General features: G+C 36.6%; 46 protein-coding genes (2 of these 46 only partly in view). 37 read left to right on the top strand and 9 right to left on the bottom strand.

The annotated features are described in order from the left end of the window. The 10 genes from VHP32_09660 to VHP32_09615 all read left to right on the top strand — a co-directional run. Positions 1 to 1904: the 3' portion of a glycosyltransferase gene (locus VHP32_09660; GenBank protein ID HEX2788160.1), read on the top strand. The gene continues 430 nt to the left of window position 1, outside the view; the window shows 1904 of its 2334 coding nt (coding positions 431-2334); the start codon falls outside the window, past its left edge; it ends in the stop codon at positions 1902 to 1904. Positions 1905 to 1913: 9 nt separating this feature from the next. Next, a complete protein-coding gene (locus VHP32_09655) occupies positions 1914 to 3269 on the top strand; it encodes a flippase (protein HEX2788159.1) in 1356 nt (451 codons plus the stop codon). 1 nt (position 3270) lies between these two features. Next, positions 3271 to 4488: a glycosyltransferase gene (locus VHP32_09650; protein HEX2788158.1), complete on the top strand. Its 1218-nt coding sequence runs from the start codon at positions 3271 to 3273 to the stop codon at positions 4486 to 4488. A 37-nt stretch (positions 4489 to 4525) separates the two neighbouring features. Further along, positions 4526 to 5113: an acyltransferase gene (locus tag VHP32_09645; protein HEX2788157.1), complete on the top strand. Its 588-nt coding sequence runs from the start codon at positions 4526 to 4528 to the stop codon at positions 5111 to 5113. A gap of 142 nt (positions 5114 to 5255) precedes the next feature. Next, a complete protein-coding gene (locus tag VHP32_09640) occupies positions 5256 to 6230 on the top strand; it encodes a glycosyltransferase family 2 protein (protein ID HEX2788156.1) in 975 nt (324 codons plus the stop codon). Positions 6231 to 6235: 5 nt separating this feature from the next. Beyond that, on the top strand, positions 6236 to 7738 hold the full coding sequence (locus VHP32_09635; protein ID HEX2788155.1) for an O-antigen ligase family protein: 1503 nt from the start codon (positions 6236 to 6238) through the stop codon (positions 7736 to 7738). Between the two features lie 10 nt (positions 7739 to 7748). Continuing rightward, a complete protein-coding gene (locus VHP32_09630) occupies positions 7749 to 8588 on the top strand; it encodes a glycosyltransferase family A protein (protein ID HEX2788154.1) in 840 nt (279 codons plus the stop codon). Between the two features lie 20 nt (positions 8589 to 8608). Continuing rightward, positions 8609 to 9478 (top strand): glycosyltransferase family 2 protein, encoded by an 870-nt coding sequence (locus tag VHP32_09625; protein HEX2788153.1) that lies wholly within the window; start codon positions 8609 to 8611, stop codon positions 9476 to 9478. Positions 9479 to 9725: 247 nt separating this feature from the next. After that, positions 9726 to 13961, top strand: a complete 4236-nt coding sequence (locus VHP32_09620; GenBank protein HEX2788152.1) for an LruC domain-containing protein — start codon at positions 9726 to 9728, stop codon at positions 13959 to 13961. Beyond that, entirely contained in the window at positions 13958 to 14860 is a 903-nt protein-coding gene (locus VHP32_09615) for a PorV/PorQ family protein (protein HEX2788151.1), read from the top strand. The genes VHP32_09620 and VHP32_09615 overlap by 4 nt, the downstream gene beginning before the upstream one ends. Here the strand turns inward: VHP32_09615 and VHP32_09610 are convergent. Both VHP32_09610 and VHP32_09605 read right to left on the bottom strand, forming a co-directional pair. Continuing rightward, the gene (locus VHP32_09610) at positions 14857 to 15423 is read right to left on the bottom strand and encodes a hypothetical protein (protein HEX2788150.1); all 567 of its coding nucleotides are present in this window, start codon (positions 15421 to 15423) and stop codon (positions 14857 to 14859) included. The genes VHP32_09615 and VHP32_09610 overlap by 4 nt on opposite strands. Before the next feature lie 3 nt (positions 15424 to 15426). Next, positions 15427 to 16380 (bottom strand): UDP-glucuronic acid decarboxylase family protein, encoded by a 954-nt coding sequence (locus VHP32_09605; GenBank protein ID HEX2788149.1) that lies wholly within the window; start codon positions 16378 to 16380, stop codon positions 15427 to 15429. Positions 16381 to 16565: 185 nt separating this feature from the next. On the opposite strand from VHP32_09605, the gene VHP32_09600 reads away from it, so the two are divergent. The 7 genes from VHP32_09600 to ligD (VHP32_09570) all read left to right on the top strand — a co-directional run bounded on the left by VHP32_09600 (position 16566) and on the right by ligD (VHP32_09570) (position 24020). Further along, complete coding sequence (locus VHP32_09600; protein HEX2788148.1) at positions 16566 to 17426, top strand: mechanosensitive ion channel family protein; 861 nt, start codon at positions 16566 to 16568, stop codon at positions 17424 to 17426. A 57-nt stretch (positions 17427 to 17483) separates the two neighbouring features. Beyond that, on the top strand, positions 17484 to 19589 hold the full coding sequence (gene fusA, locus VHP32_09595) for an elongation factor G (protein HEX2788147.1): 2106 nt from the start codon (positions 17484 to 17486) through the stop codon (positions 19587 to 19589). Positions 19590 to 19686: 97 nt separating this feature from the next. Beyond that, positions 19687 to 20430 (top strand): TerC family protein, encoded by a 744-nt coding sequence (locus tag VHP32_09590; protein HEX2788146.1) that lies wholly within the window; start codon positions 19687 to 19689, stop codon positions 20428 to 20430. 150 nt (positions 20431 to 20580) lie between these two features. Further along, complete coding sequence (locus tag VHP32_09585) at positions 20581 to 21351, top strand: Ku protein (GenBank protein ID HEX2788145.1); 771 nt, start codon at positions 20581 to 20583, stop codon at positions 21349 to 21351. Positions 21352 to 21364: 13 nt separating this feature from the next. Continuing rightward, the gene (locus VHP32_09580) at positions 21365 to 21988 is read left to right on the top strand and encodes a DNA polymerase ligase N-terminal domain-containing protein (GenBank protein ID HEX2788144.1); all 624 of its coding nucleotides are present in this window, start codon (positions 21365 to 21367) and stop codon (positions 21986 to 21988) included. Further along, positions 21942 to 22925: a non-homologous end-joining DNA ligase gene (gene ligD / locus VHP32_09575; GenBank protein HEX2788143.1), complete on the top strand. Its 984-nt coding sequence runs from the start codon at positions 21942 to 21944 to the stop codon at positions 22923 to 22925. Before VHP32_09580 ends, ligD (VHP32_09575) begins: the two co-directional genes overlap by 47 nt. A 192-nt stretch (positions 22926 to 23117) precedes the next feature. Then, positions 23118 to 24020: a non-homologous end-joining DNA ligase gene (gene ligD, locus VHP32_09570; GenBank protein HEX2788142.1), complete on the top strand. Its 903-nt coding sequence runs from the start codon at positions 23118 to 23120 to the stop codon at positions 24018 to 24020. A gap of 146 nt (positions 24021 to 24166) precedes the next feature. Here the strand turns inward: ligD (VHP32_09570) and VHP32_09565 are convergent, their stop codons facing one another. The 3 genes from VHP32_09565 to VHP32_09555 form a co-directional block, all read right to left on the bottom strand. Continuing rightward, positions 24167 to 26566, bottom strand: coding sequence for a DPP IV N-terminal domain-containing protein (locus VHP32_09565; protein ID HEX2788141.1), 2400 nt, complete (start codon positions 26564 to 26566; stop codon positions 24167 to 24169). Positions 26567 to 26683: 117 nt separating this feature from the next. Further along, complete coding sequence (locus VHP32_09560) at positions 26684 to 26920, bottom strand: hypothetical protein (GenBank protein HEX2788140.1); 237 nt, start codon at positions 26918 to 26920, stop codon at positions 26684 to 26686. A 116-nt stretch (positions 26921 to 27036) separates the two neighbouring features. Further along, a complete protein-coding gene (locus tag VHP32_09555) occupies positions 27037 to 27702 on the bottom strand; it encodes a response regulator transcription factor (GenBank protein HEX2788139.1) in 666 nt (221 codons plus the stop codon). Positions 27703 to 28398: 696 nt separating this feature from the next. On the opposite strand from VHP32_09555, the gene VHP32_09550 reads away from it, so the two are divergent. From VHP32_09550 to VHP32_09525, 6 genes are all read left to right on the top strand, one after another. After that, a complete protein-coding gene (locus VHP32_09550) occupies positions 28399 to 30105 on the top strand; it encodes a DUF262 domain-containing HNH endonuclease family protein (GenBank protein ID HEX2788138.1) in 1707 nt (568 codons plus the stop codon). A 183-nt stretch (positions 30106 to 30288) separates the two neighbouring features. Continuing rightward, positions 30289 to 31317, top strand: coding sequence for a 1,2-phenylacetyl-CoA epoxidase subunit PaaA (paaA, locus tag VHP32_09545; protein ID HEX2788137.1), 1029 nt, complete (start codon positions 30289 to 30291; stop codon positions 31315 to 31317). Between the two features lie 315 nt (positions 31318 to 31632). After that, positions 31633 to 32007, top strand: coding sequence for a 1,2-phenylacetyl-CoA epoxidase subunit PaaB (gene paaB / locus VHP32_09540; protein HEX2788136.1), 375 nt, complete (start codon positions 31633 to 31635; stop codon positions 32005 to 32007). A 165-nt stretch (positions 32008 to 32172) separates the two neighbouring features. Then, the gene (paaC, locus tag VHP32_09535; GenBank protein ID HEX2788135.1) at positions 32173 to 32937 is read left to right on the top strand and encodes a 1,2-phenylacetyl-CoA epoxidase subunit PaaC; all 765 of its coding nucleotides are present in this window, start codon (positions 32173 to 32175) and stop codon (positions 32935 to 32937) included. Between the two features lie 56 nt (positions 32938 to 32993). Further along, positions 32994 to 33473 carry a 1,2-phenylacetyl-CoA epoxidase subunit PaaD gene (paaD, locus tag VHP32_09530; protein HEX2788134.1) on the top strand — a complete coding sequence of 160 codons (480 nt, stop codon included), beginning with the start codon at positions 32994 to 32996 and terminating at the stop codon, positions 33471 to 33473. 164 nt (positions 33474 to 33637) lie between these two features. Next, positions 33638 to 37360, top strand: a complete 3723-nt coding sequence (locus tag VHP32_09525; GenBank protein HEX2788133.1) for a multifunctional oxoglutarate decarboxylase/oxoglutarate dehydrogenase thiamine pyrophosphate-binding subunit/dihydrolipoyllysine-residue succinyltransferase subunit — start codon at positions 33638 to 33640, stop codon at positions 37358 to 37360. Between the two features lie 137 nt (positions 37361 to 37497). On the opposite strand, the gene mnmH is transcribed toward VHP32_09525, so the two are convergent. Together mnmH and selD are read right to left on the bottom strand one after the other, a co-directional pair. After that, on the bottom strand, positions 37498 to 38685 hold the full coding sequence (mnmH, locus tag VHP32_09520; GenBank protein ID HEX2788132.1) for a tRNA 2-selenouridine(34) synthase MnmH: 1188 nt from the start codon (positions 38683 to 38685) through the stop codon (positions 37498 to 37500). Between the two features lie 5 nt (positions 38686 to 38690). Beyond that, entirely contained in the window at positions 38691 to 39773 is a 1083-nt protein-coding gene (gene selD, locus VHP32_09515; protein ID HEX2788131.1) for a selenide, water dikinase SelD, read from the bottom strand. Positions 39774 to 39977: 204 nt separating this feature from the next. Between selD and VHP32_09510 the strand changes: the two genes are divergently transcribed. The 13 genes from VHP32_09510 (at position 39978) to VHP32_09450 (ending at position 55162) form a co-directional block, all read left to right on the top strand. Further along, positions 39978 to 42149, top strand: a complete 2172-nt coding sequence (locus VHP32_09510) for a YCF48-related protein (protein ID HEX2788130.1) — start codon at positions 39978 to 39980, stop codon at positions 42147 to 42149. A 380-nt stretch (positions 42150 to 42529) separates the two neighbouring features. Then, on the top strand, positions 42530 to 43483 hold the full coding sequence (locus VHP32_09505) for a transketolase C-terminal domain-containing protein (protein ID HEX2788129.1): 954 nt from the start codon (positions 42530 to 42532) through the stop codon (positions 43481 to 43483). 311 nt (positions 43484 to 43794) lie between these two features. After that, positions 43795 to 44964 carry a trypsin-like peptidase domain-containing protein gene (locus VHP32_09500; GenBank protein HEX2788128.1) on the top strand — a complete coding sequence of 390 codons (1170 nt, stop codon included), beginning with the start codon at positions 43795 to 43797 and terminating at the stop codon, positions 44962 to 44964. Positions 44965 to 44976: 12 nt separating this feature from the next. After that, positions 44977 to 46374 (top strand): FAD-linked oxidase C-terminal domain-containing protein, encoded by a 1398-nt coding sequence (locus VHP32_09495; GenBank protein ID HEX2788127.1) that lies wholly within the window; start codon positions 44977 to 44979, stop codon positions 46372 to 46374. A gap of 291 nt (positions 46375 to 46665) precedes the next feature. Beyond that, a complete protein-coding gene (locus VHP32_09490; protein HEX2788126.1) occupies positions 46666 to 47067 on the top strand; it encodes a thioesterase family protein in 402 nt (133 codons plus the stop codon). A gap of 125 nt (positions 47068 to 47192) precedes the next feature. After that, complete coding sequence (gene nadC / locus VHP32_09485; protein ID HEX2788125.1) at positions 47193 to 48065, top strand: carboxylating nicotinate-nucleotide diphosphorylase; 873 nt, start codon at positions 47193 to 47195, stop codon at positions 48063 to 48065. Positions 48066 to 48119: 54 nt separating this feature from the next. Then, positions 48120 to 48698, top strand: a complete 579-nt coding sequence (locus VHP32_09480; protein ID HEX2788124.1) for a hypothetical protein — start codon at positions 48120 to 48122, stop codon at positions 48696 to 48698. Positions 48699 to 48809: 111 nt separating this feature from the next. Continuing rightward, positions 48810 to 49235: a hypothetical protein gene (locus VHP32_09475; protein ID HEX2788123.1), complete on the top strand. Its 426-nt coding sequence runs from the start codon at positions 48810 to 48812 to the stop codon at positions 49233 to 49235. Between the two features lie 70 nt (positions 49236 to 49305). After that, positions 49306 to 49722 (top strand): hypothetical protein, encoded by a 417-nt coding sequence (locus VHP32_09470; protein HEX2788122.1) that lies wholly within the window; start codon positions 49306 to 49308, stop codon positions 49720 to 49722. Positions 49723 to 49804: 82 nt separating this feature from the next. Next, positions 49805 to 51229 carry an oligosaccharide flippase family protein gene (locus VHP32_09465; GenBank protein ID HEX2788121.1) on the top strand — a complete coding sequence of 475 codons (1425 nt, stop codon included), beginning with the start codon at positions 49805 to 49807 and terminating at the stop codon, positions 51227 to 51229. Next, complete coding sequence (miaA, locus tag VHP32_09460; protein HEX2788120.1) at positions 51226 to 52164, top strand: tRNA (adenosine(37)-N6)-dimethylallyltransferase MiaA; 939 nt, start codon at positions 51226 to 51228, stop codon at positions 52162 to 52164. The genes VHP32_09465 and miaA overlap by 4 nt, the downstream gene beginning before the upstream one ends. A 24-nt stretch (positions 52165 to 52188) precedes the next feature. Then, positions 52189 to 53751, top strand: coding sequence for a hypothetical protein (locus tag VHP32_09455; GenBank protein ID HEX2788119.1), 1563 nt, complete (start codon positions 52189 to 52191; stop codon positions 53749 to 53751). A 22-nt stretch (positions 53752 to 53773) separates the two neighbouring features. Beyond that, the gene (locus VHP32_09450; GenBank protein ID HEX2788118.1) at positions 53774 to 55162 is read left to right on the top strand and encodes a DUF5723 family protein; all 1389 of its coding nucleotides are present in this window, start codon (positions 53774 to 53776) and stop codon (positions 55160 to 55162) included. Between the two features lie 84 nt (positions 55163 to 55246). On the opposite strand, the gene VHP32_09445 is transcribed toward VHP32_09450, so the two are convergent. Further along, positions 55247 to 55912: a 3-hydroxyacyl-CoA dehydrogenase family protein gene (locus tag VHP32_09445; protein ID HEX2788117.1), complete on the bottom strand. Its 666-nt coding sequence runs from the start codon at positions 55910 to 55912 to the stop codon at positions 55247 to 55249. A gap of 248 nt (positions 55913 to 56160) precedes the next feature. Between VHP32_09445 and VHP32_09440 the strand changes: the two genes are divergently transcribed. Next, positions 56161 to 56952, top strand: a complete 792-nt coding sequence (locus VHP32_09440; GenBank protein HEX2788116.1) for a TIGR02757 family protein — start codon at positions 56161 to 56163, stop codon at positions 56950 to 56952. A 120-nt stretch (positions 56953 to 57072) separates the two neighbouring features. On the opposite strand, the gene VHP32_09435 is transcribed toward VHP32_09440, so the two are convergent. Then, positions 57073 to 57671 carry the 3' portion of a hypothetical protein gene (locus VHP32_09435; protein ID HEX2788115.1) on the bottom strand. It continues 352 nt past the right edge of the window, so only the last 599 of its 951 coding nucleotides appear in the window; its start codon lies beyond the right edge, outside the window — the gene reads right to left on this strand; the stop codon is at positions 57073 to 57075.

Raw genomic sequence — 57671 nt, 5'->3', positions numbered from 1 at the left:
ACAAATTTCTGAACAACGGATATAAAGCAGTGCAGGGACGAAGAGCTCCAAAAAATTTAGATTCGATTTATGCATGTCTCGATGCAATGAGTGAATATTACTATAATTATCTTGTGAAATATTTGCCATATAAAATTCGCTCGTCAGCTACGATTGCAGGCTCGGGAATGACAATTGAAACGGAACTCTATCTCAATAATCTGAGAAAGCTTGAAGAAGAAAACGCCAAGGGCGGAGTAATAGTTGCGGAGGATAAAATTCTTCAGGCGGATTTGGTTGAAGACGGAAACATTATTGCGTTTGCGCGTGATGCAATTGTTTATGATGAAAAAGTTTCAACGGCGTCACAGGTGGAAAGACAAAGAACACGATGGATTAATTCTTATTTTCTTTATGCAAAAACTGCCGCAAGCATAATGCTGAAAGGTCTGTTCAGCCTTAACTGGAACAAGATGTATTTTGGTTTAAGCACCCTCATACCGCCATTATTCATTTTGATATTGATGACATTTTTTTTCACGGCACTAAATTTCTTTTTAAATTTTGATTTCTTTTTAATTTTTGCGGGAGCATTTACAGTATTCGTGTTGAATATTTTCTTTGTTCTTGCATTAAGCAGGGTTGAACCGCAAGTATGGAAATCAATCTGGGGTATTCCATTGTTTATGTTCAATCAGATTCTTGCACTTTTCCGCATCAAGCGTTCAAACAAAGAATTTATGGAAACCGTCCATACTAAATATTTAACAATTGATGAAGTGCTTGCCGATAAAAAAATCAGAATGGATGGAAAAATCAGGATACTTGCAACAATAAGACAGGGCGATTACGGCGGAGGTGAAACCTATCTTTACAATCTTGTTACCCAAATAGATAAAACCAAATATGAACCCTATATATTGAGTTTTACCGAGGGTAATATGATTAATCAGCTTAAAGAAAAAGGTTATAACACCTTTATAATTAAAACCATTAAGCCATTTAATTTTTTTATTTACAGCAGGGTCAAAAAAATTTTGGAACGTGAAGGCATTGACATCCTTCATATTCACGGAACGCGGGCAGGAACTAATTCACTTATACCTGCCATGTGGAGTAAAAAAAAAAGAATATATACCGTTCACGGATTTTCATTCCATTCGGGGATAAATATGCTTTCATATAAACTCAGACAGATTTCAGAGAGGTTTCTAATTAAAAACTCAAATTTGACAATATGCGGCTCTCATAATGATATTAACGTCGGCAAGAGTTTGTATGAGGACGGAGATTTTGAGTTGATATATAACAGTATAAATGCGGAAGAATATAAGCCGTTTGATTCGGATAACAGCTATCGAAAATGTCTGGGCTATAACGAAACTGATTTTATTGTATGCTTCATAGCAAGATTTACATATCAGAAAGCCCCTGAGACTTTTGTGAAAGCAATACCTGAAGCCATTAAGAAATATCCTGAAATAAAATTTATAATGTTCGGGGAAGGTGAGTTAAAAGAAAAATGCATTAAGCTTGCTGAGAAATTGAACATCGGAGATTCATTAAAGTTTATGCCGTTCACGAATGATGTCAAAACTGTTCTGAATGCAATTAATGTTTTTGTTTTGCCGTCACTGTGGGAGGTAATTCCGCTTGGGCTGCTTGAAGCGATGTCGATGGAAAAAATCTGCATTGCTACGGATATACCCGGAACTAATGAAGCATTGATAAATAATTATAACGGATTATCCATACCTGTGCATAATCATAGTGCTTTGTCTGATAGTATTTTAAAAGTTTATACCGATAAAAAGTTAGCTAATATGTTTTGTGAGAATGCAAGAAAGACAGTTTTGGAAAAATTTGACATAAATGTGCTTGTCAGAAAAAATGAGGAAGCGTATGATGAAATTTATAATTCTTGACAAGAGTTAATGGCATTTGCAAAAGATTCATATTGGTTGAAATCTGGAATATATACAGTTCTGCAAAGAGTAACGACTTTGCTGACAGGATTCGGAAGTTTTTATATTTTAGTGCGTATGCTTCCCAAAGAACAAATGGGGGAGTATGCATTGTTCCTTACAGTGACGGCATTAATTGAGGTAAGCAAGAACGGGCTGATACAAAACGCTCAAATAAAGTATAGCGCATCAGCAACTCCGGAAGAGTATCCGAAAATCTTGAGCGCTTCGTTCTCTTTGAATTTATTAATTGCTTTGATTTTAGTTGCCGGGTTATTTATTGCTGCAAAACCTTTGAGCATCCTTTGGAGCTCTCCGTCGCTTGAACCGATGTTTTATTTATATGTGATAACTACTTTAGTACTTGTTCCTTTTTATCAGTTTAATTTTATTCAGCAGGCGAATCTGGATTTTAAGGGAATTTTTTACAGCAGTCTTGTAAGGCAGGGTTTATTTTTCACGGGAATATTAGTAGCATTGATAATCGGTTATCAAATTGAGTTAACAGAAATTGTATGGCTTATGACTGCGGGGGCTTTACTTGGAACATTAACATCATATCCATTTGTAAAAAAGTTTTTCAGGATTTCAAAAAAGATAGAGTGGAATTGGGTGAAAAAATTATTTCATTATGGTAAATATGTTTTCGGAACTAATATCAGCTCGATGATTTACACAAGCGTTGACCAGATGATGTTGGGTATTTTATTAGGACCTCCATCTGTTGCAGTGTTTAATGTTGCTCAGCGTGTAACAAACTTTGTTGAAGTTCCGTTGTCGTCTGTTTCGGCAATTGTATTCCCGCAAAGTGCAAAAAGAATCGAAACTGACGGCAAAGAAGCGGTATGTTATTTATATGAACGTTCGGTCGGACTCTTACTTGCAATGATTTTACCCGTTACGATTGTTACTCTTTTATTTACAAAAGAAATAATAATCATAATTGCGGGCGAACAGTATTTAAGCGCAGTTCCAATATTGCAAGTAATTATTCTTGCAACACTGTTGCAACCTTTCGGGAGACAATTTGGGGTTGTGATGGACTCAATCGGGAAGCCGAGAGTAAATTTTATTCTGCTTGTAATTATAATGCTTGTAAATATTTTATCGAACTATTTATATATTTCTTATTTCGGATTAATAGGTGCGGCGTTCGGAACGTTCACAGCTCTGGTAATATTTTTGATTATTAATCAGATAATTCTTAAAAGAGAAATCGGAGTAAAAACGCATCACACATTTATTTATATGTATAGATTTTATATCGATGGCTTTAATATGGTGCTGAATAAACTTTTTAAAAGAAAAAATCACAATAAGGATTAAGTTGAACGATATAATAAAAGGAAGAGATATTGTTGTTACGGGGCTTCAGGCGTGGGATAATGCCATTGGCAGCAACTGCATTAATATTGCACTTGAGTTTGCAAAGCAAAATCGTGTGTTGTATGTTAATTCTCCGCTTGATACAATAACGGTATTGAAGGGAAAGAATGATGAAAAAGTTCAGAAACGGCTAAGAATAATTGATGGTCAGGAAAAAGATTTGGCAAAAGTTGGTGAGAATATATGGGAATTTAATCCGAGAAAAAAAATAAAATCAATTAATTGGATAAAATTCGACTGGCTTTTTGATTTTTTTAATAAAAGAAATAATGCAATTTTCACTAAAGAAGTTAAACGGGCAATGGATAAGCTTGGATTTAAAAATATTATTTTGTTCAATGACAGCGATATGTTCAGAAGTTTTTACTTTCAGGAATATTTGAAACCCGAGGTCAGCATTTATTACAGCAGGGACAATCTGATTGCTGTTGATTATTGGAAAGCTCACGGAATAAGAATTGAAGCGGAGCTAATAGAAAAATCAGATGCTGCCGTTGCGAATTCGACTTATCTTGCTGACTACTGCAGACAGTTTAATAAAAATTCTTTTTATGTCGGGCAGGGATGCGATTTAAGTTTGTTTGATAAAAATCTGATTAAGGAAGAGCCTAAGGATTTAAAAGACATTCCGCATCCGAGAATCGGGTATGTCGGTGCTATATTTACTTTGAGATTAGACATTGATATATTGAGTTACATTGCAAAAACAAAACCCGATTGGCAGATTGTTTTAGTCGGACCTGAAGACGATGGATTTTTAAACAGCGAGTTACATGGAATGAAGAACGTTCATTTTTTTGGTTCGAAAGACGGAAGCTTGCTGCCATCATATATAAATTATTTTGATGTTTGCATCAATCCGCAATTACTGAACGAGGTTACAATTGGAAATTATCCTCGCAAAATTGATGAATATCTTGCAATGGAAAAACCAACTGTTGCAACAAAAACGGTCGCAATGAGCATTTTTGCAAACCATACTTATCTTGCCGAAACAAAAGAAGAGTATGTAAAACTTATTGAACTTGCATTAAAAGAAGATAATGAAGAAAAAGGAAAAGCGCGAAGAGAGTTTGCATCATCGCATACGTGGGAAAATAATGTTAAGGAAATTTACAAAGCCATTAACCTTGTGTATGAATTGAGAGGTAAAAAATAATATGGGCTTAAAGGAAAAATTAGATTCAAATCCGGGAATGAAAAAACTTGCTCACAAGATGCTTATTCCTAAGGGACAGGCGCGTCCCCGCTTATGGGTTAAATGGTTTGTAAATCCTTTTAAGCACAAAAAAGGGAAGGGCTCGAAGATTTGCAGTATGACTCGAGTCGATGTTTTGCCTTTTAATAAATTTGAATTGGGAGATTATTCAACTATAGAGGATTTCGCAACGGTGAATAATGGTGTCGGTGATGTGATAATAGGAAGCAGAACAAGAATCGGATTGGGGAATGTGATTATTGGTCCTGTGAAAATCGGAAATAACATTATGTTTGCGCAAAATATTGTGCTGTCCGGATTGAATCATGTTTATGAAAACCCGGATGTTCCAATACTCGACCAGCCGGTTACGACTGCTGAGATTGTTATCGAAGATGATTCATGGATTGGCGCAAACTCTGTTATTGTTGCGGGTGTAACAGTTGGGAAGCATTCGGTTGTTGCCGGCGGAAGCGTGGTAACAAAAAATGTCCCGCCATATTCTATTGTCGGCGGTAATCCAGCTAAACTATTGAAGCAGTATAATTTTGAAACCAAACAATGGGAAAAAGTTCTGACTAAATAATATGAAACCAAAAGTAAATAAAAAGAAAATTAAAACCGAAGAGGAGCCGTTGTCACCGCAGGATAAGCTTCGGGAAAATCTTGCAATCGGGTTGTGCTTCTTGACATGTTTTGGGTTATTTATAAAAATTTTATTTTTTTAAATGACAGGTTCGAATGTTGACGTTTCGATTATTATTGTAAGCTGGAATACGAAAGCTTTATTGCGAAATTGTCTGAAGTCGATTTATGATGAAGCAAAGAAATATTCTTTTGAGATAATCGTTGTTGATAATGATTCTCCTGATAAATCAGCTGACATGGTTGCGGAAGAATTTCCGGAAGTAATACTGATTGCAAATAAAACAAACAACGGCTTTGCTCCTGCAAATAACCAGGGAATTGAAATTGCAAAAGGAAAAAATATTTTATTGTTAAATCCTGATACGATTGTTATTGAAAACGCAATAGATAAAATGCTCGATTATATTTTTGCAAATCAACACAGAGGAGTTGGAATTTTAACATGCAAGCTGTTGAATGATGATTTATCACTTCAAAAATCCGTGAACAGTTTTTTTAATTTATGGCGTTCATTTATAGAGAACAGATTCTTTGCAGATTTTTTAAGTAAATACAGCACTAAGAATGCGTTTATGTCGTTCTGGGACCATAATGAAGAACGTGAAATTGATTGGGCATACGGAGCTGTTCTTTTATACACGCGTGAAGTTGCAGATAAAGTCGGGATGCTTGATGATAAATTCTGGATTTATGCAGAGGAGATGGATTTTTACATGAGAGTGAAGAAGGCAGGGTTTAAAGCAGTGTTCCTGCCTGATGTTGAGATTATTCATTATGGAAAATCAAGCTCGCGTCAAAGAAGAGCAGAAATGTTCATTCAGAATTATAAAAGTTTTTATTTGTTTCTGAAAAAACATTACTCATTGATGACTTATTACTTATATAGATTGAGAACTTATGTTTATATGTTTTTGTGGATAGCAAAATATTCGCTAATGTTTTTGATTCACAAGCTGACAGGTAAATCAACCGAAGAAGATAAAAATCAGCTTGAAGTTTATACTAAAACTTTAAAATGGCATTTTAGCGGTGCAAGTTTTATAAAAGTTTCATAAAATAAATGAAAGATTTTACAGTCAAAATAGGAACAGGTTACGAAGATTTATCTTTATATGATAAAGCTAAGAAATGGCTTCATGAGAGAATTGTACTTGAAAGATTATTTAACTGGTTCGGGATTTTAATTCTTCTTGCGCTGACTGTTCTTACGAGTGTTGCAATAGGCAAAACAGGATTTGAAGTTTCAGTCGCTCTCACAATTTTGATAATTGGTGTTCCTCTTGCGTTTGCATCGTTATTTAATTTGCGCGTCGGGGTTGTTATAGCAATAATTACATCTTTTTTTGTACTTGGAGTAAAACGTCTTGCAGGTGATGTTCAGCTTGGCGTTCTGATGGACGTTTTGATTGTGATTTTGTTTTTTGGAATGTTCATTAAACAGATACATGAAAAAGATTGGTCTTTCGCGGATAATCCAATCAGCAAAATAATTTTAATATGGATTTGCTATAATTTGTTTCAGGGAGGAAATCCGAGCTCCGAGTCCACAATGGCATGGCTATATACAATAAGAAGCGCGGCGGGAATTATGGTATTTTATTTTATGCTGATGTATGCAATCAATTCCAAAAAATTCATTACTATTCTTATTTATCTCTGGATTGGTTTAGTGATGCTTGCCACCATTTACGGCTATATTCAGGAATTTGTGGGGCTTGCGCCGTTCGAGATGAGATGGGTAATGGAAACCTCAGAGCGGTATGCGCTTTTATATCAGGCAGGAAAATTTAAAAAGTTTTCTTTTTTCAGTGACCCGCTTGTGTTCGGGTTTACACTTGCGTTCACGAGTATGCTTTGTTTTGTGCTTGCAACGGGACCTATTTCTCGATTTAAAAAAGTTATGTATATTTTGATGGGAATATTTATGCTATATGGTATGCTTTTTTCAAGCACACGCGCAGCGTTTATTCTTCCTGTTGCCTCTTTGTTGTTTATTACAATAATTACATTAAATAAAAAATTAGTGATATTTGGGTTAGGAACGATTTTCATTGGCATCATTCTACTGCAAATACCTTCAAGTAATCCTGAGCTTGTAAGATTTCAATCAGCTTTTAGTCCGGCTGATGACCCGTCATATCAGGTGCGAGTAAAAAACCAGGCATTCATTCAGCCGTATATACAGACTCATCCGTTCGGCGGAGGAATGGGTGCCACAGGTGAATGGGGCAAGAAATTTTCGCCATGGTCTCCGCTTGCAAATTTCCCTCCTGACAGCGGATATATAAGAACCGCTGTTGAAATGGGATGGGTGGGATTGTTTTTACAATTGTTGATGATCTTTATTGTGTTGTATGTCGGTATAAAAGATTATTTCAGAATCAGAGATAAGTTATTAAAGAGTTATGCTTTGGGGATGCTTACGGTCATATATTGTCTTGCCCTCGCGAATTTTCCGCAGGAAGCAATAGGGCAGTACCCAATAAGCTTACTTTTCTTTGTTGCTATAGCGATTGTAAATAAATGCCGTCAGTTTGATGAAGCAAGACAGCAAAAACTTTAAATAAAGCGTAATGGATTTTACAGTTCCGGCATGGGTTAAGCGATGTTTGTTTGAGTATAAAGGCGTTGACGGATTATCAAAGGAATTTTATAAAGATATTTCCGAACGATTTAAAAAATTTCATCCGGAAAATCCTGATGTTTCAATTGTTATACCTGCATGGAACGAAGAAGATAATCTCGCGGGTACTCTAAATTCATTATCTTATATTGAGAGCCCGCATAAAGTTGAAATTATTGTTGTGAACAACAACTCAACCGACAAAACTCAGGAACTGCTCGACAGGTGCGGAGTAAAATCTTTTTTTCAGCCGGTTCAAGGTATTAGTTTCACCAGGCAGATGGGGCTTGAGAAAGCAAAAGGAAGAATTATTCTTTGCGCCGATTCGGATACATTATATCCGCCGACTTGGGTTGATGGTTTTGTAGAAACTCTTGCAAACCCGGAGGTAACTTGCGCTTATGGAAAATATTCTTTTATTCCGCCTCCCAAAACCTCACGGTTTACAATGGCGGTTTACGAAATGATTACAAATACATTATTTGCTCTGAGAAGACGCAGAAGAAATTATCTTAATGTTATGGGATTTAATTTCGGATTCAGAAAATCTGACGGATTGAAAGTCGGAGGATTCAATCTTGAAAGAACAATCTGGGAAGATGGATGGATGGCAATGAAGCTTGGGGAAATAGGAAAAATTCAAGTTATCAAATCGGATAAATCAAAAACATGGACGCTTGCAAGAAGATTAATCATAGATGGCGGTTTAAGAAAATCATTTATAAAAAGAATTAAAAAAGAAAGCACCAGAATAGGAGAATATATTTTCAAGAAAGAAATTAAGTATTAACAAATATTGTTAATATTGGTATGAAAATATTAAAAACGGATTTCAGTGTTCCTGAATGGATAAAGGAACACTTTATTAAGTTCGAACGTATTGAAAAACATAACACGGAATTTTATGATTTTTTGCGAAATAAATTAAAGCGGTTTAACTCTGATAATCCGGAAGTTTCAATTGTAATACCTGCTTGGAATGAAGAAAAAAATCTTTTAAGAACATTAAGTTCTCTATCAAAATTGGAAACAAATTATGAGACTGAAATTATAGTAATAAATAATAATTCAACTGACAAGACTCAATATATACTGGATAAGCTTGGAGTGAAATCATTTTTTCAGCCGGAGCAAAGCATAAGCCTGACAAGACAAATGGGTTTAGAAGTGTCAAAAGGCAAATATCATTTATGCGCTGACTCTGATACCATATATCCTACTACGTGGGTCGATGAATTAGTTGACGCTTTAAAAAACCCGGATGTAACTTGCGTATATGGTGAATATTCATTCGTTCCGCATGAAGGAATGACACGCAGACAATTGGCAGCGTATGAAATATTTTCAAATCTTCTATTTAAATTGCGGCGAAAGCGCAGGGATTTCTTGAATGTTATGGGATTTAATTTTGCTTTCAGAAAAGAAGACGGACTGAAAGTTGGTGGATTTAATACCGGAAGAAAATTCTGGTCTGACGGATGGATGGCAATGCAGCTCGCTCAAATAGGACAGATTAAATTATTAAAAACAGAAAAAACTAAAGTCTGGACAGTACCAAGAAAAATGGTGAAAGACGGAGGAATCATAAGAACAATTTTTAAACGGCTTGGAAGAGAAAAAACAAAGATTACAGAATATGTTTTTCGCAAGAAAGTAAAACACCATCATCCTATTAATTAATGAAACCGATTACCAGCGAATTATTGAATAGATATTATTATTTTATTGTAGGGCTATAATGATGTTTACTCGGTAATGTAAAAGAAATCAGTATAAAAACATAACTTTATGGACAAAAAAATTCCATTATAAATTATACAATAATTTGCAATTTTTAGTGGAATAATGATTTAGCAAAATATTATTCCCAAAGAAGTTTGGAAATAAATTAAAACCCCTGAAAAAATAAATTAAAAATGAAATTTACATGAAGAAATATACCCTTTTTGTTTTTTTAATTTTATTTGTTTTAGGGATTAACAAAGAAACACTCGCCTCAGGTATCGGGACAAAGTTTCAGATATATGTTCCTCCAAATGCATATTCCAGCAGCCGTTATGTTCAAATATATATTACCGCTACAAGTGATTCCACCTACATTACACTAACAGACGATAATGCAGATGGTGACAATGATGATTCATTTACGGGAATGCTCAGACATGGTGAGACTTATCTGCGGTTTATTAAAGACGGCACGGTTAATGATGACCAAGGCGGAAAAGAAGACGGAGATTATTTTGTAATTACAGCAACAAAGCCTGTCATTGTCGGTCAATATACTAAGTCCGAAAATTCTCATGACTTCATTCCTTCCATCAACAACACTATGAAAGGAAATTTCTTTAAAATTTTTACCCCGGTATCTACAAATAAGCTTGACATAAATGCTTTTGTATATCAGGATAATACAACAATATACTTGTATGATATATCGGCAAATACCCAGACTTCTACAGGCATTGCGAGAGTTAATCTAAATAATCCCCCCCAGGTTTTCAGCATAACATTGAATACAAAACAAGATTTAATCAATGTATCCTCTTCCATAGGAAGAAACAAATTAGTAAACGGCAAAAGTTATCTTTTATATGCCAATAAACCGGTAACAGTCCAGATTGGTTCACTTAACGGAGCAACAAGAGACGGCGGAAGTTTTGTACCGGGGACGAACGGTTCAACGCTTGACAATTTTTATTATTTCGGGATACCAGCAGAAAAAAGCAATGAACAGGAACTAAGAATTGTAAGTTTTAATAATGGTGTAAATGTTAAAGTTGATCAATTAAGCAGCGGCAACTGGGTTAATTTCGGAAATTATAATCTTAGCCAATATCAGAATGCAAATTGGATTTCCACAAGTCAGATAAGTCTGTTTAGAGCAACAGTAACCGGAGGTAAGGTTACTATTTTTGAAGGAAATGACCTTGAAACCGGCTCTGATGGGAAGTCGGATATGTATAATTTTGCTCCTTCAAACAAAGGTGACCAGGCAGCAACTTATTTTAATGTATGGCTTCCTTATCCCGGTGACCAGCGCAGCTGCAGAGACCCCTTTACGGGAGCAAATTTTACGGCACTTTGGTCGCATATTTTTGTTTATTCGGCATATAATACAGCAGTAACTTTTAAGGATGTGCCGACTAACGGAGGTATTATAGATACAAGCTTCACAGTTGATGCCGGAAGATATAAGGATTTTAAAGTTAATACAACAAAGTATGCATCTTTGACATCGGGTTCACGCCAACCTTACATTGCGATAACATCGACTCAGCCAATAGTAGCATCGGTTACAAACTGGTATGACAGCTGGATGTCTTATGCAACAGAGGTTATTCCAAATAGTGTAACAATGGGTTCTGATTTTAATGTTGACTCTGTTTATTCCGGTTCAAATGCTATTCTAACGGGGTATGCATATAATGACGGTTATACTTTTACGACAAGAAAACTAACAATAAATATACCCGACGGATTTAATTATGTTACTTCCAATTTAAATACTCCGTCACAGGGAAATTTAGGACAGGGGACTGTTGCCAATTTAGGAGATGGAGAAAAGTCAGTAACCTGGCAAGGATTTAATTTTAATTTATTTGACAGTGTTAAATTCAGTCTTACCGTAACAGCAAACAGCTTATATGCGAACGGTTCTGCGATACAAAGCGGAACTACATTTCAGTTTCCATCAGCTTTCAACGGAATAAGCGGAACCGACACCATAAATGCGCAAACTGCTTCAGGCATTAAGGTTAAAAATAGTAATTCATACGCAGAAATAACAAAATACATTGTTGCATTTGAGGATTTGAAAAACAGCGCATGGAACGATTGGGAAGTTAATGACTGGGTATCATCGATTATTCAATCCGTGGAAGCAGATTCCCTCAATAGGATAAAAAGAATAGTTTTTAATTATGAAGCGCTTGCAAGAGGCTCTTCGTTTAATCATACATTTTACCAGAAGGTAAATATTCTCGGTAACTCAACTGTTTCATTAACAGTTTATGATACGCTTGGAAATGTTAAATCGGATTTAAGCTTTTCAAACCAGGCAAGAAGCGGAGCATTTACAACAACTATTTTTCCTTCAACAAAACAGGCGCTCCCCCCGGCAACAGGGCAATTTTCAACCAATACATACAGCGGACAAAATTGGGTTGTCAAAGGATATACAGCAAAGCTTGAGATTATTTTAAATAATACTTTAAATACTTTATCATCGATTGTAGCCTCAACATTTGACCCTTATATAATAACTGAGTTCGGAAATGAAATTCATATCGCATCCATTGCAGGTCTCGCAGGAAATACACAGAATGTAGATAATAATGTTGTTATGAATACTCCATTATATGGATATTTCCTTGATTTAGGGTACAAACTTCCATATGACTGGAGATGGCCGCTTGAAGGTCCTGCTTATCCGATATGGGTAGCATATCCTCAGTTTGAAGAATTTATCATAAGCGGACAGTTTCTGAATCAGGACTGGTATGATTATCCGGATACCACAAAAGTCTGGAATAAAAGAATTGTTGAAAATGATGATGTAAAATATGCATCAACATTTAATGTGCAGACCGATATGAATAAAAGCCGATTTGAAGAACATTCTTTAAGTTCTTCGGTTTTCATTGATACTCTCGACAAATTTTTCGGCTCACCTAAGTTAGTTGATTTAGATAATAATGGAACTCTTGAAGCTTTGGTAGGTTGTGTTGATTCGCGGTTTTATGCTTTCAATTCAAACGGTGATGTAATGCCGGGATTCCCCGTGCCGACTGCAGGAATTATCCGGTCAACGGCTGCGGTAGACACATCATATGCCCCCGGAATTAAAGCAATTATATTTGGTTCCGATGATGGAAAATTATACGGGGTAACTCAGGTCGGAAAATCTTTACCTGGTTTTCCGGTAAATACTGACGGTGCAATTAAATCTTCTCCGGCAATTGTTGATTTAAGAAATGACGGGAATAAATACATTGTTGCATATTCAGGTAACGGTAAGTTATTTGTGTTTGATATGCAGGGGCGAACTCAACCGGGATTTCCAAGACAGCTTCAGAAAACATTTGATACATTCGGAAGTTTGTTAATTTTGCCATCTCCTGCAACTGCAGATTTATTTAATGACGGTTCAAGAGAAATCATTGTCAGTACTATTGACAGTTCATTATTTGTTATTTCAAACACAGGCAGTGATTTATCGGGGTTTCCTTTAAAACTTGATAATATCATTTATGCTTCACCCGTTGTATCGAAGTTTAGGGATAATTCAAATAAAATTATAATTGTAAGCAGCGGCGGATATGTTTATGTTATTAACAGAAATGGAAGTATTTTCCAGCAAAGAAAAATTGCAGAATCTTTTATTTCTTCTCCGGTAGTTTTTGACATAAACAGAGACGGAACAAAAGACATAGTTGTAGTATCGACAGACGGAACTGTATTTTCATTAAATGCTGAAACTCTCGAAACTCAATGGGAGGTTTCAACAGCGACAATATTATCAACTCCGGTTATTGCTGATGTTTCGGGCGATGAGTTTCCGGAAGTTATAGTTCCGACAATGACAGGTGTGACATTTGTTTTTGAAAGCGACGGCGCTATAGACTCAAGGAATACTAATTTAATAGATATTTTTGATTCATGGATAATCTCGGGACCTGCAATCGGTGATGTTGATAATAACGGAAAGCTTGACATAGTTCTTGCTTCATTTGATAAAACTATCCGCACATATGAATTTCCAAATTCAAATCCGGAATCAAAAATTCATTGGGGTTCGTTCGGATATAATTTAGGAAATACCAGATGGGATGAATCGGATTATATTCCGCCTGACCAACCTGATGCATTAGGTCAGATTTTTAATTATCCAAATCCCGTTACTACAGATCGGACAACAATCCGTGCAGAACTACCTTTGAATGTTGAGGAGATTGATTTGAAAATATTCGATATAGGAGGTGAACTTGTCAAAGAGCTGAGCAAGAAGGATTTCATAAGAAACGGTATTTATTGGGATTACACCTGGGACTTACAGAACGGCAAGAACGTTCCAGTTGCCAACGGTGTTTATTTATTCTTCATCGAAGCAAAGCTCAACGGAAATACATATAAGAAAAATCAAAAGATGGGGGTTGCAAGATGAAAAAGCATATAAGAACTCTCGCAATAATCATTTTTATTTTTATAGCAACTTCTTCTTTTGCTCAAACAGGCGACGGAGGTGAACCTGGAGCATTTTTGAAAAACGGATTCAGTGTTCGCGCATCCGCAATGGGACAGTCATTTGTATCTATTGCAGACGATGCATCTGCAATATTTTATAACCCGGGCGGTTTGATAAACATAAAAGGCACTCAAGCAGTCGGAATGTATTCAAAATTATTCAGCGATGTAGATGGTGTAAATTATGGAACGTTTGGATTAGCCCATAATTTTGATTTTGGCATTGTCGGAATTGGTGTTGCATATCTTAATGTTGGTGATATCCCTTATGTAGAGAATGAATCGGGTCCGACAGGGCTTACATTCTCTAACAACCAGACTGCGGTTTATCTTTCATATACAAAATTATTTCTTGAAAATCTTAATATCGGCGGTAATCTGAAGTTCATAAATCATTCAATGGCAAATTATTCCGGAACGGGATTTGGTTTGGATTTAGGATTATACTCTACCGTAAATGAACAGTTGACGGTTGGTTTAATGTTTCAGGATTTGATTGGTCCTGTCGTTAAATTGAACAAGCAGGAAGATAAATTCAGGACAAAAGTAAAATTCGGATTTGTTTATAAGCCGATTAAAGGCTTAATGCTTGCGCCGGAAGCTGTATTTGAAAGCGACAAGGATGAAATTTTTTCAATCGGCGGCGAATATGCTTTATTCAACGATATGCTTTTCTTAAGAAGCGGTTTCAGCACAATGTATAATTCATTTTCAGCAGGCATTGGTGTGAAATACATGAACGCTGGAATTGATTACAGCTTTAACACTCATAAATATTTAGGTAATATAAATAAGTTTGGGTTTAACGTAAGTTTTTAGCGGTGATGCTTTTTTACGGTGTGAACAATCAGAAGAATGCCGGCGACAGTTATTAAGCCGGCTATTAAATCCATAACGGTGATACCATCGTCTTTGGTGAAATAAAAAATAGTATACACCTCGAAATTTTTGGGAGCAGGCATTACAATCATTCCAAGTCCTAAAATCATTAATAATATCCCGAATATAATCTGAACAATTGATTTTGTTTTGCTGTGCTTAACGTATCTGTAAGCATCTTCGCTTGTAAGTTCCGAGGAATTAAGCAGAAGCTCGAAATTATCGAGCAATTCCATTTTTGAGCTGTCGCTTTCGGAAGGAAGGTCATCCATTTCATTAAAATGCTCAATGTCCTCTTTGATTTTCCGTTCGTGAAGTATTTTTTCAATTCTGATTTTATAATAATTTAATTGTTCAGAATTGAAGTTGCTGTGTTCAAGAATTTTTATTAATTCTTCGAGCTTTTCTTCTTTTGACCTAAAGCTGTGATGAAACAACTCAGCGAACGGCTTGAGCTGTTCTTCGATTTTTTTATCTTCTCTGGATTTAAATAACGAACCCATTGTTTATTTGGCGCTGTTAACCTGATTTAAAAAATATTGATAAGTAATTTTTAATCCTTCTGCCCTTGATACTTTCGGCTGCCATCCTAAAAGCTTTTTGGCTTTGGTAATATCCGGCTTTCTCTGCTTCGGGTCATCCTGCGGAAGCGCTTCGTGAACAATTTTTTGTTTTGTGCCCGTCAGTTTAATGATTTCTTCAGCAAAATCATTTATTGTAATTTCATCGGGATTGCCAATGTTAACGGGATAAGGGTAATCACTCATAAGCAATTTATAAATTCCATCGATGAGGTCATCTACGTAACAAAATGACCTTGTCTGTTTCCCGTCTCCAAAAACCGTAAGGTCTTCGCCTCTTATTGCCTGCCCGATTAAAGTCGGAAGAACTCTGCCGTCATCTAAACGCATTCTCGGACCATAAGTATTAAATATTCTCACGATTCTTGTATCGACGTTGTGAAAAGTATGATATGCCATTGTTATAGCTTCCATAAACCTTTTTGCTTCATCATAAACACCGCGCGGACCTATCGGGTTTACATTCCCCCAGTATTCTTCATTCTGAGGATGAACCTGTGGGTCACCGTAAACTTCCGAAGTCGATGCAATTAGAAACCGTGATTTTTTTTCTTTTGCAAGTCCAAGAAGATTGTGGGTTCCAAGCGAACCTACTTTCAAAGTTTGAATCGGCATCTTTAGATAATCAATCGGACTTGCAGGAGATGCGAAATGAAGTATGTAATCGAGCTTTCCCGGAACGTGAACGAATTTAGTTACGTCATGAAAATAAAACTGAAATGATTCGAGAGGGAATAAATGCTCAATGTTTTTCATCGAACCCGTGAGCAGGTTGTCCATTCCAATTACATTGCATCCTTCTTTAATAAATCTATCACATAAATGAGAGCCAAGAAATCCTGCGGCGCCCGTAATTAAAATTCTTTTTTGTTCAGGCATCAGATGAGGAGAGAATTTTTAATTTTCATAATTGATGCTAAAATAAGTATAATTAAAATAATAATTTAGTTCATAATCCTTACTCAAATTTTATTTTCTTTATATTTAAAATAGCTTTAAAATGATGATTATGAATATTATCTTAACATTACCTTTTAGTTATAATCTTAAAATATCAGGTATATTTGCTTGACCTTATAACCCAAAAGTTAATAGAATATTGGCATAATTTAATTAATTTTATTCCGTCTCTTATAATCGGAATTTTAATTTTAATTATTTTTTATTTTATTGCCAATTTTGTATGTAAGATATTAAGAAACAGGTTAAACAAACGGCTTGAAGATAAATTACTTATTGCTTTTATAAGCAACATAGTTAAGACGATTGTTATAATTATCGGTATAATGTTCTTTATGAAAACGGTAGGTCTGGCTACGTTCTTTGGCGGATTTGTCGGAGGTGCGGCAGTATCAGCTCTGGTTATTGGCTTTGCGTTTAAAGACATAATTGAAAATTTTCTGGCGGGAATTATTCTTGCATTCAATCGTCCGTTCAAAACAGGTGATACGGTTGTTTCAGGTGACATTACAGGAAACATTGTTGACCTTAATATCAGATACACGCATCTGAAAACGTTTGAGGGATTTGATGTTTATATTCCTAACTCGAACATAATCACTAAACCTCTCATAAATTACACAAGAGACGGCAAACGCAGGTTTGATTTTCTTGTGAACATAGATTATGGTTCTGATATCGGCAAAGCCACACATATAATTATAAAAGTTGTTGATGATACAAAAGAAATTATTAAGGAACCGGCGCCGATGATAATAATGGATTCGTTTAATCCGAGTTATGTGGTTCTGAAAGTTTTATACTGGGTTGATAATAATTTGCTTGACCGTTCGCAGTTTCTTGTGAAGAGCGATTTGATGCAGAATATAAGTTCCGAACTAAAGAAGAATGGAATTAATATGCCGATTAGCTCGATGTTTGTGCGCGGGGGCAAAGAACCAATAAGTGTAGAAGTAATAAAATAATATTTTCAAAATTTAATTTTAAATAAATAGTTTAAATAAATAACGGAGCAAATAATTATGGCTGAATATTCTCCATCAACAATACGAAACATTTCTATCATAGGACATGGCGGAACGGGAAAAACAATTTTCGCTGAGTCAGTTCTTTTCCAGACGGGTGTTATAAATCGTATGGGAAAGATTGAAGAGGGCAACACGGTAAGTGATTACCATAAAGATGAAGTCGAAAAACAAATTTCGATTAATTCTTCCTTAATGAATACAGTATTCAAAAATTCCGAAGGCAAAAATATTAAATTAAACATAATCGACACGCCCGGTTTTATGGATTTTATCGGTGAGGTTGTATCAGCTCTTAGAGTTACCGAAACATCGCTTGTATTTGTGGATGCTATCAAAGGACGCGAGGTCGGAACGGAGCTTTGTTTTCATAACACGAATCATTACCATAATGACATTATGTTTGTGATTAATAAATGCGACCAGGAGAATGTTGATTATGATAAAATTGTAAATCAGTTAAAAGACAGCTTTGGTTCAAAAGTTACTGTGATGCAATTTCCGGCAAACCCGGGACCTAACTTTGATTCAATTGTTGATGTTGCCAAAATGAAACTGCTTAAATTCAAAACTGATGGAAAGGGAGAATATACAGAAGAAGAAATTCCTTCGCATTTGAAAGCAAAAGCTGATGAGTATCATCAGATGTTTGTTGAAAACATTGCCGAAGAAGATGAATCATTGCTCGAGAAGTTTTTCGAAAACGGAAGCTTGACAGATGAAGAAATCAAAAAGGGGTTAACAGACGGCTTAAGAACGCACCAGATATTTCCATTGTTCTGCTCTGCCGCGCAAAAAGGAATCGGCGTGAAGCCGATTTTGGAATTTATTTCCGATTACACGGAATCTCTTGTCGATAGAAAACCTGAAATTGCTTACAAACCGGGAACAAAACAGGAAGTTGAAGTAAATCCTGCGAAAGATACCGAGCCGACATTGTTTGTATTTAAAACTGTTTCTGAAAAAAATATCGGTGAGCTTTCATTCTTCAGGGTTTATTCAGGGAAGGCAACTCCAGGACTTGATTTGATTAACGAAGCTACGGGAAAATCAGAACGTCTTGCTCAGCTTTATATAATGAACGGTAAAGACAGAAAAGAATCTAATGAAGTTATTGCAGGAGATATTGCAGCGGTTGTTAAATTGAAAGATACCCATACTAATAACACGCTCAGCACGAAAAATCACCCTGTGATTTTAAAAGAGATTACTTTTCCTGACCCGAATATTACACTTGCATTGATTCCCAAGAAAAAAGGCGAGGAAGATAAGATTGCATCTGCACTTCATTCGTTCCATGAAGAAGACCCGACTTTTGTAGTTCAATACAATAAAGAGACAGGTCAAACATTAATCAGCGGTCAGGGTGAAATTCATCTGCAGACAGTTGTTCAGAGAATGAAAAATAAATATAATCTCGATGTTGATTTAATAGACCCGAAAATTCCTTATAGGGAAACAATAAGAGCGACTGTAAGTGATATTGAGTATAAACATAAGAAACAATCAGGCGGACGCGGACAATTTGGGCATGTTCATCTGAAGCTTGAGCCGCTTCCAAGAGGAAGGGGATTTGAATTTGTCGATGCAATTGTCGGCGGTGTTGTTCCCGGAAGATTTGTGCCAGCTGTTGAAAAAGGAATTCAGGAGGTTATGACTCACGGCGTATTAGTGGGTTGTCCCGTGATTGACGTGAAAGCTACGCTTCATTTCGGTTCATATCATACGGTTGACTCTGATGAAATGTCATTTAAGATTGCCGCTTCAATGGCATTCAAAAAAGGATTTAAAGAAGCAAAGCCGGTTATACTCGAACCGATTTATGATGTTGAAATTGTTTTCCCGGAGGAGTTCATGGGAGCAGTTTCGGGTGATATTTCTTCACGAAGAGGAAAAATTGCCGGTATGGAAGCTGAAGGTCATCTGCAAAAAATTACATGCCAGATGCCGCTTTCGGAGATGAATGGTTATTCATCAAAGCTTCGCTCATTGACGCAGGGACGCGGAACATATAAGAGAAAGTTTTCACATTATGAAGACGTTCCGAAAGATGTTGAAACAAAAATCATTGCAGAATACGAAAAGCAAAAAGCATCAGAATAATTTTTTCAACACTGATTAATATGAAAAATATGAATAACACAGTTTTTGAAAAATCATAAAAAAATCTGTGTTAATCTGCGTTTAAATAAAAAACAATATGGAAATATTTTTAGAATCGAGTACTTATGTCAGTTTAATTACACTTACATTTCTTGAAATTGTTCTTGGTATAGATAACATTATTTTTATATCTATAATTACAGGACGGCTTCCAAAAGAGCAGCAGGAGAAAGGAAGAATTATCGGTTTATCTCTTGCGATAGTATTCAGAATTATTTTATTATTGTTCATTTTCTGGATTGTAGGTTTAGTTGAGCCGTTATTTACAATTTTCGGATGGCCGATTTCGGGAAGGGATTTGATTTTAATTGCCGGAGGTTTATTTCTTATGGCAAAAAGCACAACTGAAATACATGAAAAGCTTCAGGGTGCGGAAGAAACTGCAAAAGATGCTTCAAAGAAAAAGATTACTTTTTCAGGTGTTATAATACAAATTATTTTGCTTGATTTAGTTTTCTCATTTGACTCCGTTATTACAGCAGTCGGATTGGTAAGTCATATTTCAATAATGATAATTGCTGTTTTATTGTCTCTTGGTGTAATGCTTATTTTTGCAAACAAGGTCAGTGACTTTATTCACAAACATCCGACAATGAAAATGCTTGCGCTTTCATTCTTGTTGATGATAGGTCTTTTATTATTTGTGGAAGGGTTCCACGTCGAAGTTCCTAAAGGATATGTATATTTTGCAATGGCGTTTGCATTCGTTGTTGAACTTTTGAATTTAAAATTGCGAAAAAAATCCGAACCTGTGGAGTTAAAAGAACGTTACAAAGATTAAATTTTATAAAAATCATTTCATATAAAAGCATTATGGCAATATGTCATAATGCTTTTTTTATTTAAAGGTGTATTTTGGTAACTTTTGGTGAATTTTTTGTGTTTAAATATTTTGTAAGAATAAGTTAACTTTACAAAAATCATATAAAAAATGAAAACAATCTGGAAAGGTTCGATCAGTTTCGGGCTTGTTAACATTCCTGTTAAAATGTATACAGCTACGCAAAGCCATACGCTTGATTTGGACATGCTTCATAAAGATGATTTATGTCCGATAAAATTTTTACGCGTGTGCCGGGAAGACGGCAGGGAAGTGCCGTATAAAGATATTGTGAAGGGATACAAATACAAAGACGGTGATTATGTTGTTCTGACAAATAAAGATTTTGAGGCTGCCAGCGTTGAGAAGACGCACTCGATAGACATTGAGCATTTTATAGATGAAAAAGAAATAAACTCAATTTATTATGAGAAGCCATATTATCTCGAACCGGAAAAAGGCGGAACGAAATCATATTCTCTATTAAGAGAAGCAATAAAAAAATCTAAAAAGGTTGGCATCGGAAGGTTTGTCCTTAAAAATCGTGAACATATAGGCGTTCTGAAGCTTTATGATGATATGATAATATGGAATCAATTGCGCTATCAGGATGAAATCCGTTCACCGAAAGATTTAGGTATTCCCAAGGGAGGACATACCAGCGCTAAAGAAGTTGATATGGCGATTGCTTTAATTAAACAATTAGAGCATAAGTTTACACCGAAAGATTATAAAGATACTTATGTAGAAGAATTGAAAAAAATAATTGAACAAAAAGCTAAAGGACGAAAAGTTAAACCAAAAGGAAAAGCTCCTAAGGCAACAAGCTCAAAGAACCTGATGACATTGCTGAAATCAAGCATAAAGAAAAAAGCAGCATAATTTATAATTCATTATGGCTTTAGAAAAATATAAGAAGAAACGGGACTTTAAAGAAACTACAGAACCTAAAGGCGGAAAGTCTATTGATAAGAATTTAATCTTTGTTGTCCAGAAACATTCAGCTTCACATCTGCATTATGATTTTCGTCTTGAGTTGAAAGGAGTTTTGGTAAGCTGGGCTGTTCCGAAAGGTCCTTCGATGAACCCTGAAGACAAGCGGCTTGCAATGATGGTTGAAGACCATCCGTTTGACTATAGGGATTTTGAAGGAATAATTCCAAAAGGAAATTACGGAGCAGGCGAAGTTATAGTATGGGATACAGGAATTTACATTCCTGAAGGAGGAACGACATCGAAAAAAGAAAACGAGAAAATTATGTATGGTATGCTGAGCAAGGGCGATGTAAAGATTGTTTTGCTTGGGAAAAAATTAAAAGGGGAGTTTGCTGTTGTAAAGATGAAAGGCGCAAAAGAAAATAACTCATGGCTTCTGATTAAAAAAAATGATGAATATGCAACTGATGCAGATATTTTAAAAAAAGACAAATCAGTGAAATCGAATCTTACGATAGAAAAGTTGAAAAATAAAAATGCCGACAGAGAAAAGAAAAAACGTACTCAGCGTAAGATCTCTTAAAACACCGTTCCCACGTGAAGTAAGTCCAATGCTTGCAACCCTTACTGATAAAGCATTTGACGGAGACAACTGGATATTCGAAATTAAATATGACGGCTACCGCATAATTTCTTTAATAAAAAATAAAAAGGTAAAGCTCACATCCAGGAAACAGCAGGATTATTCCGACAGATACATTCACGTTACAAAAGAGCTTGAAAAAAAAATAAAAAAAGATGTTGTGCTGGACGGAGAAGTTGTGATTGATGATGAAACCGGTGTTTCAAATTTCCAGCTTCTGCAAAATTATACCCGGACTCGGGAAGGACAGGTTGTTTATTATGTCTTTGATATTCTCTGGCTTGACGGATACAGCCTGGAACAAATGCCGTTAATTGACAGAAAAGAATTGTTAAGGAAAATACTTCCGAAGTCATCGAATTTTGTTAAATACAGCGACCACGTTGAGTGCGAAGGCAAAAAATTATTTAAGCTCGCTGTTAAACAGGGGCTTGAAGGTCTGATTGCAAAAAAGAAAACGAGTTTTTATTATGAAGGTGCGAGGTCGAATGACTGGCTGAAAATAAAAACCGAGAAGAGACAGGAAGTTGTAATCTGCGGATATACCGAGCCGCGCGCAAGCAGAAAGTTTTTTGGCGCGTTGATTCTGGCTGTTTATGAAAAAGGAAAGTTAACTTATGTAGGTCATACAGGAACAGGATTTGACTATGCGACATTGAAAGATACTTATAATTTGCTTACAAAGTTCAGGCAGAAGGAAAGTCCGTTTGAAGACGTTCCAAAAACCAACATGCCTGTTACATGGGTGAAGCCGGAACTTGTATGCGAAATAAAATTTTCTAACTGGACAACCGACGGAGTTATGCGGCATCCGGTATTTATGGGAATAAGAGAAGATAAAAAAGCGAAAGAAGTTACAAGGGAAGAGAAGAGGTAAAAACCGGAAGAATTGTCATTCCAGCGGAAGCTGGAATCTAGTCCAAAAGCATTCAAGCGGAATAATGCTCGGATCATAAAAACTTACTTTAATATATATATTAAATAAATCGGCAGAATAATTCTTAGTTAATGCTTGCCTGGATCCCAGCTTCCGCTGGGATGACATTTTAAATAATAGAAGAAATAATTTATGGATGAGCAAATAAAAATAGGGAAGACGGAGTTTAAGGTAACTAACCTTGATAAAATTTATTGGCCTGACGAGGGGTACACAAAGGGTGATATGATAAAATATTATTATGAGATTGCGAATTATATGCTGCCGTATCTAAAAAACAGACCTGAATCGCTTAACAGATTCCCGAACGGAATAAAAGGACCGAGCTTTTACCAAAAAAATGTCGGTGATACTCTTCCGAAATGGCTCAAAAAAGAAAAGATATATTCTGAATCTAATGATGAATACATAAATTATCTTGTCTGTAATGACAAGGCAACGCTTGTTTATATGGCAAATCTTGGGTGCATTGAAATTAATCCGTGGTGTTCGACAATAAAATATCTTGATAAGCCGGATTATCTTGTAATCGACTTAGACCCTGAGGATATTTCATTTGATAAAGTCATTGAGACCGCAAGAGCAGTAAAAGAAGTTCTTGATAAAGCTAAGTGTGATGGGTATTGTAAGACATCGGGAGCAACAGGATTACATATTTATGTTCCATTGAATCATAAATATGAATACGAGATTGCACGGGAGTTCGCAAAAGTTATTGCATCGCATGTTCACGACCTTCTACCCGGTTTCACGAGCATGGAACGAAGTCCGAAGAAACGTCAGAAAAAAGTTTATTTAGATTATCTTCAAAACAGCAGGGGACAAACACTTGCAGCGCCTTACAGTCTGCGCCCCAAACCGAAAGCAACCGTATCAACTCCTCTTGAGTGGAAAGAGCTCAAGACTAAATTCACTCCACAGGATTTCACAATCAAAACCATCCAAAAAAGATTAAAGAAAAAAGGTGATTTATTTAAAGGCGTTCTAGGGAAAGGCGTTAATGTCGAAAAATGCCTGAAAAATCTTAACTCATAAAATCATAGAAACTTTTGTAGTGATTGAACTTATTAATAATATTCCGTGTTAAAATATTCGAATCTTATTTTATCTCTCTGCATGGGCTTTTAGTAAATCACAAAGCTTCAGGGTTCGTGAAATACTGCCCATGCAGCAGGGGTTTTTTAATTTATGGACGTGATTTTTCCTCCCGGCGGTGTATTCTTGGTCAAAAAATTCAACATTAAATTATATAAATGTTTTCTTGTGTTTTGACCCTCGAAGATTCCATGCGAACGATTGGGATATGGCATAACCTGAAACTGTTTGTTATTCCTTACAAGCTCATTAATTAAAGCTTCCGTATTTTGATAATGAACGTTGTCGTCTCCCGTTCCATGAATTAAGAGCAGATTCCCCTGCAAGTTTTTTGCATTAGTAACGGCAGAATTTTCTTTGTAAGCTTCCTCGTTTTCCTGCGGAAGTCCCATATATCTTTCGGTGTAAATATTATCATATAAATGTAAATCGGTTACGGGAGCGACTGATATTCCGGTTTTGAATATTTCAGGATAACGGAAAAGAAGATTAAGCGTTGTTGTTCCGCCTCCGCTCCATCCATAAACTGCAATCCGCTCGGGGTCGATGAAATTCCATTTTGAAATTTCTTTCATTCCCATAGCAATATCATGGGAATTGATACTTCCGTTATTTTTATAAATGCTCTTACGCCATTCACGTCCTTTGGGAGCAGGCGTGCCTCGATTATCCATTGTGAGAATGATGTAGCCCATTTCTGCAAGAACATAATTCCAATCGAAATCCCATCTATCGAGGGCAGTTTGTCCGCCGGGCTCTCCATAAACACTCAGAAAGACGGGATATTTTTTTGTCGAGTCGAAATCAGGCGGAAATAAAATCTGAGCATCCATTTCAATTCCGTTTTCAGTTGTTAGTTTAAAGAAATGATATTGAGGCAAATCAAGGTTTGCAATCTGTTCCTTGTATTTTTTATTTTCCGATAGCGGAGCAATAATGTTATGATATGCAAGCGTGATTAAATCAATGGAACGCGGAGTGTTTGCATTTGAAAAAGTGTGAACTGCATACTTTCCATCGGGTGAAATATTATAAACATTTGTGCCTTCATATCCGTAAGGTGTAACTTTTTCAGGTTCGCCCGGAGTTTTATAATTTACTTTGTATAAATATCTTTGAGTTGCATTTTCAGGGGAGGCAGTAAAAAATATATCGCCGCTTTCGGTATTTATACCTTTGATATCAATTACATCGTAATCAACGGTTGTTAGATTCATTTCACTTTGGTCTTTCAAAGATAGCATATAAATATGCCGCCATCCGCCCTTCTCGCTTGTGAAGAAAACATTTTCACCGTGTATGTCTTGAAATAATTCAATGCTTTCGGGTTCAATAAAAGCTTCATCTTTTTCGGAATAAATTAATTCTGATTTTCCATTTAAAGGATTGCATAACCAAAAATTGATTTCATTTTGTTTGCGGTTAAGCTGCTGAACTATTAATTTGTCTTCATCAAGAGGATTTTTAGTTGTAACACCATCAACATAAATTTTATTTTTATTGCTTACCCACTGCATTTTGGGAATATAGTTCTGAACGGGGTCGCCGGGAATTTTCATCCACGTTATTTTTCCGCCTTTAGGGGAAACAACCCCGATTTTAGCAGATGAAGGGTCTTCGCCTGCTTTGGGATATTGAATGGGAATTGTTTTTGAGTACTGATCATCAGTATTATTTATAAGCAAAAAATCTTTAATGTATGTGGCATTAATCTGCCAGAAGGCAATTGACATCCCGTCAGGACTCCACATAAAGCCGTCTTTGCATCCGAACTCTTCTTCATAAGCCCAATCGAATGTTCCGTTGATTATGTTTGAATCACCGTCGGTAGTGAGTTGAGTAACTTTTTTTGAGTTCAAATCCTCAACATAAATATTTGATTTGAAAACATAGGCAACTTTTTGACCATTAGGAGAGAATTTTGCAAACATTAGGTTTGATTCAGGGATAAGTTTTTCTCTTCCGCCATAAAACTGCATACGTTCATCATTAAATCTTTTTTCTGAAATGCTTTTACCGGGTCCAAGCTGTGTAAGCTGTTTTGTTTTCAAATCGAGAACCCAGTAATCACCTCGTGTGTTTGTGCGCCATACGCGTTTTGTGTTTGTGAAAATCAAAAGCTTTGTGCGGTCCGGTGAAAGAGAATATGAAGCAATGCCAAGCGGTTCTTTCCAATCTTTGGGGATTAACTGTTCGGCAGTAACAAAAATTTCTTTTGAGTTTATGTCAGTTTTATACTTAACATTATCATAAGCGCCTTCGATTGTTTGAGAAGGCTCAAGAGTTAAATAATATTCACCACCGTTAATCCATTCAATCCGCGGAGCGGCTTCCTGACGGTATTTGCCTGAAAGAATGTCATCAATGGTAAGTTTGTCAGGGGTAAGCTTATTTGATTCTTGGGTTTCCTGAGCGGAAGCTTGTGTGAAAAAAATAAAAATTAATATTAATATTGCAGAGGTAAAAGAATGGAAAGCTTTTCGCATTTGAACGGTTTATGTTTCAATACTCAAATATTAACATATTATAATTATTTTAAAACATATAAAACAATAGTGAGTGCGGCGATTATTTGGCTTCAGTAATGGAGTAGGAACAAAAGATTAAGCAGGAGTGCTGTTATCTTTTGATGAATCGCGATAAGAAAACGGCGAGGAATTGTTCACGTCAAGCTGAAGACATTTTTTACAAAGCGTTTCCTTATTCGGAATCGAACTGCTTATCATCGTTTCCGGATTTTTTACATTCGGAAAATCAGGGCAATCCTTATGCCAGTGCCATATCTCACCGCCGTCTGTTCCTATGTTTACCCCCTTGTAAAATGGTCCGTAATATTTCATCTTAGCATTTTAATTGTTGATAAATATAATGATTATTAATGCTAATAAAAATAAGGTCAATTACTTAGATTCTTAGGTATAAATACCGTGCCTGCTATACCATGCTAATGTGCACATTAATCGGCGTTTATGATGCCTTTGGAGATGGCGTATTTGGTAAGCCCTGAAACTGTTTTAATATTGAGCTTTTTCATAATATTGTTGCGGTGGCTCTCAACGGTTCGGACGCTGAGCTTAAAATTAAAAGCTACTTCTTTATTGCTGAAGCCGTTTGCAAGCATTGTAAGAATCTGGGTTTCACGTTTGGTTAAATTATTAACCGACTGGGTAGCTCTTGATTTTCGCAAATCATCTCTGTGGTGTTTCAGAAGGGTTTTATCAAGCTTGATGCTTAAATAGGGACTATTATCTGCAACGCATTTAACTGCTTTTATAAGCTCACCCGGAGCAACATCTTTGAGAAGATAACCCATAGCTCCCATGCAGAGGAAGTCGAGAACGTATTTTTCATTTTCATGCAAAGCAATGATTTTGGCATCCGGATTTTTTTGAAGGAGCAGCTGTGCCGCTTTTAAGCCGTTCATTTCAGGCATGTCGACATCCATAAAGATTATGTCGCATTTCATTTCCGAGAGTTTCTCAACGGCTTCTTTTCCGTTAGATGCTTCACCAATGCACTCGATTTTTTGAGTTTTTTCGAGTTCGGTTTTTAAACCGGCACGGACAATGGGCTGGTCATCGGCAATGAAGACCTTTATTTTACTACGTTTCTTTTTCTCCAAGTTTAAGTAAATGAGCTATGCAAATATAATATATATAAGGCATTTAAACAATCAGCGGAATAACTGATGAATTTTAGGTAGTAATACGAGCGACGGAATTGTGCATAAAGAGTTTGAAAGTTCATTCCCAAAGGGATGCCTATGGCAAAAGTTTGTAAAGTTCATAAAGTGACTGTAAGTAATTTCTCGTGTTGTTATTTTGGTTTTTTGAGAATGTAGGGGAGGAGGAACTTCCAAGTATCGCGTTTTTCACGCCAAGTGAACAAGTCTAAATGATTTTCGAAGTAATTATTAAATGAGGAAAATATTATTTCGATTGACTTTTGAGTTTCTTGTGTGAGTTTGTTGGGAGTTCCTTTTTTACGTCCTCCTGTTTTTGGTTTTCCTTTTTCAAATGGCATGAGCTTAGTTTGTCAAGTTTGAAAGTTTATAAAGTTTGTAAAGCTGTTTCATTCTATTTTTATTCTATTTTTTGTGAAATGTTTGAGTTGTGATTTGTAATTAAAGTTTTTTGAAAAAATTTATTCTATTCATTCTAAAGTAGAATGGAGGGCATGAAATAAAACATTATAATTTCGGGATTGTTGGATTGAATTTCAGGGGAAATGGGGTTAGGATGAGGAAAGTGACGGGGGATTGAGGGTTTGAAAGAAAATTGGTAAATTAATGAATTAAGACCGAAATAAACTAATCCATATGAATATTATCCCAAATACATATAATATTAGACAAATATTAAATTCAGGACCTTATAGAATTCCTAGATTTCAAAGACCTTTTTCATGGCAAAATGAACAACTTATAGATTTTTTAGATGATATTTTTAATTTGATAGAATCTCAAGAAACTGAACCGTTATATGTTGGTGCATTTGTATTTAATAATGAAAATATGAGAACTACAGGAAAATTAGAAATAATTGATGGTCAACAACGTTTAATAAGTATAACATTATTATTTGTAGCAATTCGAGATATTTGTAATGAATTGGAATTTGATGACTTAAAGGCAGGTATACAAACTAATTATATTGAAGCAAAAGATGATAGGAATAATTTATATTATAGAATAGTATTTCATACTGATTCGCAAAATGATTTTTATGATAAATATTTTTTAAAAATAGATCATGATAACTTAAAAAGGAATATTTTAGAATCTGTAGAAGCGAAAAATATTTATAATGCATATAAATATTTTTACGACAGGATAAAAAATCATTTGAAAAGTAAGATTTACAAAAAAAATGATGAAAAATATACCTTTTTGGAAAAACTTAGAGATACAATCACAAATATATTAGCAGTCGCAATTGAAGTAGATTCTGAAGAAGTTGCATATCAAGTTTTTGAAACTCTCAATTCTAAAGGTTTAACATTATCCCAAACTGATTTGTTGAAAAACTTAATATTAAAAAAATATAGACCTGAAAGAGAATTGGATCGTGCTAAAATGACTTGGGATACCATTATCTCAAATTTAGAGAAATTAAAATTACAACCTGAAAGATTCGTTAGATATTATTGGTTATCTAAATATAAATTTATATCTGGTAAATATTTGTATAAATCAATAAAGCGTGAAATAACTAATTATAAATCATTACTTAGTGAATTATTAACCGAAAGTGAAGTTTATGCAATTATAAATACTCCTAACAAAGAAAATTTTTCTAAAGACATTCATTCAAATGAAATATTTGAATCTCTTAAATTACTCAAATTAATTGGTATTCAGCAATGTGATCCACTTATGTTGTCAATGTTTAGAGCTTATAAATCAAAAAGAATATCTAAGAGTCAATTAAAAAATACTATAAAGTTAATTGAAAATTTTTCATTTCTTTTTCGAATGGCAGGTAAAAATCCATCTGGTATAGAAAGAACTTATTCAAAATTTGCAATTCTAACTCAAAATTGTAAAGATGGTAATGAGTTTGATACAAAAGTCCTTAAAGAATTGAAAAAAACATTCAAAGAAAAAAAGCCAACTTATGACGAGTTCGAAGCCCCATTTTTAAAATTGAATTTTTTAGATGATAGAGGCTTGTGTTTTGTAATTTTAGATAGAATTAACAGAAAAGAAAATAATCAAAATAATCTTAATCTTTTTAATTTTACTCTTGAACATATTCTATCTGATAACCCAGACAGTTGTTGGAATTTGACAGCAGAACAAATTAGAGAGTATGTTCATTTAATTGGAAATCTTACATTACTTGAAAATGAACTTAATGTTAATGCGGATAATAAATGTATAAAGGATAAGATTAAATATTATAAGGATTCCGAATACAAAATGACACGAAAATTAAAAAAATTAAAGGAATGGAATCAAAATACAATTAATGACCGTTCAATAACTTTAGCAAAGTATGCTTATATGCATATTTGGAAAGTCTAAAATTCCTCCTCAATTTCTTCATTTTTATTCAAAACTTTATTAACTAAATTTCGGAAGTGGGATTTTTGATTTCGGATTTCTTCAATTTCGGACTTCGGATTGAGGATTTCGGATTGAAAAACCGATAATTCGAACATATAACGCAAAATAGCGTTTAAATTTATATAAACTAAGATAAATCTTATGTATGGTAATGCTTATATAGATGAAAAGGATGTTAAGAATTCCGGTAAAAATGGTAAGGGGAGTGGTGTTGGTGCGAATGGTTTGGGGGCGGATGAGGATCCGGTGAAGCTTGCGGAGTTTGAGGCGAGAATTTTGGCGGGTGAGAAAATCGAGCCGACGGATTGGATGCCGGCGGAATACAGAAGGCAGCTTACGAGAATGATTGAGCAGCATGCTCATAGTGAAATCATCGGGGCTTTGCCTGAGGGCACGTGGATTACGAGAGCGCCGGGTTTCAGAAGGAAGCTTGCTTTGATGGCTAAGGTTCAGGATGAAGTTGGTCATGCGCAGCTGCTTTACAGCGCGGTGGAGACTTTGGGCAAGCCGAGAGAGCAGATGATAAATGATTTGATCAGCGGGAAGTCGAAGTACTCGAATGTGTTTAATTATCCTGCGGTGACGTGGGCTGATACTGCGGTGATTGCGTGGCTGATTGATGCGGGCGCGATAATAAATCAGGTTGCGAACTCGAAGGGTTCATATGGTCCTTATTGCAGAGCGCTTGAGAGAATTTGCCAGGAAGAGTCTTTTCATCTGAAATACGGGCATGACAATGTTGTGTTTCTTGCGACGGGTACGCCTAAGCAGAGAGAGATGGTTCAGGAAGCGCTGAACAGATGGTGGACTCCGATAATGCATTTCTTTGGTCCGTCGGATAAAATTTCTGTTCATACGGAAACAATGATGAAGTGGAAATTGAAAATGGCGAGCAATGATGACATGAGGCAGAAGTTTCTGGATATGTACGTGCCGAAAATCTGGGATCTGGGATTGACGATTCCCGATGAGGCGCTGAAAAAAAATGAAGAGACGGGTAAGTGGGAATATACGGAGCCGGACTGGGATGAGTTTAAGCGCGTCATCAATGGTGATGGTCCATGTAATGCAGAGCGGCTTGCGGTGAGAAAGATGGCGGAGGATAAGGGTAAATGGGTGAGAGAGGCGTTGATGAACAAGAGGGAAGTGTATGCGGTGCCGCTTAGCTAAGTGGTGAAGTGGTGAAGTGGTGAAGTGGTGAAGTGTGAAGTGTGAAGTGTGAAGTGTGAATTGTGAATGAGTGAAAAGGCAAAAGTAAAAAAGCAAAAACAGAATATTGTAAAAACATTTTTGACAGATATAAGCCTGCTTGAAGTTGCGGGCTTTTTGTTTTGAGAAAAGTATTTCAACGTTCAAGTTTTTAACGCTGATAATTTATGATTTATTTACGATAAACGCTGAAAAAGATTTTTTATTAAATTTTTTAAAAAACATAAATTCAGCGGTTATCTGCGTTGAAGAATAAGTGGGTAAAAAGAAAAGTAAATGGCGATAAAATCTCTCGACCCGAGAATAACAAGAGCGAACATAGAAGCAGAAAAGAATGCGGTGAATACGCTTGATGCGCATGACCACTGGCAGACGTATGAAGTGTTTACGCAGGAAAAGCGCGGCGATAAGTATGTTCACGTTGGCTCGCTTCATGCGCCTAATAATGATATGGCGTGGGTGTTGGCAAAGGAGCAGTTCGGCAGAAGAAATAAATGCACGGGACTCTGGGTTGTGAAGACGACGGATATTTTTACAGGGATTGATGATGAGGAAGAGATGTTTGAGAGAAATCAGGAGAAGATTTATCGTGAGGCGGGCGGATATAAGGTTATGGAGAGGATAAATAAGTACAAGAAGGGGCAAAAGTAAAAAGGCAAAAGGCAAAAATGAAATTCAACACTGATTTATATGATAGAATTATGATGAACGCTGATTTAATTGAAATTAAAAATTGTCTTTCATAAATCATAAATTTCAGCGTAATCTGTGTTGAAAAAGTTTGTGAAAATTTGTGAAATTAGTGGGTAAAAAAATATGAACGAGACGGAAAAATTGGGTTTGAAAGATTTGTTGTTTAAGATGGCTGATGATGAGCTGATATTGGGGCATCGTAATTCGGAATGGACGGGGCTTGGTCCGATATTGGAGGAAGATATTGCGTTTTCTTCGATGGCGCAGGATAAGCTTGGTCATGCGCAGACGCTTTATAATATTTTGAATGAGCTTGGCGAAGCAGATGCGGATACGCTTGCATTCACGAGAAAAGAAAATGAATATAAATGCTGTCATCTGGTTGAGTATCCTATTGGCGAATATGATTTTAGTTTGATGCGGCAGTTTTTGTTTGACCATGCAGAAGCTATCAGATATAACATGCTTGCGAACTCAAAGTACGAACCGCTTGCGAATGCGGCGAGGAAGTTCAGAGGCGAATTGAGATATCATTTGATGCATGCTGATACGTGGATTGTTCAGCTTGGCAATGCGAATGAAGAAAGCAACTTGAGATTGCAGTCGGCATTGAATGAATGCATGCCGCTTGCGTTGGGAATTTTTGAAGAGTCGGAATATGAAAGTGTTATTATAGAGAGTGGAGATTTTGAAGGAGAGAAAAAATTGCAGAAGCTTTGGCTTGAAGCGATTGAGCCGATTTTGAAACAGGCGAATTTGAAGATACCTTCTTTTGCGAGTTTAACTCCTGCTTATGGAGGAAGAAGAGGGTTTCATACTGAATATTTGAAGCCGCTTGTAGATGAAATGACGGAAGTATATGGAATTGACCCGAGTGCGGAGTGGTAGTGTCCATTGAAAAGGCAAAAGTAAAAAGGCAAAAAAGGAAGTTAGAAGTAAAAAATTTGATTACGAAAGAGGAAATATTAGAGAAGTTGGAAGAGGTGAAAGATCCGGAGATACCGAAGCTGTCGGTTGTTGAGCTTGGGGTGATTACGGATATCGATATAAAAGAGAATGATGTAAAAATTACGATGACGCCGACGTTTGCGGGATGTCCAGCGCTTGATGTGATGCAGAAGGATATTAAGAATGCGGTGTCGGAATTGCCGGTTGATAATGTTGAGGTGAATGTGAGTTTTGATAAGAGCTGGAATTCGAATATGATTACGGAACGGGGAAAGCAGATTTTGAAGGAGTCGGGTTTTGCTCCGCCTCCAAATCATAACGGAGTTTTTCAGATTGATATTTTTAATAAGGTGAAGTGTCCTTTTTGCGAATCGGAGAATACAAAATTGCAGACTCCGTTCGGTCCGACACTTTGCAGAGCGATACATTATTGTAATAATTGTCATCAGGCGTTTGAGCAGTTTAAGCCGGTGTAAGATTTTCAACGCTGATTTTTATGATTGATTATGATTCTAAAGAATGAGATGACCCAAAGGGTGCCCCTTCGCTGCGCTCAGAATGACACTTTTAAAGCTGTAAATCATAAATTTCAGCGGTAATCAGCGTTGAGTAAAAAGAAAATTTAAGTTTATAAAAATATATGAGACTTGAGGATTTAACGGAAGAGCAAAGAGAAAAGATTTCTGAATTCGGAGTGAATACGTGGTATGTTCTGGATTTGTTTTCGGAATATAAGAAAGACCCGTCGTCTGTGAATAAGAAATGGCAGGATTATTTCAAAGCGTTTGAAGTAAGTGATTTGAATGAGCTTGGATATAATAATGGCAGTGGAGCAAATGGTTCTAATGGAACAAATGGTCATGGTGAAACATCCGCAAAAACTTCTATAAAAAGAGAAGCATCGAAGGTTACTTCATCGAATAGGGATACAGGAAAAAATATTCAAGCTCCAAATGTTGTGATGCCGAAGCCGATGGAAGATGAGGAGGCGGTTGTTATAAGAGGAGCAGGCGCGAGAGTTATCGAGAATATGACTACGAGCTTGACGATTCCGACTGCGACTACGTTCAGAGCAATTCCTGTTAAGCTTCTTGAAGAAAACAGAATTATAATCAACCAGCATCTTAAAAGAGTTCAGAGAGGGAAAATTTCTTTTACGCACATAATCGGGTGGGCGATTATTAAAGCGATTAAGAGTGTTCCTGTGATGAATAATGCCTTTACGATTATTGACGGTGAGCCGATGCTGATTAAGAAAGAGCATGTGAATCTTGGGTTGGCGATTGATTTAGAAAAGAAAGATGGAACGCGTTCACTGATTGTGCCGAATATTAAAAAAGCCGATACAATGAATTTCAGCGAGTTCTTCGATGCATATAATGATATTATAAACCGTGCGAGAGCAAATAAAATTGAAGTGGCAGATTTTCAGGGAACAACAATCAGTCTGACTAACCCGGGAACAATCGGCACGATGGCTTCTAACCCGAGATTGATGCTCGGACAAGGCGCAATAATTGCGACAGGTGCGATTGAGTATCCTGCGGAGTTTCAGGCGGCGACGGAAGATGTGATTTCATCACTCGGCATAAGCAAAGTTATGAATATGACATCGACTTATGACCACAGGATTATTCAGGGTGCGGAATCGGGAATGTTTCTGAAAAGAATTCACGAACTGCTTTTAGGCAACGAAAATTTTTATGAAGAGATTTTCAGAGACTTACAGATACCTGTATTACCTGTGCATTGGCAGAAAGATAAACCTGCATCAGACGGAATCGAGAATTTAAATGAAATCGAAAAACAGGCGCATGCAATACAGATGATTAACATGTTCCGTGTTCGGGGACATTTGCTTGCGCAGCTTGACCCTTTGACTGATGTTGTGCATTCACATCCTGAGCTTGATTCTTCATTCTATGGATTTACAATTTGGGATTATGACAGGAAATTTATTACAGACGGGCTTGCGGGATTAAGAACTGCAACACTCAGAGAGATTTTAGACATACTTTATAAAACTTACTGCGACAGGATAGGAGTTGAGTTCAGGCATATACAGGACCCTGAAGAAAAACAATGGCTTCAGGACATTATGGAGCCGGTGAGAAATACTCCAAAGTTTTCGAATGAGCTCAAGAAACATATTTTGTTTAAGCTGATGCAGTCGGAGTATTTTGAAAAGTATATAGATAAGAGATATTTGGGACATAAAAGATTTTCGCTTGAAGGAAGCGAAACCATCATTGCGCTCCTTGATTATTTACTGACTATTGCGGCTGATGATGATGTTGATGAAGTTATGTTTGGCATGGCGCACCGCGGAAGATTGAATGTGCTTGCAAACATAATAGGGAAATCCATGGAAGCAATTTTCTCAGAGTTTGAGGGAAAATATGCAAACCCTAATCCGCAGGGAAGCGGTGACGTTAAATATCATCTCGGTGCGACGGGTGAATATCAAACATTTCATGGTGAAAGCATTAAAGTTGGCATTGCATCAAATCCGAGCCACCTGGAATTTGTGAATCCTGTTGTCGAAGGAATTGTGAGAGCAAAACAAACAAAGCTCGATGACAATGCGAGAAAGAAAGTTATTCCGGTATTACTGCATGGAGATGGCGCATTTGCAGGGCAGGGAATTGTTGCGGAGACTTTGAATTTGTCGCAGCTTCGTGGATACAGCACAGGCGGAACAATTCATATTATCATAAATAACCAGATTGGTTTTACGACAGCTCCTGTCGATGCGAGGTCGACTGTGTATGCAACTGACGTAGCGAAGATGGTTCAGGCACCGATATTCCACGTGAACGGTGATGACCCTGAAGCAACAGTGTGGGTTACGGATATTGCGTTCAAATACAGGCAGAAATACAAAAAAGATGTTGTGATTGACGTGTTCGGTTACAGAAGACTCGGGCATAATGAAACCGACGAGCCGGCTTATACTCAGCCGTTAATGTATAAGGCAATTAAAGCTCATCCGTCAGTACTTGAGATTTATAAGAAGAGATTGCTTGAAGAAAAAGTTATTACAGAGGACGATTATAAAAAAATGGAGAAGGATGTAGTTTCGCATTTAGATACCCATTATGAAAAGGCGCATAAGAAAGAAGATGAATTGACAGTCGATGCACCGCTTGTGATGTCAGACGATGAAATTGAAGCAATAAAAAATAAAATAAGTACAAAGGTAAGCGCAGAGGAATTGAACGCAGTTGTTGAAACGATTACTGAGATGCCTGATAAGTTCACGCTTCATCCGAAATTGAAAAAGTTTATCGATACAAGAAAAGATTTCCTCACGAATGACAAAGTTTTAGTTGACTGGGCGTTTGCCGAAGCGCTTGCTTTCGGGACGCTTATAAATGAAGGTGTTTCGATTCGTCTCAGCGGTCAGGACAGCGCAAGAGGAACGTTCTCGCAGAGGCACATGGTTCTGACGGATGTTAATACAGGAGATGAAATTGTTCTGCATGAAAATTTAAAACCCGGAGTGAAGGTTGAAGCGCTTGACAGTTTACTTTCGGAGCAGGCGGTGCTTGGTTTTGAATACGGTTACAGCACAGCCGACCCGACGACGCTTGTAATGTGGGAAGCTCAGTTCGGTGATTTTGCAAATGGCGCGCAGGTTATAATCGATAACTTCATTGCGAGCTCATATTCTAAATGGCACTTGCCGAGTGACATTGTGTTGTTATTGCCGCATGGACAGGAAGGTCAGGGACCTGAACACTCAAGTGCGCGATTGGAAAGATTTTTGGAATTATGCGCAAATGATAATATGTTTGTCTGCAATCCGACGACATCGGCGCAGTATTTTCATTTATTGAGAAGACAGGCGAAGGATAAAGTAAGAAAACCGTTGATTATAATGACGCCAAAGAGCTTGCTGAGAGAGAAAATGGCATCTTCGATGAAGAATGAATTTGTAAATGAGAAATTCCACAGAGTATTATTTGATACAGAACTTGCAGCAGACGGAAAAGGTAAAGATGTGAGAAAAATTATTTTAACAAGCGGTAAGGTTTATTATGATTTGCTTAAATACAGAACCGAACAAAAAATAACTGACGTTGCTATAGTTAGATTAGAGCAATATTATCCTTATCCTTCCGAAATATTGCAGGAAGAAGTGTTCAATGTTTACAGGAAAGCAAAAGTTGTTGCATGGGTTCAGGAAGAGCCGGAGAATTTCGGGGCGTTAAGATTCCTTGCCTTGAGATTGATGAAAGACATACGCAAAGACCAGAAGCTTGAGCTGATTGCACGAAAAGAAAGCTCAAGTCCTGCGCCGGGCTCAAAGAAAAGATTCGATGAAACCCAGCTGAAGATTATGCAAGATGTTTTTGCGTGATTTTGTTTCGCCGCAAAGACACGAAGACACAAAGAATTTTAATTGGCAAACCCTTTCGCCTCATTTTCCCAGGGAGAATTTTATTTAAATAGATTAGAATGTAATTTTTTGAGAGACGCAAGATGTTGCGTCTCTACCTATTCGGTTAATATTTTTATATAATTCAATATTTCTTGTTCGGCAATTCCCAAATTATCCGAGTTGACTCTTAAAACAGGTTTTTTTCCTTTTTCTTTGTAGCGTTTGTCATAGTATTTAACGAGCATTATTTCAGAGAACTTTTTTACCTCACCGTTTTCCAGATACTCTAAAAGTTCCTCATAGACTTGTTTGCTTAACTGCTGTTTGAAGAAGCCGGATTTTTTTACGAAGATTTCTTTTACCAGAGGTAATCCTTTTAAATCTTTTCCGAAATAATCTTCGGTTATGGTATTAACACGGGTTTCTAATGAAGCAATAAGCTGAATGGAGGGAGCGTTTTCAAGCTTAGCATAAAGAGTATCGGGAATGAAGAAATCACCGATTTTTTTGCTCTCGCTTTCAACCAGAATGTTGTTTTTCTCTTTCAGGAAAAGCAACTGATTAAAGATATTATTTTCGAATGCTGACTGATTTTTGACCGGTTCAAAGCCGCGGATATGGTAAGGGATTTGCCCGAAAAGAGATGACTGATGCCGGGCGCAAAATTCAAGGTCAAGAGCATCGATTTTAGTTGAGATGGATTCAATTAACCTGCTTTTATTATTACCAGTTAGCCCCGTTATTTCAATAAAATTATAATCATTTATTTCTGTCTTAAAAAAATCAATAACGTGCCTGCGGTATGCCTTAAATCCTCCCGCAATTGTGTATAAATTTGCTTCGGGATTTTGTGTCAAAATATCCTCCAGCATTTTAGCAAGATAACTGCTCCTGCCTCCTCCGCGCCAGCAATATACTATTATATTTTTTACGGTTGATTTGCACTCGTTTAAAAAATCGGATAAAGATTCAGACTTTGGATTAGCGTATTTCATTGCAAGCCAGACGGCGGCTGATTGAGAGTAATTTTTATAAATAAGTCCGACGTTATGGCGCTCCTGATTTCTGAGAACGGGGAAATTCACAGCAGAAGGAAGGGCAGATTCGTTGAACTCTTTTTCTGAGCGGGCATCGATAACAATAGCTTCATTGAGTTTTATGTGGTCGAGAGCGTCTGTGATGCTGATTTTTGTGAATTTGTAATTACTGAAAATTGATTTTAGTGGAGGGACATTTGAGCAATCTGATTTACGGATGAAATCAAAAAGTTCTTTTTCGGTATTTAAGTTTTGAATATCCTGCACTGTTTTTATGTAAAATCAAAAATTATTGTTCCGGTGGTGTTGTCGTTATCAGGTGATAAAACTTCGCCGATTATTTTTGCGTTAGGGTCACCGTTATTCTGAATATGAAGCAAAAGCTGTTCGGAATTTTCTTCGGGAACAGAAATGAGGAGACCGCCTGATGTCTGCGGGTCGAAGAAAATGTGTTCGGTGTCGGTGTTTAGTTCGCCAAGATATTTAATATTGTTGCAGGTGTAATCGCGGTTTGATTTATCGCCGCGCGTCCAGAGTTTTTTCTCGATTGCGGTTTGAACTCCGTCAAGAATGGGTAGGTCGCTGACTTTAAATTTAAGAACAACTCCGCTTGCTTTTGCCATTTGCATTGAGTGTCCCGCGAGACCAAAGCCGGTGATATCTGTGCATGCGTTTGCGTTGTATTGAACCATTGCCTCGGAAGCATTTTTATTGAGACGTGTCATCGATGCGATGAGATTTTTATATTGGTCGTCGGAAAGCTTATCGAACTTAATCATGTTATTTAGAAATCCCGTACCGAGAGGTTTTGTGAGAATAAGCAGGTCACCGGGCTGAGCGTTGTTGTTTGCTTTTACGTTAGCGGGATTGATTGTGCCTGTAACTGCCATGCCGTATAAGATAACGGGGATATCAACGGAGTGTCCGCCGATTACGACTGCGCCGGTTTCGTTGAGCTTGTCGAGCCCGCCTGTGAGAATTTCTTTAAGGATGCTGAGGTCTTCGGTTTGCGGAAATGCGACTATATTGAGAGCGTTGATCGGCGTGCCGCCCATTGCATAAACATCGCTGAGCGCGTTGGTGGCGGCGATTTGTCCGAAGATATACGGGTCATCTACAACGGGCGTGAAAAAATCCGTTGTGTGAATAAGCGCGATGTCGTCGTTAATTCTATAAACGCCTGCGTCGTCTTTGCCGTCGAATCCGACAAGAACGTTTTCATTGGTTGTCCAATTGATTCCTTTGAGGGCTTCTGAAAGAATATCGGGAAAAATCTTTGCCGCACAACCAGCGGATTTAACGAGCTGGGTGAGACGTACTTTGGCGTTTTTTGTGTCAGTGTTTGTTTGGTTCATTGAGTAAATTAGTGATAATAAAAATTAGTGTTAATTCTGAAACAACCCCCTTTATCCCCCTTTGTTAAGGGGGAATTTATTTGTGAATCATATTTTTGTAACACACCCCGTCTTTGACTTCGTCAAATCCACCCCTCTCAAGAGGGGATTTTGCATATTGTTTTTTAAAATTGGGATATTTACGTTTACTTGGAGGATAGAAAAATGAATCCATACCACGCCATCAGAAAAATCTTATTTGTTATCTTAATTTCGTTAATATTTATTAATGAATCTTCAGCTCAATCAGGTTGGACCTGGTTAAATCCAAAACCGCAAGGAAATGATATAAATGATGTCGAATGTATTGATTCAAAAGTTTATTGTGTGGGAAAAAAAGGTGTTTATACATTTTCAACAAATAGTGGTGTTGATTGGATAACAAATTATTTGGATGTGAATTCAGATTTAACTTCAGTTGAATTCTTGAATAGTCAAACCGGATTTATTACATCAAACATTTCAAAAATATATAGAACTATTAATGGTGGTTATAATTGGATATCTATGAATATAGGTGAAAGCATGATATATAAAGACATTAAATTTTTTGACTCAAATTTAGGCATTTTAATCGGAGAGAAGGAAATTTATAAAACTATAAATGGAGGATTAAATTGGAATTTATTAACAACATACCCACACAACTATACATTAAATAAAATAGCATTTTCTAATGACAGCACAATCTATATTTGTGGAACTAAAAGCCCAAGTGGGATAGGTGCAAATACGGGAGTCATACTCAAATCATCAAACAGAGGTGAATCATGGTTGGAATCAAATGCCGGTACAGTATTGTTTAGCATAAAATTCATTTCAAATAATAATATTATTTGTCTTGGAATAGGTAAAGTTTATAAATCAACTGATAATGGTCTTTCTTGGATAAATAAGTTAAATGCTGATGGAGTTTATATGTATGATGTTGAATTCTTTGACTCTTCAAACGGATACTTAATAGGTTATAATAGCGGTAATGTATATTTTTTGAAGACAATTAATGGTGGAGATAATTGGGGAGCCGGTCCTTCACTTCCAATGTCAACATCAGTAACAAACCATACAATAAAAAAAGTAAATGAAACGATAGGATATATTACAGGCCCTAAAGGATTAATATTAAAAACTACGGATATTGGAGTATCTTGGAATAGACTAACTTATGGTTATAATATTACCGGAACATTTTATAATGCAACTTTTATAAATGAATCGACAGGATTTGTTACTGGTACGGGTTATAGATATCCTAATGAACAAAATATTGGTATAATTAAAACTACAAACAGTGGGGTTAGTTGGGAAACTTCACCAAATACTGCAGGTGTTGGGAAAATTTATATGATTAATCAAAACACCGGTTTTACTGCTGGCGAATTTGGTGTATTGAAAACAGTGAATTCAGGATATAATTGGAATTCCGTTCTTTCATCCTTTAATATCCATTTAAGTTCGATTTGGTTTCAAGATATAAACACTGGTATTGCAACAGGTGAAGTAGGAAGAATTTATAGAACTGCAAATTCTGGTAGCACTTGGGAAACTCAAATTATTGATGATAGTTATTATACTGATGTATTTTTTTTAAATAATCTTACAGGTTTTATTTGCGGTAAAGATAGAGGAGGAGCATTTTTAAAAACTACAAACGGTGGCATAAATTGGACTTCGCACACAATTGTAGGAGGAACTAATCAATTTAATGCGGCAAGTATTTATTTTATTAACGAAAATATTGGTTTTATTACAGGAGATGGAGGATTATATAAAACAGTGGATAATGGGAATATTTGGTTTCAAATAGATTTCATATATACTGAGTTTGATGCACAAATTAAATTTTATAATAATATTGGTTTATTAACAGGAACAAGCGGTACATACTACAAAAGCACTGATTATGGATTTAGTTGGAATAAATATAATACCGGAACTCATCATACAATAAATGGTATATCAATAGTTAATGATAGTACATATGTATTTGTTGGAGATGGTTTCACAGTTCTAAAAACATCCTCTGGTGGTAATCCTGTTAATATTAAAAAAATAAATCCAGGTATAATTATTTCATCATATTTATTACAGAATTATCCTAATCCGTTTAATCCGGTTACGAAAATTCAGTTTGAAATTCCTAAACAATCTAATGTGAGCATTATTATATATGATGTTTTAGGGAAAGAGGTTGCAAGATTGTTGAATAATGATATAAAACAACAGGGAAGATATGAAATTGATTTTGATGCAAGTAATTTTGCAAGCGGGATTTATTTTTATAAAATGATTGCAGGTGATTTTGTTCAGACTAATAAAATGGTATTGTTGAAGTAATATTTATTTTTTTAATTTTTAACACACCCCGTCTCCGACAAGTCGGAGCCACCTTCCGCCATGACGGGACGTCCCGCTTCTCAAGAGGGGAATTTTAAATTAGCTTTCTAAACTGATGATCACTTTGCTGGGGATTCTTCGCTTCGCTCAGAATGACATTGCCAATTTCCTCCTCCTAAATCCTCCTCCAAAGGAGGACTTAATATTCCATATTGTTTCATTGAAACCTTCAAATAATAACGGTATTTTTAAGAATTATACAAACGTAAACGTAAATTGTAAAACAAGTGGTTTATCATTTTATGTTTAACCTAATATTTAACCGACTTAAATTATAAGATTAATTTATTTACAAAAACGATTAAACCAAATTTATCAGAATGAAGTATAATATTGAAAATCCTGAAATGAAGGAGACGAGGCAAGGATTTGCGGATGCCATTGTTGAGTTAGGCAAAACAAATGAAAAAATTGTAGTGCTTGGCGGAGACGTGACGGGTTCGGTGAAGACAAATTTTTTCAGAGATGCATATCCCGACAGGTTTTTTTCGGTTGGAATTGCGGAACAGGATATGATGGGTACTGCAGCGGGCATGGCGCTGATTGGAAAGATTCCGATTGCATCTACATACGGAGAGTTTGCAACTGGAAGACCTTTCGACCAGATTCGTCAGTCGATTGCATACAGCGAGATGAATGTGAAAATCTGCGCTTCGCACTGCGGGATTTCAGTTGGTCCTGACGGGGCAACGCACCAGTCGCTTGAAGACGTCGGGATTATGAGAATACTTCCTCACATGACTGTTTGCACACCCTGTGATTATAACCAGACTTATAAAACAATGGTTGCGTGCATCGATGCGGTTGGTCCGTTTTATGTGAGATTTTATCGCGACAAGACTCCGAACTTCACGAGCATGGATGATAAATTTGAAATCGGGAAAGCGGATTTGCTTGTTGACGGAAGTGATGTAACATTAATTGCAAACGGATTGTTAGTATGGGAGGCGATAGTTGCTTCGGAGATGCTTAAGAAAGACGGCATCAGCGCGAGAGTTGTGAACATGCATACGATTAAGCCGATTGATGTGGATATGATTTTGAAATGCGCGAAAGAAACGGGATATATTGTTACGTGTGAAGACCATCAGAAACAATGCGGGCTTTTTGGAGCGGTTGCAGAAGTGCTTGCGGAACGAATGCCGACTCAGATGGATTATATCGCTGTCGAAGATACCTTCGGTGAGAGCGGTAAGATATATGAGCTGATGAATAAGTATCTGATTGACCGTGATGCAATTGTGAAGAAGGTGAAGAAGAGACTGAAGAAATAATTTGCAATTAGCAATTTACAATGTGCAATGATTCTTCTGTTCGAAGATTAGTGTATAAAATAATCTGGTCTTGTAACATAATTACTTAGATTCCCGCCTTCGCGGGAATGACAGAAAATTTGGGAATTACAACCCCCTTTATCCCCCTTTGTTAAGGGGGAATATATAACAAAATGGATTTTGTTTTCGTAAAATGAAAAAGTATTAACTCATTCAAAATAATTTTAATTTAGTATTTTCTAATATTAATTTAGTAACAAAATAAAAAGAAGTAAAAGAAATAAATGGAATATTTAATTAGTAAGAAAAAAATGAATAAAGTAAAAGTAGCCATCGGAATATTCGTTGCGTTGTCTCTTGCAACCGGTGTATTGGTAGGAAAATATTTATTGTCAGGTGACGGTAATAATAATTCAAATAAGTTAACTCCTGCAGTTAATAAAACAGAACAGACTCAGCAAATATCAGATGACAGGCAAACGGCAATCACGAGAGCGATTGCAAAAGTATCGAATGCAATAGTCGGCATTAACGTGGAAGAAGAGCGTGAAGTTCAGAATCCATTTTTTAATGATCCGTTCTTCAGACAGTTTTTCGGAGACCAGGGTTCGCAAAAGCAAGTTGTGAAAGGATTGGGTTCAGGTTATATAATTTCTGCCGATGGATATATTCTGACCAATGACCACGTTGCAGGACATGCGACAAAAATTTCGGTTACGTTAACATCAGGCGAGACAGTTCAGGCGAGACTTATCGGAAGCGACCCGATATCTGATGTTGCGCTTCTGAAAATTGATAAGAGCAATCTTACGTTTATAAATCTCGGAAATTCAGACAACATCATCATTGGTGAGTGGGTTATTGCGCTTGGCAATCCTTTCGGATTGTTTGAAATAAATGACCAGCCGACTGTAACAGTCGGGGTTGTGAGCGCAAAGAACATGAAAGTAAGCGCGGGTGACGGACAAAGAATTTACAGGGACATGATTCAGACTGATGCTTCGATTAATTCAGGTAACTCAGGCGGTCCGTTGATTGATACGGACGGAAATGTAATCGGTATGAACACGATTATCTATACAGGCAGCCAGTTTTCGCAGGGAAGTATCGGAGTTGGATTTGCAATTTCAATTAATAGAGTTCGCGGTATTCTTGAACAATTAAAAGCAAATGGAAAAATAGACAGAAACTTTAATGTCGGATTCAGAATTCAGGGTATTGATGAAAGAGTTGCGAATTACTACGGTCTGAAAAGCAAAAACGGAGTCATTGTAACACAGGTTTTGCGCGGAAGTCTTTCGGATAATGCGGGTTTGAAAACCGAAGACATTATTGTTGAAGTGAATGGTGAAAAAATTATGAACGAACAGGATTTGATTTTTTCAATCAATGATTTACAGGTAGGGGATACGGTTAAGATGAAAATTATCCGAAGCGGTGATGAAGAAGAGATTGAAATGAAATTAACATCATCGAATTAATCGCATTTATTAATGTATAATAAGATTAACGATGAAGTTCTAAATAAGCTTACAGAAATCGCAGGGAAAGAAAATATTTTTCTTGACGACTATAACTTAGATATATACTCCAAAGATTACACGGAAGACTTCCGGTTCAAGCCGGAAGTCATCGTGAAGCCGCACACCACACAAGAAGTAAGCCAAATCATAAAATTAGCGAATGAGTTTTCCATTCCTGTTTATCCGCGAGGCGGAGGAACGGGGCTGTCAGGTGGAGCTTTGGCAATTTTCGGCGGGATATGTTTATCGATGGAAAATTTTAAGAAGATAATTGAAATCGATGACGTGAATTTTCAGGCGGTTGTAGAGCCGGGAGTTATCACGCAGATTTTTCAGGATGAGTGTGAAAAGAAGGATATGTATTATCCGCCTGACCCAGCATCACGGGGAAGCTGTACGCTTGGAGGCAATCTTGCGGAGTGCGCGGGCGGTCCGAGAGCGGTGAAGTACGGAGTGACGAAGGATTATATTTTAGGAATTGAGTTTGTTTCTCCAACGGGAGAAATTTTGAATACGGGTGCGAGGGTGATAAAAAATGTTACGGGATATAATCTGACACAGCTCATTGTCGGCAGTGAGGGAACGCTTGGGGTAATTACAAAAATTATTTTCAAGCTTATACCGAAACCTAAACATAAAAAAGTTTTGCTTGCTGCTTTTGATGATATGCGTAACTGCACGGCAGCAGTTGCGGAGATTTTCAGAGCGGGTATTACACCGTCAGCATTAGAGTTTATGGAGAAGTCTGCTATTCAGGCGGCGGAAAGGCAATTGCATAAAGTTTTTCCGAACAATGAAGCGGCGGCGCAGTTGTTGATTGAAGTCGATGGGAATTATGAAGACCAGTTGAACAGCGATATCGAAACCATTGCAGGAGTGCTTGAGAGGTTTAATGTGATTGATATTGTTCTTGCCGAAGATGCGCAGAAAATGAATGAGCTTTGGGCTTTGCGCAGGTGCATTGGCGAAGCGGTGAAATCAATATCGGCTTATAAGGAAGAAGATACCGTTGTTCCGAGAGCGAAAATTCCTGAGCTTGTAAGCGGAGTGAAAGAAATCTGCGAGAGGTATGGCATTACTTCGATTTGCTATGGACATGCGGGTGATGGTAATGTGCATGTGAATATTTTGAAGGATAAATTAGATAGTAAAGCTTGGGATGAAAACATTGAGCCGGCGGTTAAGGAAATTTTTCAGTTGACCGTCGGTCTTGGCGGAACGATTTCGGGCGAGCACGGAATTGGGTATTCACAGAAAAATTATTTATCGATTGCCTTGAAGAAAGATGAGATTGATTTGATGAAGAAGATTAAGGATACGATGGACCCGAAGGGGATTTTGAATCCGGGGAAGATATTTGGGGATTAGGTTTTTCGCAGGAGTCCCTTTCAGGAGACTCCTGCGGGAGAAAGTAAGTTTAAAAGGTTAAGAGGGAATTTACACACCCCGTCTCCGACTTTGTCGGAGCCACCCCTCTCAAGAGGGGAATTTTGTGTTAGAGCGTGTTTAGAGCGTGAGCAATATTAGTTCAATAAATATATTCGCTTAGATGACCCAGAGGGTTCCCCCCGCCTGCGCGGGAATGACAGGAGGAGTTGTCCTCCCCCTAACCCTCCTGCCGAGACGGGACGTTCCGCTTACAAAGGGGGAAATAAAAATATGATAGTAACAGAAATACAGCAGAGAGTTTTGTATGCGCATACGGATAAGATGGGTGTGGTGTATTATGGCAGGTATTATGAATATTTTGAAGCCGGAAGAAATGATATGCTGAGGCAGATTGGTTATCCATATACAGAGATGGAAGCAATCGGGATTGCACTTCCGGTGATTGAGAGTTCGGCAAAATATTTTTCATCGGCGACTTATGATGATGTGATTACCATAAAAACGATTTTGAAAGAAGTGCCGACTGTGAAAATAAGAATTGAGTATGAGCTGTATCTTGGTGATAGATTGGTTGTAACGGGGCATACGGTGCATTCTTTTGTGAAGGCGGATACGATGAAGCCGACAAGACCACCGGAGAGATTGTTGGAGATAGTTAAGGGGAGGATTTAACACACCCCGTCTCCGACAAAGTCGGAGCCACCCCTCTCAAGAGGGGAATTTTGTGTTAAGTACGATAAACAGTCTTGACTGTCGTGTACTGGGATTCCTGCCTTCGCAGGAATGACAATCATTAGTTGAAAATAAAATTGAATCACTATAAAAATTTTAACTGGAGAGAGTGTGATAAGCTGATTAGATTAGCTTTGCAGGAAGATGTCGGTAGGGGTGATGTTACGTCAGAGTTTTTGATTCCAAGGAATGAACATTCGAAGGCAATTGTTTTGGTTAAGGAAACAGGAATCATTGCGGGATTAAAAATTTTTGAGAGAGTTTTTGAACTGATAGATAAAAATGTTAAGGTAAAATTTTTTGTTAAGGATGGTGATAAGGTTAAAAAAGGAAAAGTTGCGGGAGAGATTTCGGGAAAGACGAGAAGTTTACTTATGGGTGAAAGACTGAGCTTAAATATTATTCAGAGGATGAGCGGGATTGCAACGATGTTGAACGAAGCAACGAGAAGATTGAATAATAAGAACATAAAGATTTTAGATACAAGAAAGACCACCCCGAATTTCAGATTGTTTGAAAAACTTGCAGTGAAAATCGGCGGCGGTGAAAATCACAGGTTTGGCTTATATGATATGATGCTTATAAAAGATAATCATATCGAAGCAAATGACGGAATTGAAAATGTTTTGAAGAAACTCAAAAGGTTCAGGAAAAAAGTAAAGGTTGAGATTGAAGTAAAAGATTTAAATGAGCTGAAACTTGTTGTCGAGAAAGGAAGGGGATTAGTTGACAGGATTATGTTTGATAATTTTAATTTAAGTCAGCTTAAAAAAGCCGGTGAGTTGGTGAAGGGAAGATTTGAAACTGAGATTTCGGGTGGTGTGAATATTTCAAATATCAGAAAATATTCAAAACTGCGCGGAATCAATTATATATCCTCGGGAGCGCTGACTCACTCAAATAAGTCGCTAGATATAGCATTAGATTTTATATCTTGAAAAAATAGTGCTTTTAAATTATTTTTCGCTATATCAACTTCAAAAAAACCACATATGAAACAATTATCCCACAAATTTTCATTTCTTTTTGCATTAGTTGTTACAGTCGGTGTTTTGCTTGCCTGTAATAAATTCAAAGGTGATGATAATAATACATCATCAGGAAGTGACAATAATAAGCAGCAAACTACAAAAACCGAAGAAAATAATTCAGGTAACAATAACAGCGGCTCAAATAACAAATCATCCGACAACACAACAAAGAATAATACTTCTGCAGGAACTGTAAGCGGAAAACTTTATTTCTGTGAAGATTACAAAAACGGAGAAGAAATTGGTGTCTCAGATAGATTCACACCCGGCTGGCTTACAGTTATGGTAAAAACCGATGAACCTTTAGGAGTCAGCAAAGCCGAATTGAGATTATCAAAAGTTGCTGACGCGAACGGTGATAAAATCAGTGAGCAGATAATAACAACCATTCCTTTCGACATTCAGCCGAACTGGACTTATACTTATTTTCAGGACAAGGATAAATTAAAATTCAGTTCACCGGGAACATACAGAGTAATTTTGCAAAAAACAGACGGAACACCGCTGCTTTCAAATGACGTAGAAGTCGTAAAAAGATAAAAAATGATGGAACTTCCGTGCTATAAAATAGATTAGAAGGAAGTAGAAGTAATAAGCTATAAAGGTTAAATTATAGTTTATTCATTAATTAAATAAATAAAAGGAGACAGAATGTCTAAATTAAAATTACTTTTTGGATTATTTGTTGTTGCTTTGTTGTTTGGTTTTAGTTCAAAATCAAACGCACAAAGCGAACCTGTGATGTATTTCTGTGAAAAATATGATGACGTAACAGGTGAAATTGATGTCAGTGACAGATTTTATCCGGGATATTTAACTGTTATGGTTAAATCTGCAAACGCATTGGGATTATCAGATGTATCAATTCAGTTTGATAAGTATGATTGCAGAACCGGTACTTTTTCATTTTACAAAAAATTCAATTATTCAGTTTCACCCGATATGAAATACATTTATTTTTCAAGAAATGCTGAAAGCGACATGAGCTTTGATGACCCGGGAATTTACAGGGTATTCTTGCTCAACAGCAGCAACAGAACTGTTGCAAGCGCGCTTGTTGAAATTATTCCAAGGTAATAAAAAAAATAAAACTTTTTAAAAGACAGGCGCAATGTGCCTGTCTTTTTTTGTATAAAAATACAAGTAAATGAAAAAACTAATACAAAATTACAAGCTTTACGCTTTAATTTTATTTTCAATTATTTCTTTTGGGGTTTCGAGCGCAAATTCACAGACGTTATATTTCTGTGAAGGGGTTGACGGAAGCGGTTATGCGCAGTCGCCGAGCAGTGTATTTACCATAGGAGGCAACGGGGGATATCTTTATTTTCTCGTGCGTTTACCGTATGAGCTGGGCACAAAAAGCGTTTCATATGAAATTTATAAAGTCGACAGTTACGGCGGGGAGGCATATGACAATACGATTTATCAGGATACAGAAAGAGACTGGATATGGTTCTACAAGCAGGTAACTTTTTATAAAGCCGGCTTATATAATGTTTATGTATATGACAGTGAAAGGAATTTCTTAACTTCAGGTCAAGTTAGCATCCAATATAAATAACATCAGTAAAAAAATATTATTCATAGAAAAAGTTATCCGTTGTTATGGCGGGTAACTTTTTTTGTTTAATGCATTTAATGCAATGATACAAAAAATAAAAAATCTTTCGAAGGAAACGCTGATTTACGGAACCAGCACGATGGTCGGAAGATTTTTGAATTTCATACTCGTTCCCTTTTATACGAACTTCATTCCACCGGCAGAATATGGTATCATCGCAAATATTTTTGCGTACATTGCAATTCTCAATGTCTTTTTTTCTCTCGGGCTTGAATCAGGATTTTTCAGATTTTCGGCTTTTCAGGAAATAGGAAGCAAGAAAGAAAATTTTTCACTACCGTTCGTTACTATTTTTTTAAACTCACTTATTTTATCTGCAGTTTTATTTTTCTTTCCATCCGTTTTTTCGGGAATTTTTTCTGTCACACAAGCTAACTATGACCTCATAAAATATACGGCTCTCATTTTATTTTTTGATGCAATAGTTCTTGTGCCGTTTGCAAATCTGCGTCTTCATCACAAACCGGTTAAGTTTTCGATTATTAAAATAATCAATATTGTTGTTAATGTTGCTTTGAATTTCATATTGATAATCGGATTTAACATGGGTATTGAGGCAATTTTAATCAGCAACCTTGCGGCTTCGGTTGTAACGTTTATTATTCTCCTGCCGGAAATTTTTGCAAACCTGGAAATTAAATTTAACAAAGAGTTATTTATTGAACTTTTGAAGTTTTCGCTTCCTTATATTCCCGCAGGAATAAGCGCGAATATCATACAGGTAATCGACAGACCAATGCTCGTATATCTGACGAATGATCAGACAGCAGGGATATATACTGCGAATTACAAGCTCGGGATAATAATGATGATATTCGTTACAATGTTTGATTTTGCGTGGCGACCTTTCTTTTTGAACAATGCGAAGGATGAAAATGCAAAGTTATTGTTCTCAAAAGTGATGACTTTATTTATTATGGTAGGAGCGTTCATTTGTCTTGTAACAACTTTATTTTTGAATGACATCATTCTGATTTTTGGTCAAAGCTACAGGTCGGGACTGGAGATTGTACCTATTATTTTGACAGCATATTTATTGAACGGGGTGTATGTGAATCTGATGCCGGGAATTTACTTCAAGAAAAAGACAAAATACCTGCCTTTGATAACGGGAATAGCTGCGGCTGCAAATGTAGTCTCAAACTTGCTTCTAATCCCATCGTTAGGAATGATGGGAGCGGCATATTCAACTTTGCTGAGTTATTTACTAATGGTAATCGGAATTTATATAACAGCGCAGAAGTTTTACAGAATTGATTATGAATATTTTAAAATCTGCATGATTTTTTTAAGCTTAATTTCCGTTATTTTATTTTGGTTTTATTCCCCCCAAATAAATCTTATCACAAAATTGCTGATAATTGCAGGATACATCGGCATAGTATTTGCATTTAAAATTGTGAATTTTAGCACCGTTGCTAAATTGGTTAAAACTAAGGGTGTATGAAGGACGTTATTGCGATTGTCGGTCCTACAGCATCCGGAAAAACAAAGCTTTCAATTGAGATAGCGAAGAAAATTAACGGTGAGATTGTATCAGCGGATTCACGTCAGGTTTATCTGCACATACCGGTCGCAACTTCTGCACCTTCTTTAAATGACCGGAATTTAATTAAACATTATTTCATTGAAGAGCTCAATCTTGATGAGGAATTTAACGCAGGAGAGTATGGTAAAAAAGGACGGGTGATTATTGAAGATATTTTGAGCCGCGGAAAAACTCCAGTAATAGTTGGGGGAAGCGGACTTTATGTGCGTTCATTGATTGAAGGATTTTTTGATGAAGAAATAAAGGATAAAAAAATAAGAGCCGAACTGAACGAAAAGTTAAAACAGAAGGGGAGGGAATTTTTATATAATGAGCTTAAAGAAATTGACAAGATTGCCGCAGCGGCAATGCTCCCAAGCAATATACGAAGAATTATCAGAGCGCTTGAAATTTATTATGCGACAGGAAAAAAGATTTCTGAACTGCATAAAAATAAAGTCGAGATAAAGTTCAGAACTCATCAATACGGGTTAATGCTTGAAAGAAAATATTTATATGAGAGAATTAATGACAGAGTCGATGAAATGATAAAAGCCGGACTGGTTGAAGAAGTGAGGGCTTTATGGGATAGAGGTTATAGTTATAAAAATTTCAATTCCCTCAATACCGTGGGAATTAAAGAAGTGATGAAATACTTTGAAAACGAATATAATTATGAGGAAATGGTGGAAATGATTAAACAAAACACGCGAAGATATGCAAAAAGGCAAATGACCTGGTTTAACAAGGATAAAAAAATAAAATGGGTTGTAGTAGAACATACGACAGATTTTGCCGTATTATCTGATTATATTATAAACGATTTTTATAAAAATAGTGAAAAACTTAATTAATCCTTAAATCCTTTATTTTAGTTAATGCTCAAAAAACTGCAGGTTCTTTCCCCAATAATTGCACTCACAATTATACTTTTCCAAAGCTGTAACATTGAAAAATTTGTTGCCCCAAACTGGGAAGTCGAAGCAAATTTATCTTTTGTAAACAGGAATTATACTGTTTCGAAAATGCTGGATAAGCAGCAGAACATTTACATCGATTCGGTAAGCAATGATGTTGTACTTGTTGCATCGGTCGATGACGTTGATGAAATCGGGACCTCTCTAAATTTCGACGGAATAGCCACAAAGGTAAACAATTTTATTTTTAACAGAGACACGATTATTAATCTTGATTTCGATGACTCAAGTTATGTGAGAGAAGCATTTTTTATTAACGGAAACGTAAATCTTGTTTTCAGAAATAATAATTCGTTTCCATATAACTTTACGCTAGGCATAAGTAATCTCAAAAAACTTTCCACAAATATTTCATACAGTTTGTCGGGAACAGTTGACCCAAATTCTACGAGAAGCTATAACATTCCGCTAATTGATTATAAAATTCAGAATACGGTTTTGCTGAATTATCTTCAGTTTCAAATTTCTTCATCCGCATCCCAGCAGGGAACTGCTTCGTTTGATTATTCCGTCAGCAGAACCGACATAAATTTTGTTTCGGGAAAAGTTAAACCTTTATTGTCGAAAAATGTAAAAGATACAATCGATGACCCGTTTGGAGAGAATGCACCTGAAAACCCGTTAACTATTTCTACTATAAAAAAATCAGAGTTCAGAATAAGAAATTATGCAGAGTCGCAGATTACATTGCAGAAAGCATATTTCACCGGTGAAAATAAAATAACACATTCACAGGTCAGACTGCTTTATGATTTTGACAATAACGGAACGCTTGATTCATTTTACAACGTTGTTATTCCGAGAAAACAGGCAGGGCAATCATATGGGGAAGTGAAATTAAACATAACTCCGTCTAACAGCAACATTATTTCATTTTTAAATAATGTTCCGGGAAAAGTTTTTTATAACAGAGACCAGGTGTTTAATTCAGATTATCAGGATGCGACGCTTGATTTTCAGGACAGTATTGTGTCGCATTTTTATGCCGATGTTCCTTTGCGTTTTCAAACAAATAATTATAATTCTTACCGTGATACCACCAAAGGCGGATTTACTCAGAAGCAAAGAGATAAAATAAATAACATTTCGAAGATAAACCTCACGACAACATTGATAAACGGCATCGCTTTAAAGATGCGGGTTAAAATAACTGTTGCGGACTCTACGAATAATCCGCTTCTTGTGTTGACCGAAAAAGTTGCAAATCCTGAAGCGGACGGTTTCGTAACTGTGGATGCGGCTGATGTTGGAACTGACGGAACGGTTGTGCCCGGAGGTCAAAAGACAAGAGAGATTATTGCAGAACTAAACAGAGATGACATTGCAAGAATAATAAGTTTCGGAAAGGTTTTTGTTGAAATGGAATACATTACAAATCCGAATGCGGGATTGATACGCGTGCGAGGAGATGATTTTTCTATTATACGAAGTATAGGAGTGTTAAACTATGTTGTGGAACCCTAAATAATTTTAATATTTAATTTATATGTTATTTAAAATTTTTAAAATAGTTTTTTGTTTTGCGTTGTTCTTCAGTGTCGGAAGCTTGTTTGCGCAGTCTTCCGATAATCCTAAGTCAATGGCTTTGGGCAGAACATCGGTTGCGAATTCGTTTAATATAGATGCATTGAATAATAATCCGGCTAACCTTGTATATAATGGAACGTTCGATAAATCAAATTATTACATTTCGGTGTTCAGTTCTGCCGGATATATGATGAACAGTGAATTTCTGACGCTGGATTTTTATAATAAATATTTCACAGGTAATGAAAACGGAGGAGCAAGATTTTTAAGTGATATAGATAAGAAGGATATTTTGAAGCAGTCATCGAACACTGCTTCGAACTTTGGAGTGAATTTAAAATTTTTCGGACTTGTGATTAAGGATAAAGATATAGGCGCATTTGGGTTTAGCGTGGAAGACAGAATTTTGGGAAAGAATTATTTACCTGAAGACGCAATGCACATAGCGCTTTTTGGTAATGAAAAAAACAGAACTTATGATTTTTCGGATTTTGACATAGACATGAGCTGGATTAGACAGTTGAATTTTTCTTATGCCAGAGAGTTTAATGATTTGTTTAGCGGCATTGATGGGTTTAGCGCAGGGATTTCGGTGAAGCCGGCATTAGGATATTATAATTTTCACATGCATAACAATGACCTTACGCTTCATACTGATGACAGTAATAAAGTAAATGCACGAGGAAACATGGTTATGCGTTCATCAAGAATCGGTAAAGAAAAGGGTGCGATTGTTTTTCCTGAGTTCACTGAATTAGCTGGATTCGGGATGGGTTTTGATGTTGGGTTTCATTTTAAATTTGATAAAAAATGGGATATGGGTCTAAGCGTAACCGACATCGGCTGGATGAACTGGTATAAAAACACAAAAGAGTATTTGTATGAGGGGGATTTTCTGATTACGGATTTGGGAAACTCGGAGCAATATGACCGGCTTTTAAATTTGATTGAAGGGACTTCGCAGGAGATTCCGAATTACCAGCAATCAATGCCGACAACGGTTCACGTGGGGGTTAACTATAAAATCTTTGACCCTATATTTTCTAAAAATTCTATTGAAAGAGCGAATATATCATTTGAATATGCTCAGGGGCTATCGAACACATCAGGTACTTTGATGAAACCGCTGTTTTTTCTTGGAGGAGAATATATGCTGAGCCAATATTTTATTCCGCGAATGGGATTTGTGCTTGCTGACAAGGAGAATTTTGCTATGAGCTTAGGCGCAGGTATGGTAACTGATTATTTTGTGTTTGATATAGGAACGCATAACATACTTTCTATCGTTGATGTGAACAAATCAACGAAAACTTCGTTTGCAGTTTCGATGAAGTTGAAGTTTGACTAAAAGCAAAAGGCAGAAGTAAAAAGGCAAAAGTAATTAAGCTATAACTTTCAACTTTGTTGTTTTTGCCTTTTGCTTTTTGACTTTTTACTTGTTAGTTATTGTCCACTCTAAATATCTTTCACGTAAAAGGGGGGTGATGCGATAGCGATCATCTCCGTATTCATTATACATTGATTGCAGGATGTTATAAACAACGTCGAGTCCGATGCGTTGACTCCATTCGATTGGTCCAAAAGGATAGTTTGTGCCGAGCTTCATAGCAGTGTCGATGTCGTTTTCGTTAGCAGTATGCTCCTGTAAGACGAGATATGCTTCGTTTATGATGAGAGAAACTATTCGAAGATTTATCATTCCCGCGCGGTCTTCCACCCAGATAGTATTTTCAAATAAATCATTGATGGAGTTAATATAATCCTGTGAGGAGAGGTTTGTCTTTGTGCATTCGATGCCTTTGACCTGACTGAATGTTGGGTATAAACCTGCTCCGAAAAGGCGGTTAAAGTTTTTGACTCCGCGGAGCTGAGCGGTTAATGGAATGCATAATGATGAAGAAATTATTAAAGTATCGTCGGAGATATTATCTTCTAAGTACTTGAGATTATTGAATTTTAACTCCTTGTCGTAATTTGTAACTTCAATGGTTATATCGGCATCGGTTGGAGATGCTGAGAACTGGTATTTGGAGCTAAGGAAGTTTTTTAGTTCGGAAATCAGGGCGTCATTATCGCCGATTATGAATAAATTCTTCATTTGAAATTAATTTAATTTGTCACTTTCTTTTGAAAGATCAAAAGAAAGTAACCAAAGAAAAATCTTCTGCTGCTGAGACGGATACACACCCCGCCGCTTTGCGGCACCCCTCTCAAGAGGGGAATTTAAAAACTAAAAACTTGTCACCCTGAACTTGATTCAGGGTCAACGTTTCGTTGATGGATGACCCAAAGGGTTCCCCCTGCTTGCGCAGGAATGACTTCTTATTTAAATGACTTCTTATTTATATGAACAAAACCGACTTAAAAAAATATTTAGAACAGGTTTATAATCAGTATAAGCATAAACATTCATCGAAAGACCCGGTTTGGGTGCTGCATAAGTTTGTGCACGAACGAGATATCGAAATTGCCGGGCTGATTGTCTCTTGTTTTGCCTATGGGCAGGTTGATCAGATAAATAAGTTCACCGGCGAATTATTTTCAAGAACTTCGATGAATATTTACGAATTTACTGCGAATTTTAATGAACAAAAAGACAAAAAATTTTTGAGAGGGCTGTATTACAGGTTCAATGATGAGAAGGATTTGGTTTATTTGTTTAAAAATCTGAACAGGGTATTGAAGGAACATGGAAGCTTGAAGAAAGTCTTTTTGAAGCATCATAAAAATGAGAATGAGAATATTTTGGATGGATTGACCGGGTTAGTGGGTGAGTTAAGAAAGGAGACGCAAAACAAGAATCAAAAGGAGACGCAAAATATTGCGTCTCTACGATATTTACTGCCGTCGCCGGAGGATAATTCGACTTGCAAGCGGCTGAATTTGTTTATGAGGTGGATGGTAAGGAAAGATGATATTGATTTGGGGATATGGAAAGAAATTGATAAGAGTAAATTGGTTATGCCTGTTGATACGCATATTTATAAAGTGACCCAGAAGCTGAAGATGGTTAAGAGGAAAAGCTGTGATTTGAAATATGCGGTTGAGCTGACGAATGAGTTAAAGGAATTTGATGCTGATGACCCTGTGAAGTATGATTTTGCGCTGTGTCATGTCCGGCTCGACAAAAAGTTTTAAATTTATATCAACGCTGAATTTTTATGATTTGTTTATGATTCACGCTGAAAAAAAAATAAAGAAATTAAAAAATTTCTGCGTAATTCATAGATTTCATAAATATCTGCGTTGAAAGATATTTTACTCCTCTTCTAAAACTATGTCCGTTATGCTGTTGAGTTTTGCGAATTCGAGGGCTTCGGCTTCGGTTTCGAAAGATTTGTAAGCGTCGAATTCAAGATAACGTTTTACACCGCCAGTGTTCACTTCAATTACGGGTCTGGCAATGCCGCCGTGATAATTATAAACCTGAAGCACCCAGTATTTAACGGGAATTTTTGCGAGCTCCTCTTCGGTAACTCTTTTCTTTGGAACGAATTTCATTTTGCGGATGATGAGCCAGCTGTCGCTTGAAGGAAGCGTGAGGTCGTGCGGCGCGTTGATTAACTCGCCGGGGATGACTTCGCCTGTCAGATATGAATAATCTTTAACTTTTGTGAATTCAATGAGCCATGTTTTGTCAGGGTCATCGGTTGCCTGTGCGAGGAAATTTGAAACATAATAAACTACGCCGCCGAACCAGACAATAGAATTTTTTTCGAGATTGAAATTCAATGCGGCAGTATCGTTTTTGAGTTCAATTGATGCAGAGTTCATTGAAATATCTTTCACAGTCCAGTTGAGACTGCCGAAATTTTGCCGGTCGCCCGTACCCATTGTGAAGATATTTTTATAGTTGG

The organism is Ignavibacteria bacterium, assembly GCA_036262055.1.
Lineage (GTDB): Bacteria > Bacteroidota > Ignavibacteria > Tepidaquicellales > Tepidaquicellaceae > DATAJP01.
This window is presented reverse-complemented; position numbering and strand designations above follow the sequence as displayed.

Excerpts from the sequence above, each read along its gene's own strand:
- VHP32_09655 (HEX2788159.1), top strand. The coding sequence starts at position 1,914 with ATGGCATTTGCAAAAGATTCATATTGGTTGAAATCTGGAATATATACA.
- VHP32_09645 (HEX2788157.1), top strand. The coding sequence starts at position 4,526 with ATGAAAAAACTTGCTCACAAGATGCTTATTCCTAAGGGACAGGCGCGT.
- VHP32_09640 (HEX2788156.1), top strand. The coding sequence starts at position 5,256 with ATGACAGGTTCGAATGTTGACGTTTCGATTATTATTGTAAGCTGGAAT.
- VHP32_09635 (HEX2788155.1), top strand. The coding sequence starts at position 6,236 with ATGAAAGATTTTACAGTCAAAATAGGAACAGGTTACGAAGATTTATCT.
- VHP32_09630 (HEX2788154.1), top strand. The coding sequence starts at position 7,749 with ATGGATTTTACAGTTCCGGCATGGGTTAAGCGATGTTTGTTTGAGTAT.
- VHP32_09625 (HEX2788153.1), top strand. The coding sequence starts at position 8,609 with ATGAAAATATTAAAAACGGATTTCAGTGTTCCTGAATGGATAAAGGAA.
- VHP32_09620 (HEX2788152.1), top strand. The coding sequence starts at position 9,726 with ATGAAGAAATATACCCTTTTTGTTTTTTTAATTTTATTTGTTTTAGGG.
- VHP32_09615 (HEX2788151.1), top strand. The coding sequence starts at position 13,958 with ATGAAAAAGCATATAAGAACTCTCGCAATAATCATTTTTATTTTTATA.
- VHP32_09610 (HEX2788150.1), bottom strand. The coding sequence starts at position 15,423 with ATGGGTTCGTTATTTAAATCCAGAGAAGATAAAAAAATCGAAGAACAG.
- VHP32_09605 (HEX2788149.1), bottom strand. The coding sequence starts at position 16,380 with ATGCCTGAACAAAAAAGAATTTTAATTACGGGCGCCGCAGGATTTCTT.
- fusA (HEX2788147.1), top strand. The coding sequence starts at position 17,484 with ATGGCTGAATATTCTCCATCAACAATACGAAACATTTCTATCATAGGA.
- VHP32_09590 (HEX2788146.1), top strand. The coding sequence starts at position 19,687 with ATGGAAATATTTTTAGAATCGAGTACTTATGTCAGTTTAATTACACTT.
- VHP32_09585 (HEX2788145.1), top strand. The coding sequence starts at position 20,581 with ATGAAAACAATCTGGAAAGGTTCGATCAGTTTCGGGCTTGTTAACATT.
- VHP32_09580 (HEX2788144.1), top strand. The coding sequence starts at position 21,365 with ATGGCTTTAGAAAAATATAAGAAGAAACGGGACTTTAAAGAAACTACA.
- ligD (HEX2788143.1), top strand. The coding sequence starts at position 21,942 with ATGCCGACAGAGAAAAGAAAAAACGTACTCAGCGTAAGATCTCTTAAA.
- ligD (HEX2788142.1), top strand. The coding sequence starts at position 23,118 with ATGGATGAGCAAATAAAAATAGGGAAGACGGAGTTTAAGGTAACTAAC.
- VHP32_09565 (HEX2788141.1), bottom strand. The coding sequence starts at position 26,566 with ATGCGAAAAGCTTTCCATTCTTTTACCTCTGCAATATTAATATTAATT.
- VHP32_09560 (HEX2788140.1), bottom strand. The coding sequence starts at position 26,920 with ATGAAATATTACGGACCATTTTACAAGGGGGTAAACATAGGAACAGAC.
- VHP32_09550 (HEX2788138.1), top strand. The coding sequence starts at position 28,399 with ATGAATATTATCCCAAATACATATAATATTAGACAAATATTAAATTCA.
- paaA (HEX2788137.1), top strand. The coding sequence starts at position 30,289 with ATGTATGGTAATGCTTATATAGATGAAAAGGATGTTAAGAATTCCGGT.
- paaB (HEX2788136.1), top strand. The coding sequence starts at position 31,633 with ATGGCGATAAAATCTCTCGACCCGAGAATAACAAGAGCGAACATAGAA.
- paaC (HEX2788135.1), top strand. The coding sequence starts at position 32,173 with ATGAACGAGACGGAAAAATTGGGTTTGAAAGATTTGTTGTTTAAGATG.
- VHP32_09525 (HEX2788133.1), top strand. The coding sequence starts at position 33,638 with ATGAGACTTGAGGATTTAACGGAAGAGCAAAGAGAAAAGATTTCTGAA.
- selD (HEX2788131.1), bottom strand. The coding sequence starts at position 39,773 with ATGAACCAAACAAACACTGACACAAAAAACGCCAAAGTACGTCTCACC.
- VHP32_09510 (HEX2788130.1), top strand. The coding sequence starts at position 39,978 with ATGAATCCATACCACGCCATCAGAAAAATCTTATTTGTTATCTTAATT.
- VHP32_09505 (HEX2788129.1), top strand. The coding sequence starts at position 42,530 with ATGAAGTATAATATTGAAAATCCTGAAATGAAGGAGACGAGGCAAGGA.
- VHP32_09500 (HEX2788128.1), top strand. The coding sequence starts at position 43,795 with ATGAATAAAGTAAAAGTAGCCATCGGAATATTCGTTGCGTTGTCTCTT.
- VHP32_09495 (HEX2788127.1), top strand. The coding sequence starts at position 44,977 with ATGTATAATAAGATTAACGATGAAGTTCTAAATAAGCTTACAGAAATC.
- VHP32_09490 (HEX2788126.1), top strand. The coding sequence starts at position 46,666 with ATGATAGTAACAGAAATACAGCAGAGAGTTTTGTATGCGCATACGGAT.
- VHP32_09480 (HEX2788124.1), top strand. The coding sequence starts at position 48,120 with ATGAAACAATTATCCCACAAATTTTCATTTCTTTTTGCATTAGTTGTT.
- VHP32_09475 (HEX2788123.1), top strand. The coding sequence starts at position 48,810 with ATGTCTAAATTAAAATTACTTTTTGGATTATTTGTTGTTGCTTTGTTG.
- VHP32_09470 (HEX2788122.1), top strand. The coding sequence starts at position 49,306 with ATGAAAAAACTAATACAAAATTACAAGCTTTACGCTTTAATTTTATTT.
- VHP32_09465 (HEX2788121.1), top strand. The coding sequence starts at position 49,805 with ATGATACAAAAAATAAAAAATCTTTCGAAGGAAACGCTGATTTACGGA.
- miaA (HEX2788120.1), top strand. The coding sequence starts at position 51,226 with ATGAAGGACGTTATTGCGATTGTCGGTCCTACAGCATCCGGAAAAACA.
- VHP32_09455 (HEX2788119.1), top strand. The coding sequence starts at position 52,189 with ATGCTCAAAAAACTGCAGGTTCTTTCCCCAATAATTGCACTCACAATT.
- VHP32_09450 (HEX2788118.1), top strand. The coding sequence starts at position 53,774 with ATGTTATTTAAAATTTTTAAAATAGTTTTTTGTTTTGCGTTGTTCTTC.
- VHP32_09445 (HEX2788117.1), bottom strand. The coding sequence starts at position 55,912 with ATGAAGAATTTATTCATAATCGGCGATAATGACGCCCTGATTTCCGAA.
- VHP32_09440 (HEX2788116.1), top strand. The coding sequence starts at position 56,161 with ATGAACAAAACCGACTTAAAAAAATATTTAGAACAGGTTTATAATCAG.